This window comes from Streptomyces sp. P1-3 (assembly GCF_050613155.1).
GTDB lineage: Bacteria > Actinomycetota > Actinomycetes > Streptomycetales > Streptomycetaceae > Streptomyces.
Genome location: NZ_CP192512.1, coordinates 7,864,075 through 7,921,745, shown reverse-complemented (window position 1 = coordinate 7,921,745; position 57,671 = coordinate 7,864,075). Strand labels below are relative to the sequence as shown.

The 57,671-nt window shown below is 70.9% G+C and carries 36 protein-coding genes and 6 pseudogenes (1 of these 42 running past the window's edge); 27 read left to right on the top strand and 15 right to left on the bottom strand.

The features are described from left to right. Window positions 1–774: 774 nt before the first annotated feature. Window positions 775–1,335, bottom strand: coding sequence for a hypothetical protein (locus ACQUSR_RS33990; protein ID WP_431047283.1), 561 nt, complete (start codon window positions 1,333–1,335; stop codon window positions 775–777). A 440-nt stretch (window positions 1,336–1,775) separates the two neighbouring features. Beyond that, a complete protein-coding gene (locus ACQUSR_RS33985) occupies window positions 1,776–2,147 on the bottom strand; it encodes a hypothetical protein (protein WP_431047281.1) in 372 nt (123 codons plus the stop codon). A 480-nt stretch (window positions 2,148–2,627) separates the two neighbouring features. Between ACQUSR_RS33985 and ACQUSR_RS33980 the strand changes: the two genes are divergently transcribed. The 5 genes from ACQUSR_RS33980 (at window position 2,628) to ACQUSR_RS33960 (ending at window position 7,697) form a co-directional block, all read left to right on the top strand. After that, on the top strand, window positions 2,628–3,206 hold the full coding sequence (locus tag ACQUSR_RS33980; protein ID WP_431047279.1) for a DinB family protein: 579 nt from the start codon (window positions 2,628–2,630) through the stop codon (window positions 3,204–3,206). Between the two features lie 204 nt (window positions 3,207–3,410). Next, entirely contained in the window at window positions 3,411–4,139 is a 729-nt protein-coding gene (locus ACQUSR_RS33975; RefSeq protein WP_431047277.1) for a transposase family protein, read from the top strand. Window positions 4,140–4,552: 413 nt separating this feature from the next. Next, window positions 4,553–5,998: an amidase gene (locus ACQUSR_RS33970; RefSeq protein ID WP_431047275.1), complete on the top strand. Its 1,446-nt coding sequence runs from the start codon at window positions 4,553–4,555 to the stop codon at window positions 5,996–5,998. Next, complete coding sequence (locus tag ACQUSR_RS33965; protein ID WP_431047273.1) at window positions 5,995–6,231, top strand: hypothetical protein; 237 nt, start codon at window positions 5,995–5,997, stop codon at window positions 6,229–6,231. The genes ACQUSR_RS33970 and ACQUSR_RS33965 overlap by 4 nt, the downstream gene beginning before the upstream one ends. Continuing rightward, a complete protein-coding gene (locus tag ACQUSR_RS33960; RefSeq protein WP_431047271.1) occupies window positions 6,228–7,697 on the top strand; it encodes a DHA2 family efflux MFS transporter permease subunit in 1,470 nt (489 codons plus the stop codon). Before ACQUSR_RS33965 ends, ACQUSR_RS33960 begins: the two co-directional genes overlap by 4 nt. Before the next feature lie 36 nt (window positions 7,698–7,733). Here the strand turns inward: ACQUSR_RS33960 and ACQUSR_RS33955 are convergent, their stop codons facing one another. Next, window positions 7,734–8,144 carry a MerR family transcriptional regulator gene (locus tag ACQUSR_RS33955; protein WP_431047269.1) on the bottom strand — a complete coding sequence of 137 codons (411 nt, stop codon included), beginning with the start codon at window positions 8,142–8,144 and terminating at the stop codon, window positions 7,734–7,736. 467 nt (window positions 8,145–8,611) lie between these two features. On the opposite strand from ACQUSR_RS33955, the gene ACQUSR_RS33950 reads away from it, so the two are divergent. Further along, window positions 8,612–9,058 (top strand): hypothetical protein, encoded by a 447-nt coding sequence (locus ACQUSR_RS33950; RefSeq protein ID WP_431047267.1) that lies wholly within the window; start codon window positions 8,612–8,614, stop codon window positions 9,056–9,058. A gap of 89 nt (window positions 9,059–9,147) precedes the next feature. Here ACQUSR_RS33950 and ACQUSR_RS33945 read toward each other — a convergent pair. Further along, window positions 9,148–9,429 (bottom strand): annotated as a pseudogene (locus ACQUSR_RS33945) (transposase); the annotation flags it as partial. A gap of 421 nt (window positions 9,430–9,850) precedes the next feature. Here ACQUSR_RS33945 and ACQUSR_RS33940 point away from each other — a divergent pair. Then, window positions 9,851–11,113 (top strand): IS110 family transposase, encoded by a 1,263-nt coding sequence (locus tag ACQUSR_RS33940; RefSeq protein ID WP_431047266.1) that lies wholly within the window; start codon window positions 9,851–9,853, stop codon window positions 11,111–11,113. 20 nt (window positions 11,114–11,133) lie between these two features. On the opposite strand, the pseudogene ACQUSR_RS33935 reads toward ACQUSR_RS33940, so the two are convergent. Together ACQUSR_RS33935 and ACQUSR_RS33930 are read right to left on the bottom strand one after the other, a co-directional pair. Continuing rightward, window positions 11,134–11,567: pseudogene (locus ACQUSR_RS33935) on the bottom strand (transposase); the annotation flags it as partial. A 443-nt stretch (window positions 11,568–12,010) separates the two neighbouring features. Next, window positions 12,011–12,238 carry a phosphopantetheine-binding protein gene (locus ACQUSR_RS33930; protein ID WP_431047264.1) on the bottom strand — a complete coding sequence of 76 codons (228 nt, stop codon included), beginning with the start codon at window positions 12,236–12,238 and terminating at the stop codon, window positions 12,011–12,013. A 112-nt stretch (window positions 12,239–12,350) separates the two neighbouring features. Between ACQUSR_RS33930 and ACQUSR_RS33925 the strand changes: the two genes are divergently transcribed. Genes ACQUSR_RS33925 through ACQUSR_RS33895 form a run of 7 tightly spaced genes read left to right on the top strand, consistent with a single transcriptional unit; the run spans window position 12,351 to window position 30,736 of the window. After that, a complete protein-coding gene (locus ACQUSR_RS33925) occupies window positions 12,351–15,509 on the top strand; it encodes a non-ribosomal peptide synthetase (protein WP_431047262.1) in 3,159 nt (1,052 codons plus the stop codon). Then, complete coding sequence (locus ACQUSR_RS33920; RefSeq protein WP_431047260.1) at window positions 15,506–18,046, top strand: beta-ketoacyl synthase N-terminal-like domain-containing protein; 2,541 nt, start codon at window positions 15,506–15,508, stop codon at window positions 18,044–18,046. The genes ACQUSR_RS33925 and ACQUSR_RS33920 overlap by 4 nt, the downstream gene beginning before the upstream one ends. After that, complete coding sequence (locus ACQUSR_RS33915) at window positions 18,043–21,567, top strand: amino acid adenylation domain-containing protein (protein WP_431047258.1); 3,525 nt, start codon at window positions 18,043–18,045, stop codon at window positions 21,565–21,567. The genes ACQUSR_RS33920 and ACQUSR_RS33915 overlap by 4 nt, the downstream gene beginning before the upstream one ends. Window positions 21,568–21,614: 47 nt before the next feature. Beyond that, window positions 21,615–27,839: an amino acid adenylation domain-containing protein gene (locus ACQUSR_RS33910; protein WP_431047256.1), complete on the top strand. Its 6,225-nt coding sequence runs from the start codon at window positions 21,615–21,617 to the stop codon at window positions 27,837–27,839. Beyond that, window positions 27,836–28,597, top strand: a complete 762-nt coding sequence (locus tag ACQUSR_RS33905; RefSeq protein WP_431047254.1) for an LLM class flavin-dependent oxidoreductase — start codon at window positions 27,836–27,838, stop codon at window positions 28,595–28,597. Before ACQUSR_RS33910 ends, ACQUSR_RS33905 begins: the two co-directional genes overlap by 4 nt. A 43-nt stretch (window positions 28,598–28,640) precedes the next feature. Then, window positions 28,641–29,390: a thioesterase II family protein gene (locus ACQUSR_RS33900; protein WP_431047252.1), complete on the top strand. Its 750-nt coding sequence runs from the start codon at window positions 28,641–28,643 to the stop codon at window positions 29,388–29,390. Then, window positions 29,390–30,736 (top strand): MATE family efflux transporter, encoded by a 1,347-nt coding sequence (locus ACQUSR_RS33895; protein WP_431047250.1) that lies wholly within the window; start codon window positions 29,390–29,392, stop codon window positions 30,734–30,736. Before ACQUSR_RS33900 ends, ACQUSR_RS33895 begins: the two co-directional genes overlap by 1 nt. Window positions 30,737–30,826: 90 nt before the next feature. Here ACQUSR_RS33895 and ACQUSR_RS33890 read toward each other — a convergent pair whose 3' ends face one another. After that, window positions 30,827–34,240 carry an amino acid adenylation domain-containing protein gene (locus tag ACQUSR_RS33890; protein WP_431047248.1) on the bottom strand — a complete coding sequence of 1,138 codons (3,414 nt, stop codon included), beginning with the start codon at window positions 34,238–34,240 and terminating at the stop codon, window positions 30,827–30,829. Window positions 34,241–34,379: 139 nt separating this feature from the next. Further along, a pseudogene (locus ACQUSR_RS33885) lies at window positions 34,380–35,218 on the bottom strand (IS5 family transposase). Window positions 35,219–35,336: 118 nt separating this feature from the next. Here ACQUSR_RS33885 and ACQUSR_RS33880 point away from each other — a divergent pair. From ACQUSR_RS33880 to ACQUSR_RS33870, 3 genes and pseudogenes are all read left to right on the top strand, one after another. Beyond that, window positions 35,337–36,629, top strand: a pseudogene (locus ACQUSR_RS33880) (recombinase family protein). 186 nt (window positions 36,630–36,815) lie between these two features. Beyond that, a complete protein-coding gene (locus ACQUSR_RS33875; RefSeq protein ID WP_431047246.1) occupies window positions 36,816–37,628 on the top strand; it encodes an acyl carrier protein in 813 nt (270 codons plus the stop codon). Between the two features lie 352 nt (window positions 37,629–37,980). Next, window positions 37,981–38,580, top strand: coding sequence for an AAA family ATPase (locus tag ACQUSR_RS33870; protein WP_431047244.1), 600 nt, complete (start codon window positions 37,981–37,983; stop codon window positions 38,578–38,580). 203 nt (window positions 38,581–38,783) lie between these two features. On the opposite strand, the gene ACQUSR_RS33865 is transcribed toward ACQUSR_RS33870, so the two are convergent. Next, window positions 38,784–41,402: a DUF3376 domain-containing protein gene (locus ACQUSR_RS33865; protein WP_431047242.1), complete on the bottom strand. Its 2,619-nt coding sequence runs from the start codon at window positions 41,400–41,402 to the stop codon at window positions 38,784–38,786. Window positions 41,403–41,587: 185 nt separating this feature from the next. Between ACQUSR_RS33865 and ACQUSR_RS33860 the strand changes: the two genes are divergently transcribed. The 4 genes from ACQUSR_RS33860 (at window position 41,588) to ACQUSR_RS33845 (ending at window position 44,341) form a co-directional block, all read left to right on the top strand. Further along, a complete protein-coding gene (locus ACQUSR_RS33860) occupies window positions 41,588–42,295 on the top strand; it encodes a hypothetical protein (RefSeq protein WP_431047240.1) in 708 nt (235 codons plus the stop codon). Between the two features lie 244 nt (window positions 42,296–42,539). Next, on the top strand, window positions 42,540–42,701 hold the full coding sequence (locus ACQUSR_RS33855; RefSeq protein WP_431047238.1) for a hypothetical protein: 162 nt from the start codon (window positions 42,540–42,542) through the stop codon (window positions 42,699–42,701). Next, entirely contained in the window at window positions 42,698–42,868 is a 171-nt protein-coding gene (locus tag ACQUSR_RS33850; RefSeq protein WP_431047236.1) for a hypothetical protein, read from the top strand. The genes ACQUSR_RS33855 and ACQUSR_RS33850 overlap by 4 nt, the downstream gene beginning before the upstream one ends. Before the next feature lie 1,020 nt (window positions 42,869–43,888). Continuing rightward, window positions 43,889–44,341 (top strand): pentapeptide repeat-containing protein, encoded by a 453-nt coding sequence (locus ACQUSR_RS33845; protein WP_431047234.1) that lies wholly within the window; start codon window positions 43,889–43,891, stop codon window positions 44,339–44,341. Window positions 44,342–44,753: 412 nt separating this feature from the next. On the opposite strand, the gene ACQUSR_RS33840 is transcribed toward ACQUSR_RS33845, so the two are convergent. The 3 genes and pseudogenes from ACQUSR_RS33840 to ACQUSR_RS33830 form a co-directional block, all read right to left on the bottom strand. Next, window positions 44,754–45,164, bottom strand: a complete 411-nt coding sequence (locus ACQUSR_RS33840) for a DUF6233 domain-containing protein (RefSeq protein ID WP_431047232.1) — start codon at window positions 45,162–45,164, stop codon at window positions 44,754–44,756. 428 nt (window positions 45,165–45,592) lie between these two features. Then, window positions 45,593–46,249 (bottom strand): annotated as a pseudogene (locus ACQUSR_RS33835) (transposase); the annotation flags it as partial. After that, window positions 46,191–47,054: an alpha/beta fold hydrolase gene (locus ACQUSR_RS33830; protein ID WP_431047230.1), complete on the bottom strand. Its 864-nt coding sequence runs from the start codon at window positions 47,052–47,054 to the stop codon at window positions 46,191–46,193. The pseudogene ACQUSR_RS33835 and the gene ACQUSR_RS33830, both read right to left, overlap by 59 nt. 216 nt (window positions 47,055–47,270) lie before the next feature. Here ACQUSR_RS33830 and ACQUSR_RS33825 point away from each other — a divergent pair, with 216 nt between their 5' ends. Both ACQUSR_RS33825 and ACQUSR_RS33820 read left to right on the top strand, forming a co-directional pair. Next, complete coding sequence (locus ACQUSR_RS33825; RefSeq protein WP_431047228.1) at window positions 47,271–47,429, top strand: hypothetical protein; 159 nt, start codon at window positions 47,271–47,273, stop codon at window positions 47,427–47,429. Window positions 47,430–47,681: 252 nt separating this feature from the next. Continuing rightward, window positions 47,682–48,523: pseudogene (locus ACQUSR_RS33820) on the top strand (IS5 family transposase). A 153-nt stretch (window positions 48,524–48,676) separates the two neighbouring features. Here the strand turns inward: ACQUSR_RS33820 and ACQUSR_RS33815 are convergent. Beyond that, entirely contained in the window at window positions 48,677–49,033 is a 357-nt protein-coding gene (locus tag ACQUSR_RS33815) for a hypothetical protein (protein WP_431047226.1), read from the bottom strand. A gap of 661 nt (window positions 49,034–49,694) precedes the next feature. Here ACQUSR_RS33815 and ACQUSR_RS33810 point away from each other — a divergent pair. Then, window positions 49,695–52,817 carry a BTAD domain-containing putative transcriptional regulator gene (locus ACQUSR_RS33810; RefSeq protein WP_431047224.1) on the top strand — a complete coding sequence of 1,041 codons (3,123 nt, stop codon included), beginning with the start codon at window positions 49,695–49,697 and terminating at the stop codon, window positions 52,815–52,817. A 148-nt stretch (window positions 52,818–52,965) separates the two neighbouring features. After that, on the top strand, window positions 52,966–54,132 hold the full coding sequence (locus ACQUSR_RS33805; protein WP_431047222.1) for a serine hydrolase domain-containing protein: 1,167 nt from the start codon (window positions 52,966–52,968) through the stop codon (window positions 54,130–54,132). Window positions 54,133–54,992: 860 nt separating this feature from the next. Here the strand turns inward: ACQUSR_RS33805 and ACQUSR_RS33800 are convergent. Then, complete coding sequence (locus ACQUSR_RS33800; RefSeq protein ID WP_431047220.1) at window positions 54,993–55,544, bottom strand: GNAT family N-acetyltransferase; 552 nt, start codon at window positions 55,542–55,544, stop codon at window positions 54,993–54,995. Window positions 55,545–55,592: 48 nt separating this feature from the next. On the opposite strand from ACQUSR_RS33800, the gene ACQUSR_RS33795 reads away from it, so the two are divergent. Both ACQUSR_RS33795 and ACQUSR_RS33790 read left to right on the top strand, forming a co-directional pair. Next, a complete protein-coding gene (locus ACQUSR_RS33795) occupies window positions 55,593–56,213 on the top strand; it encodes a TetR/AcrR family transcriptional regulator (protein WP_431047218.1) in 621 nt (206 codons plus the stop codon). 258 nt (window positions 56,214–56,471) lie between these two features. Beyond that, entirely contained in the window at window positions 56,472–56,933 is a 462-nt protein-coding gene (locus tag ACQUSR_RS33790) for a hypothetical protein (RefSeq protein WP_431047216.1), read from the top strand. Window positions 56,934–57,081: 148 nt separating this feature from the next. On the opposite strand, the gene ACQUSR_RS33785 is transcribed toward ACQUSR_RS33790, so the two are convergent. Further along, window positions 57,082–57,671 carry the 3' portion of a hypothetical protein gene (locus ACQUSR_RS33785; RefSeq protein WP_431045370.1) on the bottom strand. It continues 502 nt past the right edge of the window, so the window shows 590 of its 1,092 coding nt (coding positions 503–1,092); the start codon falls outside the window, past its right edge; it ends in the stop codon at window positions 57,082–57,084.

Below are 57,671 nucleotides of genomic sequence, written 5' to 3'. Positions count from 1 at the left end.
ACCGGGTATCCTCATGAGCACACGTGCCTCCCGTGTTGTCCACATTCTGCAGTCTTTCCACTCGAGGCCTGCCTGGGGGCGTTGGCAGGCACGCCGCTGCCAGATTTCCTGCGCGTCACGCCCCGCTCGAGGCAGCCCGGGGCAGATGACTTTCACCGCCTCGTGCTCTCGCCCCTTAACCCGGCAGGTTCCTCAGCAGACTGCCGGGCCGCCACTGGGAAGTCGTTAGCAGGGAGTGCACAGTGCTTCGCAATGCGTCTCGGACTGGATGCCGGCACGGGTGAAGTCGGCAGCGCGGGTAGGTGATCGACTCCGGTGCCGTCGAGGCCAGCGCCCCGGTCGTGAAGGCGCTCAAGCGGCTGCCGGACTGATCGGCTGCAAGACGCGACGGACACGACTGATCCGTCTCACCACATAGGACACGGTCTGTCCACGCGGCTGACGGCGGTTTTCCGGGGCGTCGCGGGCATACGGTTCGACTTCACGCAGCTCAGAAGCGGTCAGGGCGGCCATAACGGGTGCAACACGTGTGGTGCACGGGCTCGGCGGAAGACTCACTCGGCAGGAGGATGTCCGGGGAACGACGATCGGCGACCACCAGCCTCGCGGGCGGCGGCCAGCCGGGGGCGCGCCGGGCGCGGCCAGACACGGGGGCGGAGACAGCAGACAGCACGGTGCGGGCTGAAGATCGTCGGCGGGTGCCGGTCGACCGGCCGCCGGGTGGCGTGCGCGCGGAGCCGTCCGTGTGGCGGCTCCGCGTACGGCGCGTCGGGTTCAGTCGGTGATGTACCAATCGTTCTTGAGGTATTCCAGGGTGTAGCTGCCGAGGTCGCTCTCGGAGAAGGCGGCGGAGGCCCTGACCGCTTCGACCGGCATCTCGATCTTGTCGGGCGTGCGCACGGCGATGCGCTGCGGGTCGACCGTCGCGGTTTGCAGGGCCTTCTTCTGCGCGGGCGAGATCATCTGGAACACGGCGGCGTACGTCGAGGTGCACGGGCCGAGTCCCTGGTCCTGTGCCTTCTTCGCGGCGGGCCCGGCCACTTCGCAGACCGTGTCGATGTCCTCACGGCCCAGGGCGTGGAGGTACTGCTCGTACCGCTGGATCGCGCCCTCCTTCGTCCTGGGCGCGGGCTGGTCGCCGGTCGGCTCGGCCGACGGCTTCTCGGTCCGAGCGGACACGGACGGCGTGGCCGACGGCTCTTCGGCCCGCGTGGACGCGGACGGCTGCGAAGGCTTCGCGTCCGTGTCCTCCTTCGCCTTGTCCGGACCGCACGCGCACGCCACCAGCGCCACACAGGCCGATACCGCCACGCTCACCATCGTCCGCGCTCTCATTCGGTCCCCTCACCATCAGCCGACAACACGTCAAGAGGTCACGCAGGATCCGGGGGAACGGTTCCCGAGGCGGTCCAGGCGGGACGCCGGCCGGTTCACGGAGCCCCGATTCCGCGTGTGCCGCTGCGCGAGGACTCGTGCGCTGAAGGCGCGTGCCTGGGCCGCTCGCACGGCGGTTTCAGTGGCTCTTCCCCGGCCGCCAGCCCGGGCAGCCGATGAACCCGGTCAGCCTCCAAGTCCACCTGCGCGAGATCGGCGTCCCTCCGCAGCGCGGCAGGGCTTCCGCGATCCGCCAACTCGTCTTCCAAGCCCCAGCCCCTGTCATCGCGAAGGCCCTCGGCTATCACGACAAGACCGCCGCACGGCTGGTCAACGAAGCCGGCGGAACCTGGAGCCGATACGCCCCCGGCGACCACACACGGCAATCGGTGGCTCGGCCGTCAACCAGTATGGGTCGTCCCCGCACCTGATTCGGAGCGGCCGTTGCCTGTCCGAGCCCACGGAATGCGGAATCGCAGAGCCGCGAGCCGACTCGGATCTTCACGAGGTACAGCGAAGCCGAACGGTGGCGGCGGCTTGAGCCCAAGTTCCTTGCGGGCAGCCACCAGGAAGGCATGATGCGCTTTGGCGAATGATTCGTAGAGGTCCCAGCGCTTCTCTCCTGCGCTGTTTCCTTGTTCGAGCCGGTTACAGTAGTACAGCCGAATCGCATCGGCAGCGTGAAGTGTGTCGCGAGCTGCCCTGATGGTCTCCGGGTGGGCGAACACCTCCAGCTTGTTCAACTGCAACATGGTTTCCTTGGCCTCGTCCATCCCGTGATCACCACCTCCCACACTTCCCTCATCAACCGAAAACTGGCGTCGGCGAACGCCTCGATGACCGCAGGCAAGTGCTGCCACGCCTGCCTATGAATCTCCTGTCGGCGGACAAGGTGGGCAGCAAGTGCGACGTTCGCAACACCGAACACGACTGCTGCCACTGCTGCGTAGGCACTCACCACGGCGGCGGACATGTCGACAACCTACCGCCGCCATCACAGGACGTGATCGGAGCTCACGGGTGCTTGGCGAAAGTGCGCTGCCGCCGGAGTACCAGCGACGGCCGGTTCACCGCCCGCGCATAACCCGGCGGTGATGGCGGTCCATAAATTTCCTCAGAGGTGCACCACTGCCTGAGGAGGGCGGGGAGCACGAGTGAACGCTGCGGAGGCGGGACGCGGTGGGCCGGCCGCGAGCGGACGCGATGATCGGTATTCAGTGGCGTTCGGTGTTGATGCGCACGAGGATGCCCGCATGGACTCAGGTGAGCGCATCAATGAACCAGCGGTAACTCGGTGGGCGCAGTCAACCATCCATCCCGACATGTGGGTCGATGCGGACGGCGACCCGCGCGAGAGCGATGCCGAGACCGTCGATGAACGCAGCGCGCTGCTCGACGGCTTGCGTCACTACCGCCTCACCCTGGAAATGAAATGCGCGGGCCTGGACTCCGAACAGATGGCCCGGCGCGCCGTACCACCGTCCACGATGTCCCTGCTTGGGCTGGTGCGGCACATGGCCGAGGATGAACGACACTTTCGCCGGATGGCCGGCGAAGACTCGCCCAGGATCTACCGCACCGGCGAAGACCGCGACGGCGACTGGAACGGCGCGATCGCCGACCCGGCGGTCGTGGAGGACGCCTGGCGTCAGTGGCGCGCCGAGATGGAACTGACCGACCGGTTCATAGCCGGCTTCGGCGATCTCGGCACCCAACCCGGTGGGGACGTGCAGCTTCGCGCCATCCTGGTGATGCAGATCGCGGAGTACGCGCGGCACTGCGGCCACGCCGACCTCCTGCGCGAACGGATCGACGGCCGAGTAGGCCAATGATCACCGCGCCCCGACGCGCCGATCAAGATCACTCATAGATGAGGCGGTCAACAGAGCAGGTTTGGCCGCGCCTCAGCGCGACCTGGAGAAAGCTCAACAAGCCCCACCAGGGCGCGTACGGTGACGCGTTTCGGAGCGTAACTATGGTGCCCCCGGCGACCGTTGGGATTGTGTGACGAAACCAAAGAGCGCGCCGGGGACATCGTGTCCCTGGTCTACCAGTGCCGGCTGCCGCTGTCCACGCACACCCTCACCTACCTCGCCGACCTGCTGCGAGGTCACCTGAAGGCGATACGGTCCAGGTGGCGGGCGCTGCCGCCCGGCAGGATCGCGGTGATCGTCCTGGCCGTGCTCCGGCACGACCAGCGCCTGGCCGACATGGCCGGCGGCAACGAGGTGTCAGCCACCACCGTAAGGCGCTGGCGGGACGAGCTGATCGGTCTGCTCGCAGCCAAGGCCCCGCGTCTGGACCGCGCCCTGAAGAAGATCGCCAGGCGGGGCGGGGAGGCCGTCCTGATCGACGGCACCCTCATCCCCACCCAGCGCCGCACCGGGAAGGCGAACCGCCCGAACTACTCCGGCAAGCACCACCGCCACGGCCTGCACGTCCTCGCCTTGACCGACGACAAAGGCCGCCTGATCTGGATCTCCGCCGCCCGGCCCGGCCGCACCCACGACATCACACCACGCGCCCTCGTCGAACACGGCTTCGCCCACCTGAAGAACTGGAGGATCCTCACCAAGCTCCGCACCGACCCCGCCCGCGCTACCCACCTCCTGTGCGCCCCTGCTCGTCCTGGCGAGCCTCGAAGCGAGCCGCTGACAGATGATCTACACCGCAGACTGTCGCCCACGACCAGCACGAGCACCCCGGCACAGCGTCACGCCAGCCCCCTGACCAGCCACTTCAAGATGGCGCAGCTTCCCTGTTGAATCGGTGTGTTGAAGCGAATCGAGCAGAGCTGGATGCGTACCGGGTTGGCGTACGTGCTGTGCCAAGGGACCGTCGGGTGGCGGGGGATCGGGTGCCTGTTCTGGCCGGGTGGGAGGCTTGGCCGGGCGTGAGGATCGAGTTGGGATTCATCCTGGGGATCCGATTCCTCAATCTCCGGACCACCGGATCGATGAGGTGCTGAGCCGGCGTTGTGCCGGTCGCCGTTCGCCCACCTCGCGCCGGAGACGAAGCGCAACTACACGGACGACGACTGCCTGTTCTTTGTTTCCCTCTGACGGGATGCCGGGTGGGTGTGCGGCGCTGAGGAGGTTGCGTTCAACCTGGGTTGAGTTGGGAGGGTCACGTACCACCGGCCGTCGGCGACGAGCGACGGCGGATATGGAGGTGGAGCGTGAGCGAAGTGTTGGCCGTGACCCTGACCGAGGCCGCGCGGGCGTTGCGGGACGGGAGTATGACCAGCGTCGGGTTGACCGAGGCGGCCATCGCCGCGGCCGAGCGCGCCGACGGGTCGCTCGGGGTGTATCTGGCGCGGTTCGACGAGCGGGCGCGGGCGGCTGCCCGGCGCGCCGACGAGGAGTTGGCGCGTGGTATCGACCGCGGGCCGCTGCACGGGATCCCGTTCGGGGTCAAGGACACCGTCGCGGTGGCGGACGGGCCGACCACCGCGCAGAGCCTGGTCCACGACCGGGGCTGGTGGGCCGGGCGGGACGCCCCGGTGGTGGCCCGGCTGCGGGCGGCCGGAGCGGTGCTCACGGGGAAGACGACCGCGATGGAGTTCGGCTGCGGGCTCCCGGAGGAGGACAAGCCGTTTCCGTTCCCGCGCAATCCATGGCGGACCGGGTCCTGGGCCGGGGGCTCCAGTTCGGGCTCGGCCAGCGGTGTCGCGGCGGGGATGTTCCTGGCCGCGCTCGGCAGCGACACCGGGGGCAGCATCCGGATGCCCGCCGCGTTCTGCGGGGTCAGCGGGCTGATGCCGACGTTCGGGCGGGTGCCCGCGGCTGGGTGCGTGCCGCTCGCGTACAGCCTCGACCGCGTCGGCCCGCTCGCCCGTACCGCTCGGGACTGCTCGACGGTGCTCGGCGTCATCGCCGGAGCGCGGGACGGCTTCGGCGCCTCCTCCCATGACCCCTGGTGCGGCGAGAACCTGGGCGGACTGCGGATCGGCGTCGTACGGGAGCACCACGTCCCCGCGGACGGCGATCCGGCACTGCATGGCGCGTTCGACGAGGCCGTGTCGGTGCTCGCCGGACTCGGCGCCCTCCCCGTCGAGGCCCGGCTGCCCTACTGGCGGGAGATGATCACCGCGACGTTCGTGACCGCGGCCAGCGAGGGCCTCGCCCACCACCGCGTCGACCTGTCCCGGCGCTGGGGCGACTACGGCGTGGCCGCGCGCGGCCTGCTCGCGACGGGCGCGCTGGTGTCGGGCGCGGACTACGTCCAGGCGCAGCGGGTGCGAACGGTGGCGCAGCGGGCCGTGGACGCGCTGTTCGCGGATGTCGACGTGATCGTGTGCCCGACCGCATCGGTCGGGGCGCCGCCCTTCGCCGCCCTGGCCGACGAGGCGGGGCACCAGGACCACGCGGGTGTCTTCGGGAAGATCTACACGCCGTACTGGAATCCGCTGGCCAATCCCGTCCTCGCGGTGCCGATGGGCCGGACGGCGGCGGGGCTTCCCCTGTCGATGCAGATCGCGGGCCCGGTGGCGGGCGAGGCGGCGATCCTGCGGGTCGGGGACGCCTTCCAGCGGCACACCGACTGGCACCGGCGCACCCCTGATCCGTGCGCGGCTGCGGCACCGCACGAACGCGCCGCTGCGGACGCGGAGGGGAGCGCATGACCGGGCCGTGTGAAGAGACCGCCGCGCACCCCGATGCGGCTGTCAGGGTGCGGAGCCTGCTGGCCGCCGCCGGGCTGCCCGCAGGCGAGCGGGAGATCGCCGGATTCGCGGCGGCGTACGCCGCCCAACGGCCTGCCGTCGACGGCCTGTTCGACGTCCCCACGGCGCGCTACGCCCGGCCCGTGCTGCGCCCGGACGTCACCCTCCGGCCGGACGACGAGGAGCCCGCATGAGCGCGCGAGCCACCGTGGAAACCGGCACGGCCCGGCCCGCGAAGCGGCGTGAGCGGCGTGTTCGCGGACCCGAACGGCTGGTGATGGCCCTGGCTTGCGCCGGTTCGTTCGTCGTCGTCCTGGACGCCACCATCGTGTCGGTGGCGCTGCCCGGCATCCGCGCCGACCTCGGCTTCTCGCCGGCCGCCTTGCCCTGGGTGGTCAACGCCTACACCCTCGCCTTCGCGGGCTTCCTGCTGCTCGGCGGCCGGTGCGCGGACGTGTTCGGCCATCGGGCGACGCTGCTGACCGGGACGGCGCTCTTCACCGCCGGGACGGCTGCCTGCGGCTTTGCGGCGTCGGCGGAGGCGCTGCTGGCCGCGCGGGCGGCGCAGGGACTCGGTGGGGCACTCCTGATGCCGGTGACGCTGTCGCTGCTGACCACGACGTTCACCGAACCGGACCGGCGCGCGCGGGCGCTGAGCACGTGGAGCGCGGTCGGGGCGGTCGGTGCCGCGTCCGGGCCGGTGGTCGGCGGCGCCCTCACTCAGTGGGCGGGCTGGCGCTGGGTGTTCTTCGTGACCGTACCGATCGGGGTGCTCTGCCTCGTCGGCGCCGTGCGCGGGCTGCCGCGGCACGACCGCGCCGACCGGCCGTCCCTCGACGTCGTGGGGGCCGCGCTGGCCACGGCCGGGCTCACGGGCGTGGTGTACGCGGTGATGCGCGCCGCCGTCGCGGGCTGGACGAGCTCGCAGGTCACGGGCCCGCTGGTCGGCGGGGTCGCGCTGCTGGGGATCCTTGTGCTGCATCAGGCGCGGTGGGCCCGGCAGCCGCTGCTGGCGCTCGACCTCTTCCGGCTTCGCGCGGTGAGCAGCGGCAACGTAGTGATGTTCCTGCTCGGTCTGGGCTTCTTCGCCAGCCCGATCCTGCTGTCGCTGTACCTCCAGGACGTGCACGGCTGGTCGCCGCTGCGCGCCGGGCTCGGCTATCTGCCGGTCGGGGCCGCGATGTTCGCGGGCGCCCGGGCGGCCGGGCCGTTGACGCTACGGTTCGGGCCGCGCCGGACGTCCGTGGTGTGCTGCCTGGTGGGCGCGGCCGGCTTCGCGGGTGTGGCGGCGTTCCTCGGCGTGGACGGCTCCTACCTGCTGACGGTGGTGGTGTCCGGCGTGGCGTTCGGGTTCGGGACGGCCGCCGCGTTCACCCCGGTCACGGTGGCGGCGACCGACGGTGTCCCGGCGGCGCGGAGCGGAATGGCCGCGGGGGTGCTGAACACGGTCCGGCAGACCAGCGGGGCGGTCGGGCTCGCCGTGATCAGCACGGTCTCGGCCGCCGCGGCGGCCGCGTGGGCGGACGCGCATCCCGGGCGTGGCGGCGCGCACGGGGCAGCCGCGCTCGCGCACGGATACGGCGTCGCGTTCCTCGTCTGCGCGGGATGCGTGGCCACCGCCGCGCTCGTGGCGGCCCTCACTATGCCCCGCTCCGGGTGACCGGCACCGCGGGACCACGCCTCGCCGGGTGATCAGTCAGGAGGACACGCGAACGGTCGCCCGGAAGGCCGGGCATTTCTCCAGGTCGTCGCCGTGCGCGCAGGTGAGAAGGTGACCGAGGTAGGCGCGCGCGGCGTCGAGGCGGGCGATGTGCGCATCGAGGGCAGCGACACGACCGTGCACGGTCTCCTGCCAGGCGGCGCCGGCACCATCACGGCGGAGGAGGATGACAATCTCCTCGATGGGCATCAGACCGGTCTCCCGCCACAGCTTGATCAGCGCCACGCGGTAGACCTGCTCGGCGTCGAAGTACCGCCGCCCGGACCGCCGGTGCGGCTCCACCAGGCCGCGCCGCTCCCAGTAGTGCAACGTCGAGAGCGGCAGTCCGAACCGGTCCGCCACGTCCCGTATCGGCGTCAGCTCCCGTATCTGCGTCAGGTCGTCCATGACACCATGCTCTCGCAGCCCCGGCGGGACTCCCGGCGCCCCTGCCGGAGGACAACACGCACGACCACCACGGGCCCATGGGGCAGCGCGCAGCAGCACGGCTTGATCATCCTCGCCCCCCCGGCCAGGTCCGCACGCCTTCAGGACCAGGTCCTCCAGCCCACGGAGACCGAGTAGCCAGCAAGATCATCCCTTGGCGCCAGTCACTGTTCCATGTCCCGTGGCGGTGTTACCCCGTCAGGCCCGTTGCCGGCTCGTCAGTTCAACACGCAGAACGTGCCAGGGAAGACGTCTTCCGTGGTCTGCCGCCCGGCAACAGACTCGGGCCCGTCCGGCAGGCACCGCCCCGCGCCCGGCAACCGCCGGGGGCTTAGGCCGTCTCTTTCGGATCATGCTGGGCACATCCGTTGTGCGCTGCTGGAGCCGCTGCTATAAACAACTCCTACCGGAGAACGGGGAGACGGAGCATGGGGCTGTGGGTGACTCTGCCGCCGAGGGATGGTGAGCGGGTCCTCGCCGTCAAGACCGGGTGCACGCTGGTCCCCGGGACGTCACTGGCACTCGTCGGCGGCATTCTTGTCTTGACGAACCAGCGCCTCTACCAGGGGCCGCTGAACACTCGGGTCTTCGGCCGCCTGCTGAGCCTGCTGGGCGAGGCGGTGGGACCGCCCGGCACGACAGAGGTTGTCGACGTGTTCAGCTCGTGGGCGAACAAGGCTACCGCTGTACCGTTGGGCAGCGTCGTCTCGGTCGATCCGGTCGGCCGGGCCGTCCTGCGGGTCACTACCGAGGACGGCCGTCAGCGAAGGTTCGGCGTGGCCGCCACTTGGCGCTCTCCTGTGTGGTCCCGCAACAACACCCCACACCGCGACGAGATGGTGTCCCTCATCCGCGCCGCAATCAGCGTGGTCTAGTGAGCCAGCAGCAGTTCTCCATTTCTGCTGGTCAGCGCACTGTTCTCGAGCGTCGCGGGCTGACAGCCTGCTAGGCAGTTTGGTTTGGTTCATCGGGCGGACCACAGGAAGATGCCTGCGATGTGGAGTCCGGCCAGGCAGATGGTCGCGGTCTTGTCGTAGCGGGTGGCGATGCCTCGCTACTGCTTCAGGCGGTTGATGCACCTCTCGACGGTGTTGCGCTGCTTGTAGACCTCGCGGTCGAAGGCGGGTGGCCTGCCGCCACGGCGGCCCCGACGCAAACGGTGTCCCCGCTGATCAGCGGGGACGGGGATGACCGCTCGGATACCGCGCTTGCGCAGGTGCTCGCGGATGGCGCAGGCCGAGTACGCCTAGTGGGAAGTGAAGGTCGGCGGGAGCCGACGTTTTGGGGGCGCGAGCCGAGTCTTTGAGTATGCCCGGGCCTGGGAGTCCTGTTGACAAGACGAGGTTGGCTCGCGCCCAGCAGTGTGGGCGAAAGTGTGTGAGAACGGGTGCAGTTCGGTCTGCATCGGCATCGAAGCGGTCCGGTTGGTGCGGGCCGGTCCATCTGTGGCCGCTGGGCGGTTTGCTGTCCGTGGTCCGAGCCGGTTGTGCGGATCACCTCTCAGCTCTGCCTTGAGCTTCCAGCTCTGACGCGGACCGAGGGCCGTATGACTCGCTGGGGTTGCGAACGGCTGGTGGGATGACGTGCCTTGAGCACTTCCATTAGGGAGCACGCGCACCCTGCACAGGCTCTGGCCTGGAACAAGAGTCGCGACGAAAGAGGGTCGTATGGAGATCACCGGGTTACCGACGCCAGTGTTCTGCGGCGTGGACTGGGCCGAAGACCACCACGACATTGCACTGGTCGCTGCGGGCGGAAAGCAACTCGCCAAGGTACGGATCGGCGATGACGCTGCAGGGTTTGCCCAGCTCACGGACCTGCTGACCGAGCATGGCGATAGCGAGGATGCCCCGATCCCCGTGGCTATCGAAACGTCACGGGGACTCCTCGTCGCCTGCCTGCGGGCTACCGGCCGGCCGGTCTTCGCGATCAACCCTCTGGCAGTTGCCCGCTACCGGGACCGCCACTCCGTCGCCCGCAAGAAGTCAGACGCCGTCGACGCCGCGGCCCCGGCCAATATTCTGCGGACCGACATGGCCGCCCATCGGCCGCTGCCCGCGGACTCCGAGCTTGTGCAGGCCATCGCCGTGCTCGCCCGGGCCCAACAAGATGCCGTCTGGGCCCGCGGCCAGGCCCACAACAAGCTTCGCTCCCAGCTCAGAGAGTTCTACCCGGCGATCCTCGACGCCTTCGCCCCGCACAAGCACGGTCTGTACTCGAGGGAAGCACGCACCATCCTGGCGGCGGTGCCGACCCCGAGCATGGCTGCGAAGCTGACACGGCGGCGCCTGCAGTCACTGCTCAAACAGGCCGGCCGGGTCCGCGGCATCCAGGCCGAAGCCGAAAGGCTCCACAAGATCTTCAAACGCGACTACCTTCACCAGCTCCCGCAGGTCGAGGTGGCTCTCGGGCACCAGACTTCTGCTCTGGTTAGGCAGCTGAATACCACATGCGACAACGCCGATCAGCTCGAAGAAGCCGTCACGCATGCCTTCGAAGAGCATCCGGATGCACCGGTCATCCGCAGCTTTCCGGGGCTCGCTGCACTGACCGGCGCCCGAGTCCTGGCGGAGATCGGCGATGACCGGACCCGATTCGCCAACGCCGGATCATTGAAGGCCTACGCAGGAAGCGCCCCGGTCACCAGAGCCAGCGGCAAGAGCTGCAGGGTCATGAGCCGGAAGGTCAAGAATCAGCGACTGGCTGCCGTCGGATACGTCTGGGCCTTCGTCTCTCTCACCAGATCACCAGGAGCCAGAGCCCATTACGACCGCCGACGAGCAGCCGGCGACCGTCACGTCGCCGCACAGCGGAACCTCTTCAACCGGTTCATGGGCATGCTGTTCCACTGCCTTCAGAACGGCCACACCTACGACGAAGCAATCGCCTTCCCGCAGCCCTCAGCCGGACATACCGCAGCGGCAGCTTGACGCTTGTCCACGTGGGATGTCTTGTCGGCCAGGACGACGTCGGGCCTGGTACGGGGACGCCCCCAGCGGCGGGGAACGCGCGCCTTGGCCATCACGTCCGCGAAGACGGGTGCGTCGCCGGCCTGTCCGGCGGTCAGCACGAAGGCCAGCGGCCGGCAGTCACCGTCGGCTGCGAGATGGATCTTCGTGGTCAGTCCGCCGCGAGACCGGCCGATGGCGTGGTCGTCCGGCTCGCCGACCGGGGCCCGTCGACGGCCCACATCCGCAGCCGGTTGTAGACGCCCCGCCAGTTGCCGTATTTCTCCGGCAGGTGAACCCACTGCGATCCGGTCTGGAACTTCCAGACGATCGCATCGATCACCTCCCGGTGGTCCCGCCACCGGCCACCCCGCTTCGGCGTCCGGTCCGGGAGCAACGGCTCAATCCGCGCCCACTGCGCGTCAGTCAACGGCACACCCGGACCAACGACCGGCTGATCCAAACGAAACCGCCCAGTGCTTCCCGGAGGGGACCGGGCGGCCGAAGGGTGTGAGTCGCGGGCGAACATGCCGAGCGAGGTCACACTCACGAACGCGATCTCGTGCGACGCGCAGCCGAGGAGTTCCGCAGCGTCCACGCCGTCTCCCCTGCCGCCGCGCCCAAGGCCCCCCAGCCCTGGCCGGGGGTCTGCGTCGCCGACCGGATCAGCCCCTCGTGCACCGCGGCCGACACCGGGTCGAACAGCGCGAAGCCAGGCATGAACGGGCGGGTCGCAGCAAACGCTCGCCTTCGTGTTGGAGTCGAGACACGGGACCGCGCCGTCCCGGAAACCTTCAGCCACCGGGCGGCCGAGGCCCCGCCCGCGCTCCGGCAACCGTGGCGATGGCGAGGACCGGCTGGGCTTCGAACTCCGACACGTCAGACCGTTCGGGAGGCGATGAGGGCAGCCAGGGCGGTGACGGTGGGGTGGTCGAAGAGGTCACGGGCCGCGACCCGGGCCGGGGCCACACGATTGATCCGGGCCGCCACCTGGGCGGCCAGCAAGGAGTGGCCACCGACGGCGAAGAAGTTCTCGTCGTCGGTGAAGTCTCCATGACCGAGCACCTGTTCCCAGACGCTGCGGATCTGCTCACGTTGCGGACTCATCGGAACTCTCCCCCTGGATCGGAGCCGGATTCGGTGTGGCCTGCGTCATATTCACCGCCGCCGGACACACGTGACATCTCACGTGTGACATTTTACTACGCGGAGGTAGCGGATGCTTGATGCACAACAACGGGGCGGCGGGATCGCCCTGACCCAGCAACAGGAAACCGTATGGAAAGCCCAGTTGATGGCTCCGGCCAGCGACTCCTACCACATCCCCCTGGCCTTCCGCCTGGCCGGTCGGATCGATCCATCCGCACTCGACCTGGCGCTGCGGCGGGTGGTCGAGCGCCACCCCGTCCTGCGCGTGACCATCTCCGACAGCCCCGGCGGCGGGCCCCGGCAGCACCCCGGGCCGCCGCCGCAGTCCGTGCTCGTCGTACACGACACCGAGCGGGAGCAGGCCGGGCAGTTGCTGGCGGAGGCCGCCCGCCGCCCGTTCGGCCAGGCCGCGCCCCTGAGAATGGCGGCGGAGCTGTTCCGGTGGGCGGCCGACGAGGCCCTGCTGCTCCTGGTCTTCGACCACGTCGCCGTTGACGCTCCCTCGGTGGCACAGCTGTTACACGAGCTGTCCCAGGACTGCGCGCAGCTTGCCGACGGTCGGCAACTGGACGAAGTCGTCGCGGAGGAGGGCTACTTCGCGTATGCGCGGGACCAGCAGGAACGTTTCTCCAAGCCCGACGCCGAGACGGCGGCAGGGGCGGCGTTCTGGGCGGAGCGGACCGCGCGGCTGGAGGGCGGCCCGGATCCGGTTCGCCGGCCCGGCGAACTCGGCATCCCCGCGGCGGAGCTGGCGATCACACTGCCGTACGGGCTGACGGCGGCCGCAGTGGCGGTCGGCGGCTCGCTCTTCACCGTGCTGATGGCCGCCTACTGCCTGACGCTCAGGCACCTCAGCCTGGAGCGCGATGTCCTGGTGGCGTATCCGGCCATTGACCTGCGGCGCGCCGAGTACGAGGGCGCGGTCGGCCTCTTCACCGACGGGCTGTTCCTCCGCGCGCCGGACCCGGCCGGGCTCGCTCTCAGCGGTTACACCGCCAAGGTCCGCGAGGACCTGCTGGCCGGCTTCGAGCACCAGGGAGCACCGCTGGCGGCCATGTACCACGGTCTGCGCGCCGCCCCCTCCTCCGCGTGGGCGATGCTGTCACTGCACGACCAGGGCGCGGAGGAGTTGGCGCTGCCCGGAGCCACCGTGCGGCGGGTGCCCGTCTACCCCCGGGCGGGCAAGACGGATCTACTGCTGGCGGTCGAAGTCGCCGGCGAGACGGCCACGGCCCGGCTGCAGTACAACACCGACCGCTACGACGAGACCGCGGCGCGGGGGTTCGCCGCGGCTTACCAGTCGGTCCTCGGCGCGCTCACCGGCCTCGCGCGTGGTGCCGACCCGCCGGCCGTCGAGGTGCCGTTGGTGCCGGACGGGCACCAGGCGCAGACGCTCGCCCAGGCCCGCGGGCCCGCGCAGCCCGCCTTCGTGCCGGTCTCCCGGTTGTTTCTGGAGCAGGTGCGCCGGACGCCGGACCAGGTGGCGGTGCTCGCCGCCGGGGAACAGCTGAGCTACCACGAGCTGGAGCGGGCTTCGGGCGTGCTGGCCGCCCGGCTGGGCGAACTCGGCCTTGCGCGTGGCAGCACGGTCGCGCTGCTGCTGCCGCGCTCCGTTCAGTACGTCGTGGCGGCACTCGGTGTGCTGCGCGGCGGGCACGCTTTCCTTCCCGTCGATCCAGAACTCCCGCTCGCACGACGGGGTTTCGTGCTCTCCGACGCAGGAGCGGCGGCCGTCGTCGTGGCTACGCGGGCCGACGCCGCGGAGCTCCCGGTGGGGGTGCCGGTGGTGGAGCTGGACGATCCGGCGTCCTCCGCCCCGGCCGATCACACTTCGCGGACGGACCGCGGGCCGCTCGACGAGGACGAGCCCCTTGCGGCGGACCCCGCGTACGTGATCACCACCTCCGGCAGTACCGGCCTGCCGAAGTGCGTCCAGGTCCCGCACGGGGCGCTGGCCAACAATCTCCGCTGGAAGGTGGAGCGGTTCGGGTTCACCGCCCGGGACAGGTTCTACTTCAAGACGCCTCCGGTCTTCGATGCCTCGGTCTGGGAGTTCCTCACACCGCTGACGGTGGGTGCCTCCGTCGTCGTGGCACCGGCTTGGGCGCACCGCGATCCGTCCGCCCTGGCTGTGGAGGTCGAGGCGCGGGGCGTGAGTGTCGTCCAGTTCGTCCCGACGCTCCTCAAGGCATTGCTTGCGGAGCCCCGGCCGTCGTCGGGCTCGGTGCGGTGGGTGTTCTGCGGCGGGGAGGCGCTGGACGCCGCCGTGGCCGCCCGCGCCGTCCGATACTTCGAAGCGCCGGTGGTCAACCTCTACGGGCCGGCCGAGGCGGCCATCGACGTCACCTCGTTCACGTACCAGGAGGAGGTCGCCTACGGCGGCCCGCACGCAGGCCGGGTGCCGATCGGGCAGCCGGCCGCCGGTGCGGAAGTCCATGTCCTGGGCCGGGGCGGCCAGTTGATCCCGGCGGGGTTTCCAGGCGAGCTGTACATCGGGGGTGTTCCGCTCGCGCTCGGCTACCTGAACCGCCGGGAGCTGACCGAGGAGCGTTTCGTCCGCCACGCCTTCGATACCGACCCGGGCGCGAGGCTCTACCGCACCGGCGACCTGGCCTTGCGTACCTCGAACGGGACACTGGTGTTCCTGGGCCGCCAGGACGGGCAGGTCAAGGTCCGCGGTATCCGGGTCGAACTCGACGAGGTCCGATCGCTGGCGCTCGAGCACACCGAAGTCCGGGACGCGGTCGCCGTGCTCGTCCCGGGCCGCGAGGAGGAGCTGCTCGCGCTGTACTTCCTGGGCCGGGAGCCGGACACCGGGGTCCGGCTCCGTGCCCATCTCGCGCAGCACCTGCCCGCCGCGCTGCAGCCCAGCCACCTCGTCGCCCTGGACGCGTTCCCACTGACCGGCAGCGGCAAGGTGGACGCGCGGGCGCTTCCCGCGCCGCCTCCGCTCGCCCCCGCCGCCCCCGCCGAGCTGCCGCGGACCGAGCTGGAGCGCCGGATAGCGGCGCTGTGGGCGCAGCTGCTCGGCTGTCCCCCGGAACGGGTGCCCCGGGACGTCAGTTTCTTCGAGTCGGGCGGTACCTCGCTGACGCTCATCCGCCTGCACGGCATGCTCCGCGCGGAGTTCGGCACCCCGGTGCCGGTCACCGCCCTGTTCGCCTTCCCCACGGTCGCCGCGATCGCGCGCGCGCTGAAGACCCCTGACGAGTACGGAGAATCATCATGAGTGAACGGCCGGACGAGTCGGCGGTCGCGATCGTCGGCATGGCCTGCCGGTTCCCGGGCGCCCGGAACCTGGAGGAGTACCGGAGCCTGCTGCTGCGTGCGCAGAGCGCCGTGCGGTGCTTCGACACCGAGGCAGGCGGGGACGATCCGCGCCATGTGCCAGCAGGCGGGGAACTGGACGATGTGGACCTCTTCGACGCGGAGTACTTCGGCATCGCCCCGGCCGACGCCGCCGCCATGGATCCGCAACAACGTCTGCTCCTCCAGGAGGCCGTGCACGCCCTGGAGCACGCCGGACGGGGCGCCCACGCGCCGCTCGACCGGGTCGGAGTGTTCTGCGGCAGCGGGGACAACCGCTACGGTGCGCTGATCGAGGCGGACGGCAGCCGACTGCCGATGGGCTCGTCCGCTGCGGCGCTGCCGCTGCGTGTCTCCTACCACCTCGGGCTGCGGGGGCCGAGCGTCTTCGTGGCCAGCCTCTGTTCGACCGCGCTCACCGCCGTGCACCTGGCTCGGCGCAGTCTGCTGGCCGGTGACTGCGACCTGGCCCTGGCCGGTGCGGTGTCGGTCGGGCTCCCCCACGAGCGCGGCTACCTGGCCGTCGACGGCGGGGTGCTGTCGGCGAGCGGGGTGTGCCGTCCCTTCGACCGGGACGCCGACGGGACGGTGCCGGGCAGCGGCGTGGGTGTGGTGGTGCTCAGGCGGCTGGCCGACGCGTTGTGTGACGGGGACACCGTCCACGCCGTGGTGCGCGGCTCGGCGCTGAACAACGACGGCGGCGACCGGATGAGCTTCGCCGCCCCCACCGTCACCGGACAGCGTGACGTCCTGCTGTCGGCCTGGGCCGACGCCGGCGTCCCCCCGGACACCATCGGCTACATCGAGGCCCACGGCACCGGGACGCCGCTCGGTGACCCGGTCGAACTCGCCGCGCTGGTGGCCGCGAGGAAGCGGCTCGGTGTGACCTCGCCCTGCGCGGTCGGCAGCGTCAAGTCCTCGCTCGGCCACCTGGACGCGGCCGCGGGCATGGCCGGGCTCATCAAGGCCGTCCTGGCGGTGCGGGACGGGACGATCCCCGGCACGGTGGGCCACCGGGAGCTCAATCCGGCGATCGATCTCGACGGCAGCGGGCTGCGTGTGGCGGTGGACACCGCCCCGTGGCCCGCGGCGGACGGTCCCCGGCGGGCGGGCGTGACGGCGCTCGGGGTGGGTGGAACCAACGCGCACGCCGTGCTGGAGCAGCCGTCGGCTGTCCCGGTGCCGGCGGGCGGCAGCGGGCAGCCGCAGGTGTTCCCGGTATCCGCCCGCTCGTCCTGGTCCTTCGACCGCTCGCGTGCCGCGCTCGTCGAGCTGCTTCCCGGTCTCGACGGCGATCCGGCAGCGGCGACCCGGTTGGCACGCTCGCTGCAGGACGGCCGGCCCCCGGGCCCGCTGCGCCGGGCCTGGGTGGCCGCCGACACGGCCGAACTCGCCACGGCCATCGGGGCGGACTCCGGAGAGCCGGCGGCCGGCCCGCTGGTCCTCGGGCTGGAGGCCGGGCCCTGCTCCGGCAGCGGGCGGTCCGCGGCCGGGACGGACGAGGTGCTGTCGTACTTCGACGGCCCGCTGGCCCTGCTCGACACCCTCGGCGGGCTCGGTGTGGCGCCGGACGCGCTCGCGGTCTGCGGGATCGGTGAGTTCGCGGCGTTCGCCTTCGCCGGCGCGATGGACGCGCAGAGTGCGCGGCGGTACGCGGAATACCACGCCACCGCCGTGCTCGCCGCCCAGACTGGCGGCGACCTCAGCGCCTGCGAGCGTGCTCTGGCCGCCTTGGACAGGGAGCTGACGTCCGCCGGCGGGCTCCGCGCGCTGAACGTGGAGATCCGTTCGGTGACTCTGGGCGTGGTTCTGCGGGCCGGCGACGTGCCCCCGGCAGCCCACCTGTTGGAGGTCTCGCGGGCGGCCGTGCTGGGCGGCGGTGCCGCCGCCCTCCCGCCGGAAGCCTGTGCGGTGACTCCGGCGGCCGGCGACCGCGCGCGGTTCCTCCATCTGGTGGCGCACTGCTGGGAGCGCGGTGCGGGCGTGCGGTGGACGGCGCTGCGGGAGCCGGACGGCCCCCCGCGGATGGCGATACCGCCGTACCCGTTCCAACCGACGCGGCACTGGCACCCGGCCGTCCCCGTCCGGGCGTTGCCCGTCGCGACAGGTGACGCCGCGGCCGGCGAAACCGCGGCCGCCGACCCGGGCTCGCGCCGGGTCCGTGGTGCGACCACGGTCGAGACGGTGATGGCGATCTGGTGCGAGGTCCTGGGCCTGCCCGAGGTCGGCTCCGACGACGACTTCTTCGTCCTGGGCGGTGACTCGATCCTGGCCGCCCAGGTGCTCTCCCGGATCCAGGAGGAGTTCGGCACCCGGATCCCGCTGGGCGATCTGCTGGACGCGCAGTCTCCGGTGGAGATGACCGCCCTGGTGGATACGGAGCTGGAGTCGTCCCGGCTGTACCGGACGCTGGTCGACGCCCCGGCGGAGGGCGTCGCTTGGGAAGAGGTGGAACTGTGACCGTGGTCGCCGTCCTGGAGGAGCTCTCCCGGCGGGGTGCCCGCCTCGCGCTGGAGGAGGGCCGGCTCACCCTCACCGCGCCCGAAGGCGCGCTGGACCCCGAGCTCACCGCACTGGTCCGGCGTCATCGTGCCGAAGTGGTCCAGTTCCTGCGGGAACGGGCGGAGGAGGAGACCCGTCGCACCACACGGATCAGACGGGTGGAGCGCGGCGGCCCGCTGCCGGCCACCTACTCCCAGCAGCGGCTCTGGCTGATCGAACAGCTCGGCACCGATCTCCCGGTCTACAACATGTACTTCACGACCGAGCTCATCGGACCGCTCGACGAGGAAGCCCTGCGCTGGGCCGCCGGGCAGCTGATGGCGCGGCACGAGGTGCTGCGGACCGCCCTGCGGGACTCCCCCGCCGGGCTGGTCCAGGAGATCTCGGCGCACTGCCCGACCCCGTACGCCGAGCACGACGCGCGGACCGACGCGCAGGCGGAGGCGCTGATCCGCCAGGTCACCGAGACCAGGTTCGACCTCGCCGTCGCGCCGCTGATCCGCTTCGACCTGATCCGGTGCGCGCCCGAGCGGAGGATCCTCGTGGTCACCCAGCACCACGTCATCTCCGACGGCTGGTCGACCGGTCTGATCCGCTCGGAGCTCTCCGAGCTGTACGCGGCCAGGGTCGCCGGGCGGCCGGCCGACCTGCCCGAACCCACCGTGCAGTACGCCGACTTCGCCGTCTGGGAACGGGAGTGGCTGGGGTCCGAACTGGCGGAGCGCCAGCGTGCCTTCTGGCGCGAGCAGTTGGCCGACCTGCCGCCGGTGCTCGACCTGGCGCCGGGCCGTACCAGGGAGGCCGTGCAGGGTTTTCGCGGCGACGCCCTGGACTTCCGCTTGGGCCCCAAGGCCGCCACGGCACTGGAACGGCTCTGCGCGTTCGCCGCCGCCACCCCGTACAGCGTCTTCATGGGGGTGTTCACGCTGCTGCTGGCCCGGATCTCCCGGACCGAGGACATCGCGGTGGGCAGTCCGCTGGCCAACCGTCCCTTCCCCGCGTTGGAGCGCACGCTCGGCCTGTTCTTCAACTCGATCACCGTCCGGACGGTGGTGCGGCCCGAGGAGAGCGTGCGGGACTATCTGGGCCGGGTGCGGCGAACGGCGTTCGACGCCTTCGCCCACCAGGACCTGCCGTTCGACCAGGTGGTCGAGGCAGTCGCGCCGGAGCGCAGCAGCTCGCACTCCCCCGTCTTCCAGAGCATCCTGATCTACCAGAGCTACCCCGACGGCGACCTCGACCTTCCCGGCATCCGGTCCGGGTCGGCGCCCGCTCCGGTGTACGCGGCGCAGTACGACCTCCAGCTGAAACTGCGCCAGGAGCCGGACGGGTTCCTCGGCCAGTTGCTCTTCAGCACCGCGCTCTTCGACCAGACGCAGGCCGAGCTGCTGGTCACCTGGTTCGAGCGGCTGCTGACGGCGATGGCCGAGCACCCGGACCGGCCGGTCGGTGAACTGCCGCTGACCAGCCCCGAGGAGGAGGCCCGCCAGACCCACTTCGACGCAGAGGCCGAGCTGCCGGTGGCGCAGCGGCCCGTTCACCGACTCGTCCTCGACCGGCTGGCCGAGGAGGGCGGCCGGCCCGTGGTGTCGTTTCGCGGGCGGTCTCTCACCGGTACTCAGCTGGCGGAGCGGGCCGCGGCCGTCGCGGCGGGGCTGCGGGCCGCGGGTCTGCGCCCGGGTGAGCGGGTGGGCCTACTGGTGCCGCGTTCACCGGACCTCGTCGTGGTCCTGCTCGGGGTACTGGCGGCCGGTCTGACGTACGTGCCGCTCAGCGGGACCGACCCGCAGGGCCGACTGGAGGGCATGCTGGCCGACGCGGGGTGCGCCGCCCTGATCACCGACGACCCGTACCGGCGGCTCTGCCCCGGCTTCGCCGGGCGCCGGCTCGCGCTGACCGATCTGGTCGCCTCGCCGGACCAAGCTGGCGGAACGGCACCGGCCCTCACGGGGCCCGGACCCGAGGACAGCGCCTACGTCATCTTCACGTCCGGCTCGACCGGACGGCCCAAGGGGGTCGAGGTCACCCATGGCAACCTCGCCAACCTCTTCACCGCCCTCGACCACGCCGTCGAGCTGCCCGCGGACGCCCGCTGGCTCGCCGTCACCGCCACCACGTTCGACATCGCCGTGGTGGAACTGCTCTGGACCCTGTCCCGGGGCGTGCCGGTGGTCCTGGCCGAGAGCGGTGAGACGCTGGCTCTCGCCGACCCGGACCAGGGCGCCGAGAGCGTGCCCGAGCTGATCGCCCGGACCGGGATCACCGCCCTGCAGGCCACCCCGACCCTGCTGCGCAGTGTGCTGCGTCTGCCGGGCGGCGACCAGGCGCTGGCCCGCCTCCGACTGCTGCTGTGCGGCGGCGAGCCGCTGGAGGCCGCACTGGCCGCGCGCCTGAAGGACCTCGGCATACCCCGGGTGCTCAACCTGTACGGGCCCACCGAGACCACGGTCTGGTCGACAGTCTGGGAGGTGCCGGAGCACCCGGCCGCAGTTCTGATCGGCCGGCCGCTGGCGAACACCCGGGTCCGCGTCCTGGACGCCGGGATGCGCCCGGTGCCGGACGGGATGTTCGGCGAGCTGGCGATCGCCGGGACGGGGTTGGCCAAGGGCTACCTGACGGACCCGGAGCTCACCGCCGCCCGCTTCGTCCGGGCCGCCGGCCAGGGGCGGCTGTACCGCACCGGCGACCTCGCCCGCAGACTGCCGGACGGCACGCTCGAACTGGCCGGCCGCCTCGACCACCAGGTGAAGGTCAACGGCTACCGCATCGAGCTCGCGGAGGTGGAGCGGGCCCTCGGCTCGCTCCCCGGGATCGCCGCCTGCGCGGTGGTCGTCCAGGAGGCCGGCGACGGCCGGGCCCTGGTCGCCCACTACGTCACCGGTGACGACCGCGACCGGCACCCTCACCAGCTGCGCTCGGCGCTCGGCGCCGTGCTGCCGGACCCGTACCTGCCGGCCGCTTTCAACCGGCTGCCAGAGCTGCCGACCACCAGCGGCGGCAAGACCGACCGGCGGGCGCTGCCAACGGTCGTCCTGACCGGTGGCACGGCATCCGGTCCGGCCGCGCCGCAGCCCGCGGACGAACTGGAGTCGACGCTGCTGGCTGCCTGGCGGCGCGTCCTCGACCGGCCGAAGACCACTCCTGACGACGACTTCTTCCAGGCCGGCGGCAACTCGATCCTGGTGGCCCGGTTGCTCACCGAGATCCGCGCCCACGTCACGGCCGAGGCGAGGATCGTCGATCTGTTCCGGTACCCGACCGTCCGCTCGTACGCCGCCCATCTGCGGGGCGGTACGGCGTCCCCGACGCAGCGGGACGGCGTCCCGGCGCCGGCCTCCGAGCGGGCGTTCGGTGCCCGCCGCCGCGAGCAGGTGCGCAAGCGCCGGCTGCGCGAACAGCCCGGCCGTGCCACGACGGACACCGCGCCGGACACCGCCCCGGGTCCGGCGACCGGCACCGCGCCCGGGCGGCAGCCGTGAGCCGGCCGACCACAGTCCCCGCCCGTCCCCTCACCCAGGAGCAGCCCGTGCCAGCCGATCTGCCCGATGACGACCTGCCGGCGATCGCCGTCACCGGGATCGCCTGCCGGTTCCCCGGCGCCGACTCGCCCGAGGAGTTCTGGGCTCTGCTTCGCGACGGACGGGACCTCTTCGAGGAGGTGCCGAAGGAGGAGCTGGGCCGCGCGGGTGCCCGGGAGCCGGCGCCCGGGGGGTCGTTCCATGTGCCCGTCCGCCGCCGGTTCGCCGACCCGGCGCTGTTCGATGCGGCTGCCTTCGGGATGACCCCGGCGGAAGCCCAGCTGACCGACCCGCAGCAGCGCATCCTGCTGGAGCTCGCCGTGCACGCCCTGCAGGACGCCGGGATCGACCGGGACCGCTTTCCGGGCCCGGTCGGCGTGGTGGTCGGCCTGAACCACTCCGACTACTTGCTGCGCAACGTGCTCGCCCACCCCGAGGTGGTCCGCACGCACGGCTGGCACCGGGTCCTGATGGGCAACGACCGGGGCTACACCGCCACGCAGATCTCCTACCGGCTCGGCCTGACCGGACCCAGTCTGGCAGTCGACTGCGGCTGCTCGGCGAGCCTGGTGGCCGTGCACCAGGCCGCCCGGATGCTGCTCGACTACGAGGCGGACGCGGTACTCGCGGGCGGTGCCGCGATCCGGCCGGACGATGTCGGCTACGAGTACACCCCGGGCGGGATCGTCTCGCCCGACGGTCGCTGCCGGCCGTTCTCGGCCGATGCCTCGGGGACGGTCTTCGCCAGCGGAGCCGGGCTGGTGGTCCTGCGGCGCCTGGACGACGCGCTGGCGGACGGGGACCGCGTACTGGCGGTGATCCGGGCCAGCGCGGTGAACAACGACGGTGCCCGCAAGAGCGGGTACACCGCGCCCAGCATCGCCGGCCAGGCCGAACTGATCGCCGGGGTGCACCGGTTCGCCGGTATCACCGCGGACCGGGTGGGCCACCTGGAGGCGCACGGGACCGCGACCCTGCTCGGAGACCCGATCGAGGTGGCCGCGCTGACCGAGGCCTTCCGCCGGACCACTACGGCCACCGGCTTCTGCGCCCTCGGCTCGGTGAAGTCCAACATCGGGCACCTGGATTCGGCGGCCGGCATCGCCGGACTGATCAAGACCGTCCTGCTGCTGCGGCACCGGGCCCTGCCGCCGTCGCTCGGCTGCGAGCGGACCAACCCGCACATCGACTTCGCATCGTCACCGTTCCGGGTCAATACCAAGCTGCGCTCCTGGGAGTCCGAAGCTCCCCGGATGGCCGGGGTGAGCGCGTTCGGCGTCGGCGGCACCAACGCGCACGTCCTGCTGGAGGAGGGCCCGGAAGCCCCCGCGCCTGTGGCCCCGGCTCCGGCTCCGGCCCGGCAACGCTTCGAACGCCGGCGGTACTGGCTGGAGGCCGGCACGCCGCAGGCAGAGGCAGGGCCGGGCGTACCGGATACGGCGGTGCCGAGCGGGCCCGTCCGGACCGAGGGGGCGCTGGAGATCTTCCGGACGGTCCTGGGGGTAGAGGACATCTCCCCGAAGGACGTCTCCCCGGAGGACGACCTGTACGTCCTGGGCGGCGACTCGCTGACGGCCCAGCGGATCATGGCGCTCGCCGCGGAACGGTGGGGGGTGGCCGTCCCGCTGGGTTCGTTCCTGGACGAGCCGACGCCCCAGCGATTGACCGAGCTGGCCAGGCTGGCCGAGTCGGGGCAGCCGGGCGAGCCGGCCGCCGAGGCACTTCCCGGGCCCGGCGGCGCCGACCATGAGCTGCTGCCGCTGACGGCCCTGCAGGAACGCTTCCTGTTCCTCGACGAGGTCCCTGGCGCGGCCGAGGCCCACCATGTGCCGGTCCTCACCGAGTTGCGCGGCCCGCTGGATGTCACCGCCTTGCAGGCGGCTCTCCAGGACGTGGTGGACCGGCATGACGGCCTGCGGCTGAGGTTCCACCGGTCGGAGCTGGAGCCGAGGTTCGAGATCCTGCCGGCGGCCGCGGTGGAGCTGCCCGTGCTGGCGGTCGAGGACGACGCGGCCCTGCGGCGCTCGGTGAACGAGGTCCTGTCGGTGGCGATCCCACTGGACCGGGCCCCCGCGTTGGTGGCCCGGCTGTTCCGCCGCTCGCCCGAGCGCCATGTGCTGGCGATCGCGGTGCACCACATCTGCGCGGACGCGCACTCCACCGGTCTGATCCTGCGGGACCTGTTCGCCCGTTACGAGCACCGCACGGGTGCCGGTACTCCCGAACTGCCGGTGCTGGACGGCTTGCTGGCCGAGCACGCCCGGGCCGAGGCCGCCTGGCTCGCCTCGGCCGAGGCCGACCGGCAGGCCGCGTTCTGGCGGGCCGAGCTCGCGGACCTCCCCGGTCCGCTCGCTCTGCCCGGGCATCGGCGCCCCGCCGAGCGCGGCTACCGCGGCGGCCTGGTGGAGTTCGTACTCCCCGAGGCGGTCTCCACGCAGGTCCGCGCGCTGGCCGAGCGCGCCCGGGTGACGCCGTTCACGGTCGTGCTCGCCGCGTTCTGCGCCCTCCTCGGCAGGCTCGGCGGGCAGACCGAGGTGGTGGTCGGCACCCCGGTCGCGGGCCGCCACGACCCACGGACCAGGGAGCTGGTCGGGAACTTCGTCAACACGCTGCCGCTGCGGGTGCGGATCGGCCCGGAGGACGACTTCCTCGCCCTGGTCGAGCACGTCTCGGGCCGGCTGCGAGCGGCTCTGGACCATCAGGACCTGCCCTTCGAGGTCCTGGCCAGGCGGATCGACCGGGCACCCGACCAGCGGGAAGCGCCGCTGATCGACGTGCTCTTCAACATGCTCAGTGCCGCCGCGTCGGAGGCTGATCCGCCCGCCGGGCTGACCGCGCACCCGGTGCCGTTCGCATACGCCGGCAGCCCGTACGAGCTGTCGCTGGACTGGTGGTTCGAGCCCGACGGGCGGATCGGCGGCCGGCTGCGCTACGACCGGGACCGGTTCGAGCTCGCGGCCGTCGAGGACTGGTCGGCTGTCTTCGCCCACCTGCTGGACAAGTTCACCACCGATCCCGCGCGGGCCGTCGACCGGGTCCCGGCCCTCCCCGCCACCGCGGTCACCCGGGCAGCGGCGGCCCTGCACGGCCCGGTGGTCGACGTACCGGACCTCCCCGTGCACGAGGTGTTCGCGGACCGGGCACGCCGTGAGCCGGACCGCCTGGCGGTCAGCGGGGGCGGTGTCGAGCTGACGTACGGCGGGCTCGCCGCGGTCTCGGCCGCTGTCGCCGGCCTGCTGGCCGGGTACGGGGTGCGGCCCGGGGACCGGGTCGGCCTCGCCCTGCCGAAGGGAGTGCCGGCGGTGGCCGCCCTGCTCGGTGTGGTGCGCGCGGGCGCCGTCGCCGTCCCGTTCGACCTGGCCCTGCCGACTGCCAGGCTGGCCGTGATGGCCGAGGACTGCGCACCGGTGGTGGTGCTGTGCGGGCATCCGGAGCAGGCCGGGTTCGCACCGGGTTCCGAGCCGGTCGTCCTGCCCACGCTGGCCGAGCTCCGCTCGCGCCCGGCGCCTGCCGTCCTTCCGGCGGTGCGCGGCGACGACCTCGTCTACCTCACCTTCACCAGCGGCAGCACCGGACGGCCGAAAGGGATCGCCTTCCCGCACCGGGCGCTGAGCAATCTGATCCACTGGGAGACCGAGGGTTTCGGTCGCGCGCTGCGCTGGCTGCAGTTCGCCTCGCTCGGCTTCGACGCGGCCTTCCATGAGATCTTCGCCGCGATCTGCGGCGGCGGATCGCTGCACGTCGCGGACGAGGAGACCCGCTTTGACCACGAGCTGCTGGCGTCCTTCGTCGCCGAGCACGGGGTGCAGAAGGCGATCTGGCCGGTCTCCCTGCTCAACTCGCTGGCCGCGGTTTTCCAGGACGACGCGGCGGCGTTCGGGTCGCTGCGGGAGGTCGCCGCGACCGGTGAGCAACTGCGGCTCGGCGAGGGCGTGGTCGCCTTCTTCGAGGCGCTGCCGGGCTGCCGGCTGGTGAACAACTACGGGCCCGCCGAGACCCATGTGGTCACCTCCTACCGTTTCCAGGGACCGCCGAGCAGCTGGCCGCGCTACGCGCCGATCGGTCGGCCGCTGCCGAACACCGTGCTGCGGCTGACCGACCCTGACGGGCGGGACGTGCCGTACGGGACGGTCGGCGAGCTGCGGATCGGCGGGGTCTGTGTCGCCGACGGCTACCTGGCGCAACCGGAGCTGACCGCCGAGCGTTTCGAGCGGGCCCACGGCATCCCGTTCTACCGCTCGGGCGACCGGGCGCGGCTGCTGCCCGGCGGCGATCTGGAGTTCTGCGGCCGGGACGACCAGCAGGTCAAGATCCGCGGCTACCGGGTCGAGCTGGCCGAGGTCGATCTCGCGGTCCGCCGGGTGCCCGGCGTGCGCGATGTGGCGCTGGTGGTGGCGGGCGAGGAGGGCGCGCGGCGGATCGACGCCTACCTGGTCGTCGACGACGGGCTGGCTGCGCGGCTGGAGCGGGTGCGCGAGCAGTTGCTCGCCGAGCTGCCGCACGCGATGGTCCCGTCCACCTTCACCCTGCTCGACGCCCTGCCGGTCAACGCCAACGGCAAGGTGGTGCCCGCGCTCCTGCCGCCGCCCGGCCGCACCGCCGTGCCCCTGGCCGCGCCACCGGAGAGTCCGCCCGCCGAGGCGCCCGCCGCACCGGCCCCGGGCGCGGCCGCGGATCCGACAGGCGAGGTGCTCGCGGTGTTCCGCCGGGTGCTCGACCGGCCGGAACTCCACCCGGACGAGGACTTCTTCGCCGCCGGCGGCCACTCGCTACTCGCCGCCCGGGTGCTGTACGGGCTCCGGGACCGCTTCGCCGCGCAGCTCACCGTCGCGGAGTTCTACCGCTGCCGCACAGCCGGGCAGGTGGCCCGGCTGCTGACCGGACGCAAGCCCGGCGGTCCCCACGACGGCGGACGGCTCCAAGAGCTGCCGGCCGGCGGGCCGCCGCCCGTTCTGCCGCCCGGGCTGCGCCACCTCGCCCACCCAGGGGCGGCAGCGGGGAGCAAGACCTTCGTCCTGGAACTCGCCACCCGGCCTGAGCCCCGGCGGCTGCGCCTCGCGCTGGAAGCGGTCCTGCGGCGCCACCCGGCGCTTCGCCTCTGCGCCGAACCCGACGGCACCGGACTGCGGTCGCGCCCGCTGGGCGATCTCGACCTCTCGGTCGCCGAAGTGACGCCCGGGCAGTCCGTCGAGCCCGCGGACCGCCCGGCCTGGCTGCACCGCTCGGCGCAGGCCCGCGTGCCCGACCCGCGCAGGGATCCGCTGCTGCGGCTGATGCTCGCCACGCCGCAGGACGGGCCCGCGCTCCTGGCCCTGACCGTGCACCCGCTGGCACTGGACGGCCTCGGGCTGCTGAGCCTGTGCCATGACCTGTCCACCGCCTATCAAGACCCGGGCTCCCTCGGGCCGGAAGACCAGGGGTTCCTGCGGCAGCTGACCTGGCGTCACGAGCTGGCCGGCACCGCGCCGGCCAAGCACGCCGCCGAGGTGTGGCGCAGCCTGCTGGGCGACCCGGCCCGGTGGCCGGCCGGCTTCGCACGGGGTTCGAGCGGGACTCACGCCGACGCCGGGGCCGAGGCCGTCGGCGGGGCCACCGAGTCCCAGTGGGCGCCGCGGCCCGAACTGCACGCCGCGATCCGGTCGGCCTGCGCCCGGGACGGGATCGCGCCGTACGCCGTCCAGCTCACCGCCTTCGCCATCGCCGCGGCCGTGGCCGAGAAGGGCGAGCTGCGGATCGCCCTGCCGTGGGACGGCCGGGCCGACGCCGGTCTGGAGACTTCCGTGGGTGCCTTCGCCGACGTCGTGCCCCTGCCCGTCGCGATCCGCCCCGGGCAGCCGGTCGGTGCCGTGCTGTCGGCCGTCCGCGCCACCCTCGACCGGATCGAGCGCGTCCGCCCAGTGCCGTACGCGGACCTGGCGGCCGCGGATCCGGCGCTGGGCTGTGACCCGGACGTGGTGTTCGGCTACGCCTGGGACGACGGTGAGGACGTCACCTTCGGCGGGAGGGCAGCGCGTTGGGTGGGACCCGAGCTGCTCCAGCCGGGTGTGCGCGTGCACTTCTCGGTCGTGGACGGCACCGACGGGTTCCGGGTGTACGCCCGGTCCCGGGCCGACGGCCCCGGCGCGGCGGCACTGCTTGCGGCCTACCGGGCCGCTCTCTACGCGCTGGTGTTCGATCCGCAGGCCCGGGTCGACGGCCGCCCGGACACCGACGGCACGAGTGAGGACGTATGAGGTCCAGCCTGTTCCTCTTCGCTACCGGAGACGACTCCGACGAGCAGTACCGGCTGCTCATCGAGGCGTCCCGGTTCGCCGACGCGGAGGGGTTCTCGGCCGTCTGGACACCGGAGCGGCACTTCCATCCGTTCGGTGCGGGGCGGCCGCGTGGTGCCGCCGCTGCACGATCCGCTTCGGGTCGCGGAGGAATGGGCCGTGGTGGACCGGCTCTCCGGCGGTCGGGCCGAGGGGTCGCCTGCGGCTGGAATCCGCAGGACCTCGTCCTCGCGCGGGAGAGCTTCGCCGAGGCCGAGGAGGAGATGCGCCGGGGGATCGACGAGGTGCTCCGACTCTGGTCCGGTGCCGCCGTCGAGCGCACCGGCACCGCTGGGCGCCGCCATCCCGTCCGGACCTACCCGACGCCTCGGCGCGGCAGGCTGCCCCTGTGGATCACGGCGGCGGGCTCGCCGCAGACGTATGCACTGGCCGGGGAGCCGGGTGCCGGGGTGCTGACCCATCTGCTCGGTCAGTCGCTGGACCAACTGGAGGAGAATCCGGCCGGGTACACCGACGCCCTGACCGCGCACGGCCACGGCATCGAGCGGGAACGGGTCTGCGTCATGGTGCACACCCACGCAACTCCGCTGGTCGAATCGCTGGCCGCGATCGGGTTGACGAGATCGGCTGTCTCATCGACTTCGGCATCGACACCGGCATCGGCATCGGCATCGGCACCGACGAGGTCCTGCACGGCCTCCAGCCCCTGGCCGAGTTGAACCGCCGATGCACCGAGGTGTGAGCGCCCCCGGGTCCGGGCCGGTGCCAAGGGGACCGCGGCAGCTGCTGATCCTGCACCACGCGGGCGGCTCGGCCGGGCCGTACCAGCGGCTCGTCCGGGCGCTCGGTGCCCGCGGCCGGGACGCTGTCGCGGTCGATCTGCCGGGCCGCGGCCGCGGCGCCGGAGAGCCTCCTTGCCGCAGCATGGCCGAGGCCGTGGCCTATCTGGTCGAGGTGGTGACGCGGGACTTCGCACCTGGCTGCGCGCTCTTCGGCCACAGCATGGGCGGACTGGTCGTCTTCGAAACTGCCCGGGAGCTGGAACGCCTCGGCCGTCCGGCCGGCTGGGTGGGCGTCTCGGGCTGCCTCTCCCCCGCCGCCGCGGCCACCCGCCCCGTGGCGGCTCGGCACCTGTGGGGCGACGACCGGCTCACGGAGTATGTGCGCGAGCTCGGCGGCACCCCGGAGGAGGCCCTGCGGAACCCGGAGCTGCGCGCCTACCTGCTCGGCGTCCTGCGGGCCGACCTCGCCGTGGTCGACGGCCACCGGGCCATCGCCGGCGCTCAGCTGCGTGTGACCCCCGCCGCGGTCTTCTGTGGCCTGGCCGACCCGGTGGCCTCGCCGGACGGCTGGTGCGGGGCGTTCCGGCAGCCGATGACCATCCACACCTTCGCGGGCGGCCATTTCTACCTCTTCGGCCAGATCGATGAGGTGGCCGATCGCATCGACGCGGAGCTCAAGGCAAGGCCCACGGGTTGGATATTCACGAAGATCGGACGGGAGCAGTTTTAGTGACAACGAAGAACGGGCGGCCGACAGCGGCAGCACAGATCAGGCAGGTCGCCGCAGCCGCACTGCCGCTCTACCTGTCGATGATCTCGGCCTCGGCGGGCGCTTTGGTGGACACCGCCGTCCTGGGCCACCACAAGACCGCGGCACTGGCGGGTCTCGCCGTCACCATGGCCGTCTTCGGCCCGGCCACCGCGGCGATCGCCGGCGCGCAGCGCGGCGTGATGCCCTTCGTGACGGAGCACCAGGACGAGCCGGCGCAGCTCGTCTCAGTTCTGCGCAACGGGATGTGGCTGGCCGTTGCCACCGGTGGTCTGGGCGCCCTCTCGGTGGCGGCGGTGCCGTGGATCGGCCGGATCGGGGGCGTGCCGGACGCGACACTCGATCAGCTCGGCCTGTTCCCGGTCCTGCTGGCGGCAGCCACCTTGTTGACCGCGGTGTCGACCACGGCGGGCTCCGCCCTGATCGGGCTGGGTCGAGGCCGCCTGGTGATGCGCTCCGGACTCGCTGGCACGGGGGCTGCCGTCGTGCTGTCGCTGCTTCTGGTCGGCGGACCCGGTCCGCTGCCCTCCCTCGGCCTGGCGGGCGCCGGGATCGCGATGCTGACTGCCAGTGCGATCAGCGCCGTCGTCGCGCAGATCGGGCTCCGGCGGTCTCCGCAACTGGCAGGGCACTCCCTGAGGTTGGGGCGCCCGCAGCCGGCGGAGGTGATCGCTCTGGCGCGGGTCGGCATTCCGCTGGCCGCCACCGTGCTGATCAAGTTCGCGGTCCTGGGCGTACTGGCCTTCTCGGCCGCCCGGATCAGCACGGAGGCGGCTGCCGTGCACAGCGTCGCGGTGTCGCTGGTGAACCTGATGTTCACCGCGGCGGTGGCGGTCGGGCAGGCGGTCGTGCCGGTGGTGGCGGAGCGGCTGAAGGAGCAGGACCTGGCGGGTGTGCGGGCCGGGGCACTGTCCGGGCTGGTCGTCGCCGCCGGGGCGGTGCTGTTGCTCGGCGGGCTGCTCTCGGTGGCCCGCGGGCCCGTGCTGGCGGTGTTCAGTACGGACCCCGAAGTGCGGGACGGCTTGGTGGACCTGCTGCCGCTCGTGTTGGCGACGACCCTGGCGGACGCATTCCAGGCCCTGTTCGGCTTCGGGCTGATCGGTGTCCGGCGGACCCTGCCGAGCATGCTCTGCTTCGCGGCCTGCTACGGCGTGCTGGCCCTCCTGGCCGGACCGGCGGCGGCCGGCGGCGGCCTCACCGCGCTCTGGGGCACGCTGGCCGTGGTCAACGTGGTCCTGATCGCGGCCCAGGGCTGGTGCTTCCGACGTTACAGCGCCCGGGCGGTCGCGGCTCCCGTGCCGGTCTGACCCATCCGCTCGTCCGCCCTCGGTCCGCCCTGTCCATGGGGGCGGTCCGGGGGCGTCCGGCCTTGTGCGCAATGGGGTGCGCGCCGGTTCTCAGTGCGCGGGCGCCGACCGGTCCGGGGCGGGCCGGTCGGCGAGCTCCACCGCCCCGATGGGCGTGTCCGGCTGCTCCACCGAAGCCCGCAGCAGAGCGAGCAGGCCATCCGCCAGCCAACGGGCCGTCGCCTCTTCGAAGAGGTCGGCTGCGTACTCGATCCCACCCGTGATGCCGCCCAGGCCGCCACTGCCGCTCCCCGGGTGTTCGGTCAGGGTGAACGTCAGGTCGAACTTGGCGGTGTCCGTCGCCAGTTCGCGATGCCGTATCGTCAGGCCCGGCACCCCGGGAAGCCGCGGCGGCTCGACCTGGAACGCGAGCAGGACCTGGAAGAGCGGGTGGTGGGCCCTGGACCTGGGCGGCGCCACGGCCTCCACCACCTCGTCGAACGGCGTCTCCTGGCGGGCGAGGAACTCCAGATCCGCCTCCCGGACCCGGGCCAGCAGCTCGGCCGTCGACGGGTTGCCGGAGGTGTCAGAGCGCAGCACCAGGGTGTTGACGAAGAAGCCGACCAGGTCCTCCAACACACTGTCGGGGCGGCCGACGACCACCGTGCCGATCGTGACGTCGGTGCCGGCCCCCGCTCGGGTGAGTAGTGCGGCCAGAGCCGCGTGCACGGTCATGAAGACGGTGCAGTTCCGTCGGCGGGCCAGCGCTGCCAGTCCCGCGTGCAGGGCGGGCGGGATCTCCAACGGCAGCCACCTGCCCGGCCCGTCCGCCGTCCTCCTCGGCCGGTCGGTGGGCAGGGCAGGGTCCGTCGGTGCTCCGGCCAGGGCCGTGCGCCAGAACTCGGCCCGCTCCCCGGCCCGGGCCGTCAGCAGTTCGCGTTGCCAGAGCACGTGGTCCGCGTACTGGACGGGCAGGGGCGCCCAGTCGGGAGCCGATCCGGCCAGCCTGGCCCGGTAGGCGGTCAGCAGGTCGCGCAGCAGCGGCCCGGTGGACCAGCCGTCGGCCGCGCTGTGGTGCAGGACGAGCAGGAGCGTCGAGCGTTGCGGACCGCCGGCCGCCGCAGTGCGCCACAGCGAGGCCCGTACCGGGAGGTCGGCCGCGAGGTCGAAGACCTCCCGCGCGGCCTGTCGCAGGTGCCCGTCGAGCGCCGCTGGCGTGGCCTGGTGCTCGGGCAGCTCCAGGTGGACATCCGCGGCCGGCACCACGTGCTGGTACGGAACTCCGTCATCATCCGGGAGCAGGGTGCGCAGGGCTTCGTGCCGGGTCACCACATCGACGAGCGCGGCCCGCAGAGCAGCGGCTTCGAGCGGCCCGGTGAACTCCACGGCCAGTGGCAGGTTGTAGCGGGGATTTGGCCCCTCCAGCAGGTCGATGAACCAGAGCCGTTGCTGGGTGTGGGAGAGCGGGGTCCGGGCCGGGCGGCGGGCGGGCCGCAGTGCCGGGCGGGCCGACCCACCGGCCTGCGCGTGCTCCAAAGAGGCCAACCGCTCGGCGAGGCCGGCCACGGTCGGGGCGGCGAAGACGTCCCGCACGGTGAGCTCGGCGGTGAAGAGCGCGCCGAGGCGTCCGATGAGCCGCACCGCGAGCAGGGAATTGCCGCCCAGGTCGAAGAAGCTGTCGTCGGCGCCGACCTGCTCGGTCTCCAGTACCTGCGCGAACAGCCCGGCCAGCGCCTGCTCGACGGGGCCCTCGGCGGCGCGTCGTCCCGTGCGCGGGGTGAACTCGGGTGCGGCCAGCGCGTTGCGGTCCAGCTTGCCGCTCGGGGTCATCGGGAGCCGGTCCAGCCACACGATCGCGGCGGGGACCATGTAGGCGGGCAGCGCACGCTCGGCCGACTCCCGCACACGTGCCGTGTCGCCGTCCCCGGGCCCGGACCGGAGGAGTTCTCCGGTCCGGGGAGCGGGGACCAGGTAGGCGACCAGCCGGCGCCGCTCCGGGTCCGGCCCCTGGGCCACGACCGCCGCCTGACCCACCATCGGATCGCGCAGCAGGACGGCGGCGACCTCACCCGGTTCGATCCGGTGACCGCGGATCTTGATCTGGTCGTCGGCCCGCCCCCGGTACTCGATCGACCCGTCCGGGCGCAGCGTCGCGAGGTCCCCGGTGCGGTACATCCGGGCGCCCGGCGGGCCTGCCGGGTCGGCGGCGAAACGGGCGGAGGTCAAGCCGGGGCGGCGCAGGTAGCCGCGGGCCAGGGTGGGGCCGGTGAGGTACAGCTCGCCCTCGGCGCCTACCGGGGCCGGCCGCAGCTGGGCGTCGAGCACCCGGGCGCCGGTGCCCGGCAGCGGGGTGCCGATCGGCGGGGCGGTGGTCCCGGGTGCGACCTCGGCGGTCAGGGACCAGATGGTCGTCTCGGTCGGCCCGTAGAGGTTGGTGACTCGCGCCGCCACCGGCAGGAGTCGGTCGGCCAGCTCCCTGGGCAGGGCCTCGCCGCCCACCAGCGCCCGGACTCCCCGCAGCCGATCCGGGCGTACCGCCAGCAGCCCCTGCCACAGCGACGGGGTGGCTTGGACGACGTCGACGTCGGCGACCTGTACCAACTGCGCCAACGCGAGCGGGTCGCCGGCTTGTTCGGGGTCGGCGAGCACCACGGTGGCGCCGGCCAGCAGGGTGCCGAAAAGTTCGAGTCCCGCGATGTCGAAGGAGACGGTGGTCGCGGCGAGTACCCGGTCCGCAGCGGTGATACCCAGACGGGCCGTCAGCCCGGCGAGCGCGTGGCCGTACGCGCCGCGGCTGATGACGACGCCCTTGGGGCGGCCGGTCGATCCCGAGGTGTAGAGAACGTATGCCGCCTGGCCCGGCTCCACGGCGGGGGGCGTCCACGGCGAGGCGGCGTGCCCCGGCTCGGTAGGCGCGTCCGGCGCGTCCACCAGCAGGCTGGGCGCTCCGGTGAGCGCGATGCGACCGGCGGTCACGGAGTCCGTCAGGAGGAGGCACGGCGCCGCGTCCTGGATCATCAGGGCGACGCGCTCCGGGGGAAGACCAGGGTCGACCGGCAGGTACGCCGCCCCCGCCTTGAGCACGGCGAGGAGCGCGACCACCAAGGCGGGCCCGCGCGTCAGCGCCACCGCGACGAGCTGCTCCGGCCCCGCCCCTTCGCCCGCCAGCCGGGCGGCCAGGCGCTCCGCCCGTTCGTCGAGGTCGCGATAGGACAGAGCGTGCTCCAGGCCTGCGCGACTGTGCGTGAGCACGGCGGCTGCGTCCGGCCGTTGGGCCGCCCGGCGGGCGATCTCCTCGGCCACGTCGATAGTCAGGGAGACAACCGGGTGGGCGCTGGCGACGGTGGTGCGAGGTGTCTGCGTGCACCGGTCGACGGCTGCCATGGCCGCCTGCCAACCGAGCCCGGTCCGCAGGGCCTGCCAGCCGGGTGGCACCGCCAACTCGTCCGACCACAGCGAGTATTCGTCAAGGCTGTTGACGAGGATCGAGTACCGCCGTGTCGGGTCGTCGAAAGGGCTGAGCATGGAACCCGCCTTCTCACTGATACACTGATCTGTGACATGTGAAATTGTACATGTGATGTCGCGCCGTCGGACAACAGTTCAGAAGGCCGCCGGTCGCCGCGTCGGCGATCGGCTGCGCGCCGACCTGATCGTCGCTGTTTCATCCTGGAACGCGGACTTCATCGCGTGATGTCGTGTCACGCCAGGAGACAGTGGTCTCGCCGGTGAGGCGGCGGGCCATGAGGTCGGTCATGGCGAGGTGGATCATAGCTTCGGAGCGGGCGGGCAGGGTTTCGTAGTCGCGGGCCAGGCGGCGGTGAAGCATCAACCAGCCGTACGTCCGCTCCACCGCCCACCGCCTCGGGATGGGTGTGAATCCCTTGGTTCCCGGGGTCCGGGTGGCGATTTCCATGTCGATGCCGGGTGGCGGCGTGCTCGACGAGATGCTTGCGGTAGCCGCCGTCGACCCAGACCTCGCGGAGGCCGGGGTGGGCGGCGGCGACTTGGTCGAGCAGGTGGGTGCCGGCTGCCGAGTCCTGGACGCCGGCCGCGGTGACCAGCACCGCGAGCAACAGGCCGAGCGCGTCCGTGACGATGCTCCGCTCGCGCCCCACGATCTTCTTGCCCGCGTCCGTGCCCTGACTCGTGACGGGCACGCTGGTGGAGGTCTTGACGCTCTGCGCGTCGATCACGCAGGCCGACGGGCTCGCGTTTCAGCCCTCCTGTCGGCGTACCAGCTCACGCAGCAGGCCGTTGAGCTGGACGAAGATGCCGTCCTTCTGCCATTTGGCGAAGTAGCCGTAGACCGTGTTCCAGTGGGGGAATTCGTGCGGCAGGTAGCGCCACTGCACGCCGGTGCGGTCGATGTACAAGATCGCTTTCATGATCTCGCGCAGGTCGTCACCTGGACGTACCGCCCGCGCGGACACGCGCCCAGGCGCGCGCCCGTACCCGTGGAGGCACGACCGTGAAACGGGCGTCCTGGGATGAGACAGGCACAAGCCGCCTCCCACCCCCGGCGAGACACCATCCGACCCCTACAGCTCAACCACATCAGGCGCCGCACCAGCACCGCACCACGGCAATCATCAAACGTGGAGGAACTGAAACTTCACCGATGAAAACGACTTCTAAGAGGTCGTTTTCATCTCTAAGGCCCTGGTGCCTCCGGATTTGCGTGGTGCGAGGCTGCGGTGCTGATGCGGTCGTCGGGGTGGACCTGACGCCCGATCAAGCAGCAAACGCGGTAGAACGAAACGACTGCCCGAAGTGCGAAGCCCTCGCCGGGAGCCCGTGCCGCACCCGCGGCGGGAAGACCGCGACGAAGTACCACACCCCGCGCTTCATCCTCGTCCCCGCCCTCCGCGAGGAGCTGGAGACCCTCGTTCCCGAGGACCGCGGCCCGGGGCGGCCGTGGAAACCGGGCCCGCCCGTCGAGCAGACCCCGGCGGCGCCGGCCGCGAAACCGATCCGGATCGGGTACGCCCGCTGTTCGACCGCGCAGCAGGAACTCCAGTCCCAGCTCGACGCCCTCGCCCTCGCCCACTGCAAGACGGTCTTCTCCGAGAAGATCTCCACCCGGGTGAAGACGCGGCCGGAGCTGGAGAAGGCGCTCAAGCTGGCGTACGACATCAAGGAGGCCGCCCCCGACCAGGAGGTCATCCTCACCGTCCACGAGCTCAAGCGGCTGGCCCGCAACGCCGCCGAGCTGATGACGCTGTCCGGCCAGCTCTAGACCGCCGGCGTCCAGCTCGAACTCTTCACCGGCCCGCTCACCGGCATCTACGACCCCAACGGCATGGGAGCAATGTTCTTCGCCGTCCTGGCCGCCGCCGCCCAGATCGAGCGCAACTACATCCGGGAGAAGACCCTGGAAGGCCAGCACGCCGCCGCCGCGAAGGGCAACCACGGCGGGCGGCCGAAGGTCATCGACGAGGACTCCCTCCTCTTCGCCCGCGCGCTCAAAGACCGCGGCGTGCCCGTGCCGGAGATCGCGAAGAAACTGACCATCAAGACCGGCAAGAACGCGGGCAAGTCGCCGTCGGTCGCCTCGCTGTACCGGGCACTCGCCGAAGCCGACGAGCAGGACGCACGGGCCGAGGCGGAGATCATCAGCCCGCGGAGGCCAGTCCGCGCCCGGATCACCGGACCGGGCAGCGGCACCGCGATCCCATGGGGCGGGAGAGCTCACCGGAACTTCACGGCCGACCCGGCCAGGCGGGTGTCGGCGGCGACGTCGCGCCCGCCCGGCGGGCACCGCCTATGGGTGAGGCCGTGCAAATGCTGCGCGACAGCCGGCCACTCACACCTCACACACCACATGCACCGCGCGGAAGTGTCACGCTTCCGGTTCTACCTCAAATCCCCATCTCCACCCGTCGAGGGCAATGCGGGGGCGGCCTGCGGCTGACGTCCAGGTGAACACGTAACCCGGACAAACCCGTCTCCTGCCACAGCCGCGTAACAGCGGTCGCACAGGGGACAACTCCCGCCCCACCCCGCCGGTCGAACCTGGTGTGTCGCACACCTGCGCTGCGGCGGAACCGGTGCCGCCCGGCGCGACTCCTCTAGTCCCAACAAAAGTTGGAGTTGACCCGTGCCCAGGAAGTCCCTGCCGACGCGGCTTGCCGCCACCGCCGCGCTCCTGCTCGCCGCAGGCGCCCTGTCCGCGCCCGCCGCCTCAGCGAAGCCCTCGGACGCTTCCCCAGGCGACGCTTACGTGCTGACCGTGAGCACCAACCCGACCAGTACCGACTACGACAACCGCAAGGTCGACGTCACCGGTACCGTCACCAAGGCCGACGGCACCCCGGCGCCCAACATCCCCGTCACCATCCAGGAGGTCGTCCTCTTCACCACCTGGAATCCGTGGGGCGACCCGATCGACCCCAACTACTACGAGCCGCGCGACCTGGGCACGCCGGTCACCGACGCCAACGGGAGGTTCACCATCCCCGACGTCGACATCGACCACGTGAGCGGCGGCAGCCTGCTCAATGTCCAGCACGGGGTGCAGATCACGGCCCTCTACGACGAGGACGGCGACCTCAACACCCCGCAAGACGGCTACTACGCAGACACCACCGTGGCTGCCAACGCCAAGCCCAGCTCCGTCAGTTACCAGGTCAACAAGAAGAAGGTGAAGGCGGGCGACACCCTCACCGTCCAGGGCAAGGTCAGGCTCCCCAAAGGGGTCGAGCCCGGGGGCACCGAGGTCTTCCTGCAGACCTACTGGGAGAACGAGTACCACGTGAAGACCACCGTCGAGGACGACGGCTTCTTCGTGCTGTCCGTGCGCGTCTCGCGCGAGGACGATACGTTCAAGCTGCGCACGGCTCCGACGGACCTCTACGTGGCGGGAGCGGACCAGCCGCTCCCGATCACCAACACCTCACTCCCTCGCACGTAGCCCTCCGGACGACGGGACTTCGGGCCCAAGGGGGCCGTAGCCCCGGGAGAAGGGGGCCCGTGGGTCCCAGCGACGGGTCACCCTCGCGCGAGCGGCTCCACCAGGGATCAGCAGCGGATGGGGACATGCTTTGGATTCTTGTCCGTACCGTCTTGCCTGCGTGGTGCCTGGCCACGCAGGTCACTGGGTTAGCTGTATCAGCCCACAGGCAGTCGGCCGATCAGGCGATGCAGAACTTGCAGCACCGGAACTGGCCCGATGAGAAGCCGCAGAGCCTGTTCGGGGCTCAATAGAGACTGGCTGCGCCGTCCCCTCGCCTTCCCCACCGGTGAGTCAGCCTGAACAGAAGCACTTGACAGGGAACACAACCCATGCCCAGGAGCAGGACCGCCAGAACCTGATCGGCGGGGCCCGCAGCCACGGCCGCCCGGTAGTCGCCCTCCTCACCGATACCAATCTCGCCGTAGCCCAGGCCCGCAACGCGGCCCGCCCCGACAACCTCCGGGTGCCGACGGCCGCGGTGGAGCAGCAGCACTCCCTGCTGACCGCGGCCCTCCCGACGCTGGCCGACGAGGTGGACGCGGTGGTCCACGCTCGGGATCTGCCGGTCCTGGCTTGCTCCCTCCTGCGGCTGGCCGAGGAGGACGGCGACCACGAGGACCTCGCCGAGGTCCGACGCGTCTTCGGACAGGCGGCCTCGCTGTTCGAATGGAACCCCGCCGACGGTGGTCATCGCACCAGGACGTTCGCTGCTGGTGGGCAGGAGATCTCGGTGCGGTGGGTCGACGATGGTGACCCTTTCGACGCGCGGTTCGAGGCCCGCGTCCCCTGCGCCACTACACCTGGCTGCCCTGGGGCTGCGTGGACCGTCGTCCACTCCACCGCCGACCTCGCGCGCGCTCACACCGGCATGCCCGTTGACGAGGTCATGTGCGACTGCTGCGACAGCTGATCCACACCAGCCCTGGACCAGGCACGCACGTCCCGACCAGGCCCACCGATGACCACGGAGAATCCTCCAGTGCTCAGCAGTCCCGTGTTCGTGACCGGCATGGTGATCGACCCGGACCTTCCGAAAGAGACGCAGGACCTGATCGAATCCGCGGAGTGGAAAGCAGGAGTCATGAGCCGTCGAACGTGGCAGGACGCCTCGCGTCACCACAGCACGGTGCCGATCACCGTGCCGATCCCCACGCCCAGCAGGACCAGCAGCACCGGCAGGCCCACCGCCGTGCGCCGCAGCGCCGTACGGAACGCCCAGGGGATCTCCCGTACGTCCCTGCCTTCCTGCTCGAACACCGCGTCGTACGTCCGCCAGGTCCTGCGCCGCACGTACCACGTCAGCCAGCGGACCCACCGCTTGTCGCCCCTTTCCAGCTCCGACTTCTCCTTGGCGATGGCGGGGCGGCTGATGTGCAGCACCTTGCCCCAGGTGCGGGCCGCGGCGCCGGAGGGCCCGGGCGCCGCACCGTCGCGCGGGCCGCTCAGCAGCCGGAGTACGGACTTGATGGCGCCCTTCAGGGAGTCCTTGCCCTCCTTCGTCTGGAGCAGCTCGCGGTCGGTGCCCTTCAGCCGGTTGAGATGGTCCTCCATCCATTGCCGGGGGCTGTGCTCCGACTCCTCGGGCGCCTCGGCGTGCAGGATCGCCTCCTGGAGCCGCACCTGGAGGGCGCGCAGCTCGTCGGCGTCCGCGATGACGTCCGATGCGAGAACGGATAGCAGGTTGTGGGCGGCGTCCAGCCGGCCCCAGGCGAAGTCGGACCGCCGCCACTCCTTGTCGACGAAGGCGCCGAAGTGCTGGAAGCGGATGCCGTAGAGCTTGCGGTCACCCAGGTCGGCGAACCGGTCCTCGTGGAAGAGCCGGCTGATGGTGTCCGGCCCCAGCCTCAGGAACTCAAAAGCCGGGGTGGGTGATTCGATGACCTTCGGCGGCGGGGCGTAGACGCCGGTGAGGACCTCCACGGCCAGGCAGTCCCGGACCGCCTGCGCGGCCGTGGCCTCCTCGTCCCTCTGGGCGATCAGCTCGGCCTCGCGCAGCGCCCGCGCATAGCTGTCGCTCGCCTGTCTCACGATCGCGCCGATCTGCGCGGGGACGTCCAGATCGATGAACACCTGGTGGATCAGGTCGGACAGATAGCAGTCGGAGAACAGGGCACCGGGGTGGTGCCGGAGCAGTAGCTCTTCCCGGACAGCCTCCGTCACCGCGATGGCGCGGCGCAGCTGCCGGCTCACATCAGAGGCGCCCGCGATCAGCGCCGCCCGCTGGGCCTTCTTGTCCGCGACCTTGTGGTGCGTCAGCCGCTGGTGGAGGTGGTGGCTGAGGATCTCGCACAGCCGCTGCGCGGGGATCAGGCCCCAGGACCACTGCTCCAGGTTCGGGTCGGTCAGCTCCTTCTCTGTCCGGTACCGGGGGGACCAGTTCGGCTCGGTGGTCAGGACTTTGGTGAGAGTGTCGGTGTCCGCCTCTGGCATGGCGACGAGTGAGGTCACCGTACCGGCGTCGGCGAGCCGCTTGCGGGTCTCCCACAGCACGGCACCGGCCCGGCTGAGCCGGTACTCGTCCAGCAGCTTGGCGGCCGACGCGCAGACGTGGTCGCGCAGCGTTTCGCCGTACACCTCGTGCTCCGGGGTGTCTGGCAGGGTCTCCCGTTGGATCCGCTCGAACAGCTCTTGCTGGGTGTCGCGGATGCTGGAGCCCAGCCGGCTGCTCAGGTCCTGGGTGCCGGTGCGGAAGTCGGCCTCCCGCGGGTACTGGACGGCGCTCAGCGCGGTGGTCAGGAAGGAGATGTCGCTACAGGTGGCGTGGCCGATCTTCTCCTGCAGCCGCTGCCCCGCGGACGGGACGACGTACACCACGATGCGCCGCACCGGCTTGTTTAGCCGCCGCTTGGTGATCCACTCCAGGACCGGGCCGAACGGCGCGTTGTTGAGCACCCCGCCGTCGACGACACAGCTGGCAGGGTCGTCGAAGACCGGGCTGGGCTGCTCCCGGTGCCCCATCATCGGCTGTTCGCTGACCGGTGCGAACGCCACGGGGAAGCCGGCGCTGGCCCGCGCGGCCTGGGCCAGCGCGGCGTTGTTGGTCAGCGCGAAGTCGGCCCGTACATCCTTGACGAACTCCCACGCCCCGTTGCCGTCCTTGCGGTACGCCTCCCCGTAGCGGTCGTGCTGGAAGTGGTACACCCGCCGGTGGTCGCGGACGTGGAACTCGCTCCCGAAGGCGTCGCTGTACGACCGGGACCGTCCGTCCAGCGCGGTGGCCGTCATGAACAGGGACACTGGTTCGTCGGGTCCGTCGCCGTCGGAGATCCGGCCCAGCTCCTCCTTGATCTTCCCGGCGAAGTAGTCCCCGTCCAGCAGGCTCTGCCGGGACGGCGGCGCCAGCAGCTCGTCCAGCGACGCCGACTCCTCCCACACCTGGCGCAGCTTGGGCAGATTCGCCCGGCGGCCGAGCGCGGTGGCCAGCAGCATCCCGTTGAGCCCGCCCGCCGACGTCCCCGCCACGGTGTCGATCACCACCCGGGAACTGGCCCGGACGGCGACCTGCCGCCAGATGTCGAACACCTTCCGCTCACGGTCGTCCAGCCCTTCCCCGCCGTCCTTCCGGCGGGAGGCGCGGCGCAGCAGGTCCAGCTCATGGGTGACGCCGGCCATCCACACGGCCAGGCTGACCCCGCCGTTCAGCACGAGCGCGAGCCGGACCTCCTGCTTGCTGTCGTCGACGGGGGCATCGGCGGGCCCGGCTGACAGACTGGCATCCTGGGGTTCCCTCACATCGGCAACGTACGTCCGCCCGGCGGCCCAGGCACGCGGGGATCCGCCGCACGGATTTGGTCCCCAAGGCGGGTGACCGCGGGCGTCGTCTCTCACACCGGCTTCTGGCATGATCCAGGTGACCCGTGAGCGCGTAGGGAGTAGGCGCGGACGCCAGTGACTGGATCTCCGTCGGGTCGGGTGGTGTGGCTCTGCTGGCGGCAGGTATCGCGTTCTGGCAGGCCAGGACCGCGGCCGACTCCGCGAAGCACGCCGACCGCCAGGCTCAGGCGGCCGAGGATCAGGTGCGTATCGCCAGGGAGCAGACTCAGCAAGCCGAGCGCGTCCACCGCGAACAATTGGCGCTTGCTGAGCGGGCGCACCGGGAGCAGAGCGAACCGTACGTGGTCGTGGACATCGGGCCCGATCAGCCTGGCTCCAGCCTGCTCGTTCTGAGCATCCACAACATCGGACCCACCGTGGCCCGTGACGTACGGATCCGGGTTACCCCCGCCCTAGAATCCAGCCACGCCAACCTGACCCCTCGCTTGGCAAGCGCTGTGTCTCGGACCATTCCGATGCTGCCGCCGAACCGCCGCCTCGTGTACGCATTCGACGGTCCCCAGCGGTGGAGTGCCAACCTGCCCATGCGCTACGACTTCACCGTGGATGCCCACGGCCCGCAGGGCGCAGTTGAGACGCTCACCTACACCGTGGACCTGGAGGTGCTGGCCGGGTATCTGGTCGGAGAGCGTCCGCTGAAGCGCATCGAGGAGCACCTGGGCGATATCGGTGCTGGCCTGGATACGCTGGCTGGCGCGTACGAGAAGGCCAACTCTGAAGTCATCCGAGCCCATCGCGAGCGGGTGATCGAGGAGACGCGTCGTCAGGCCGAAGGCCACACGGGCCCATAGCGCTCGTCCACTGGAGCACGACCGCACGCACGGCAGCACCCGGGGCCTGGTGCCTGCCGCCCACGCCCGGTGGGACGGCGACGTGCGAGGCTACGTCCGCCAGGAGCACGCCGTGCTCGTACGCGACGAGGACGACCAGGAGCAGCCCCATGGCTGACGTGCAGATGAGCCCGAAGTCCGCGCCCTTCTTGGGCCCGAGGGCGCCGCCCGCGCCACCGAGGTCTCCCTGACAGACGGCAGGTGCGTGGAGTGCCAGCAGCCGCTGGACCCGCACGGCGTGACGAACATGGTGGTGGGCACCAACGGCCAGATCCAGAAGTTCGTCTACGTCCACGACCGATCCGGCCCGTCCGGGGTGCGCCAGCTTCCCACCGACTACCAGCTGCCCCCGGCGACGCCGATATGACGATGACCGCCGCGGTGCTCGACCACGGCGGTGCCGACCTGCCGGTCCTGGTCGCCGAAGTCGTCGAAGTCGTCGAAGTCGTCGAAGTCGTCGAAGTCGTCGAAGTCGTCGAAGTCGTCGACAAGGCGTACACCTTCGACACCCTGGCAGCGACCTGGTCAACCTGATGACCTCCCACCTGCTCGGCCAGGGCTTCACTCTGATCAGCCGCATCCGGCAAGCCCCCGCCCACCGTCGCCGAATGGCTCGGCGTACTGCTGCTCGACCACGGCCCCGCTGGCGAGGACGGCCTGCTTGTCCTCGAACCCGGCGGCGCGATTCTCTTCCGGGGCATCGTCGATCTCCCGCCCGGCTGGCTGCAGCAGGTCGCCCGCTACGGCTGGGCCGTGCTCTCGGCAACCTGGGCCTCGGCGAACTGCGGCACGACGGCAAGGCCGTCACCAAGGCAATGCGCACGGCCGCTCAGGCCGGGCAGCTGGTCGGCGCCCGCATCGCTGTCGGCACGCCACCGCCCACCGCGGCGTAGCCCCGCCGCCACGGCCCTTGCGGAGTATCAGAGTCGAGGCTGTCTGCTGAGAAAGCAGCCACGGCACCAGCACTCCGTGCCTTGCATGGTGCGTCTGAGTGATCGTCGTCCATGAGACGTGTTGGCGAGGGTGTCGATGTTCGGGTGGCGCTTGCGGCGGTGAGCGCGCTCACGCTGTTCGTGTTGGCGGTGTGGCGTGTCCCGTGGTGGCTCGATGACCACTACCTGACGAGTGCGCTGACACCAGCGCAGGCAACAACCGTGTCGGGACTGCGTACAGCCCTGGTGGCATTGGGGCTGGCGCTCTGGCAGTCGCTGGCCTTTTCTACACGCACCACACTCTGCAGCAGACCCGAGAAGGGCACATCACCGACCGCTTCACCAAGGCAGTCGAGCAGCTTGGCTCCACCGTGGTCGAGGTTCGTCTGGGCGGGATCTACGCCTTGGAGAGGATCATGCGTGACTCAGCCAAGGACCATGCGACCGTAGTGGAGTGCTGGCCGCGTTCGCCCGGGAACGTGCGAGGAGTAAGCCAAGGCCCACAGCACCCAATCCGCCTGCGGAGCCTGCTGAAGACCGTCGGGTCTCGCAGCCCGCCCAGGAAGCGGTCACACCCGCCGCAGACGTACAAGCCGCATTAACCGTGCTCGGCCGACGTCCCATGCGCCACGAGCCCTTCAACCTTGACCTTGCCAGCACCCACCTGCAGAGCGCACGCCTGCGCAGCGCGCATCTGGAGCGCGCGATGCTGAACGGCGCCCAGCTGAAAGGCGCGAGCTTGGGCGGCGCTCACTTGAAGCATGCGCACCTAGCTGAAGCCTGCTTGGAGGGTGCGAGCTTGCGCGGTGCCAAGCTGCAAGGCGCGACCCTAGAGGGCGCCAACCTGAAGGGCGCAGACCTACAAGGGGCCGACATGAAGGACGCACTCCTGGACGGCGCCAACCTGCGGGGTACCGACTTCAGGAGTGCCTTGGGACTAACGGTGGACCAGATCGTGTCAGCTGAGCCTTCAAGCACAACCCAGCTACCTGCGGAACTAGCGGCGGATGAACGGGTACAGGAGCGAATCAGGCAAGAGGAGCAAGAAGTGCTACCCCGACACAGGCAGGCCTGATGATCGCTGAAAGTGAGGGCGCTTGCACATTCAATCTTCCGGTAACACGCGCCGAAAGAACAAGGAGCAGCCCCTGACCTGCGGGTACTCCTGTGCTCGCCACCGGACTGTGGTGCTGGCAGCCGCCGAGGCACTGCGGGCCGCCGCCGAGGTCGGGCAGCTGGTCGGAGCCCGCATCGCCGTCGGCACACCGCTGTCCGCTGTGTCCGACGACCGGGGCGTTCCCTCACAGGCTGGACACGGCGATCTTGCGTCGACCTGCGCACATGACGGGGTCACACCGTGCCGCTTCACCTGCGTACCGGGGGATCTGATCCGATCCGCCGGGTTCTCTCGGAGGCGAGTAAGCCGCAGGCGGACAACTGGTCATCCGCCCAACCTTGTGGAGCCCGACCGCGGAGTCCGGCTTGGTCTAGATGCCGAGCTCCGTGTCCGGGCGGCAGAACGGGCATGGCTCGACGCCCTCCGTCAGGGCGCGGCGAGCCTGGTCCCGGCTGATCGACTTTCCGGATCCCATCGGGCAGTCACCGTGGTGGACACCGACGGGCAGCTTGTCCCGAGTTCGCGCGTACTGGATGGTCCACTCCGGTCGAGGTGGCGGCGTGGCTGGCGGGTGGCTTGCCCGCTCCTCCTGCTCCAGGTCACGAATGGTGGCGCGCAGACGGGTCAGCTGCCAGGCCAGGTACTCCTCCGCGATGCGGAGGCGGTCGAGACGAGACAGCTTATCGAGCGCGTGTTCGAGCGTAGCTCTGGCGGAGGCCGACGGTCCGATTAGCGGGCGCCCCGGGGCAACGGCTCTTGCCCCCCTGACCGCCTGAGCCACACACAGCCACCGGCGAGAACGGGAGCATCCTTGACTGCGCTCCACACGAAGGAGGAAGGTGATCTCGCCCCCTTGGGCGGTCAGGGATGGAGGGTGAGATCACCCCCATCCCTGTAGTGGGTGGTCCAGCAGCATGACCACCCGCGGACGGTCTGGGTCTGAGGGGGTGAGATCACCTCCCGGCACGACGAGACGGCACCCATGGTGGTGGGCTAGCTGGGGGGAACATCCCCCCGCCGGGCAGGCGGTCGGGGTAGCGATGCCCACGTGCCGCGGCGGCGGGACGACGCCGGTGACAGAAACCGTTCGGGTGCTAGTAGGGCTTGGTCAGGTTGGTGCGGGGTCGGGGATGTCGCGGTGACAGGTGGGGCAGGCGCCGGTCCAGAGTGCGAGGAGGAACTGCACTTCGCGGATGACCCGGTAAAGACTCAGGCCGACGCCGTCTCTTTTGGGTACCGGGCCAGCCGTTGCAGGGTGCAGAAGGCGTGGGCGACCGAAACGAGGGTGACGTGGTGGTGCCAGCCGGGCCAGGTGCGGCCCTCGAAGTGGGCCAGGCCCAGCGCCTGTTTCATCTCGCGGTAGTCGTTCTCAATGCGCCACCTGAGCTTCGCGTTGCGGACGAGGGTGGCCAGCGGGGTGTTCTCGGGCAGGTTGGACAGCCAGAACTGCACGGGCTCGTCCTTGGCTGCGGGCCATTCGGCCAGCAGCCATCGCGCCGGCAGCTCGGCACCGGGGGTGGCTTTGCGGATCTCGCGTCCGGCGGGCCGGATCCGCAGGGCCACGAAGCGGGAGTACATGCGCTTCAGTCCGCTGCGGCCGCTGCCCGGCCGCGAGCCCTCCCGCCACTGCACCGGCCGGGCGGCGCGTTTGCCGACCGCGATGACCAGACTCTTCACGGTCTGTGCCGGCTCGGGGTAGGCCGGCACCGGTCGTCGCCCCCGGCCGGTGTAGGCCGGGGTGCACGGCCGGGCGCCCTCGGGCTGGGCAGTGGTCGTGGTGGAGATGCCGATTCGCAGTTCAGCGTGCTCACTCTTTTGGGCGACGAGAGCCGGTTGTGCCCACCCTCTTTGCTGGGCGCCCAGACGCTGCCGCCCCCCTCCTCACCCGCTGCGGCACTGCGGTGAGGAAGCCCAGGACGAGCGGGCTCGCGACGGCGCGGCACTCCTCGAAGTAGGCGTGCCGCGCTCCGGGAATCATGTGAAGCCGGGCGCCGGGGATGTGGTTCGCGAGCAGGGGGGCGTTGGCGGCGGGGTTGAGCAGGTCGTCGGCGCCGTGCACGACCAGAGTGGGTGCGCTGATGCCGGGCAGAAGCTGCCACGCGTCATGCTGGTTGCTGGCCGCCAGATGGCGACGTTGGGCGTAGGCGGGCATTCCCGGGTCGCCGAGTGTCTGGTGCGGGCCGGGGTGGGCAGCCAGCCAGGCCGGGGTGTACATCAGCTCCACGAGGGCCTGCCGCGCCGCACCCGGTTGTGTCTGCGCCAGCGACCTGCGCACGTCGTTGGTGCGTTCAACGGCGTGCGGGCCGCCGGGCGACGTGCAGCCGAGCACCAGGGCGCGCACCCGGTGCGGATGGCGGGCCGCGAGCTGCTGGGCCACGCGTCCGCCCATGGACGTGCCGTAGACGTCGGCCCGGTCGACACCCAGGTCGTCGAGCACCGCGATCACGTCTAGCGCGAAAAGCTCTGTGCTGTAAGGCTTGTCGGGCTTGTCGCTCTCCCCCGTACCGCGGTAGTCGAGCGTGATGGTGCTGCGATGGGCATGGAAATCATCGCGCACCCCGTCCCACCAGTGATGGTTGTTCGCCTGACCCGCCAGCAGAACCAACGGCGCCCCCTCACCCTGGACCTGATAGGCGATACCAACCCCGTCGGGCGTCGTCGTGTGCGGCATGCAGATCGTCACTCCTCATGATCAGGATTCAGCGCGCGTGGTGACTCCGGGACACCCGGCAGACCCTGGCCGGCCGCAAGCGTCCGTCATCCAGTACTGCAAGGACTGTATGACCCGCGTGTTCACCTCAGTGCTTCACTTCTCCATGCCGCCTGCGGAGCAACTGAGGAGTGAACCGGCCGATGCAGCCACCACAGCACCGTCTGCTCCGGCACGATGACCGCCCCCGATCGCAGCCGGGACATGTACGAGCGACACATGGACGACCCGCAGGTCGGACAGCTCCAGCGGCTCCGCGATATCACCGGCGAACAGCTCGCGGCGTACCCGTTCCGCAGTGTGCTGACGGCACCTGAGGAAATGACACGACCGTGAGACAGAGCCTCCGTCCAAGTCGTGAGATAACCGGAGAAGCCGCAGGCCCCAGACCCGCTCTATGCCGCGAGCCGCGAGATCCTACAGTAGGTGCAGGGTCTCAGATTTCGTGGCACAGTCTCAGCCGCGATGGCACAACGGTGGCACTTAGAGGGCGCGCAGATAGGCGCGGCGGTGGTATCCCGACAGCAGAACAGGCGCGGGTCTTGGCGATCATGGAGTTGCGACGCTCTGTGATCACCGGGGAGACCTGTGGCCGTACTTCCGTCATGGCTGACTGAACCGCTCTGGGGCCAATTCGCCGCCCTGCTGCCCGAGCGACCGACCTACGCGGCGACTCATCCGCTGGGCTGCCACCGCCCACGCATCACCGACCGGGTCGTCTTCGACAAGATGCTGCAGCTCCTGCGATTCGGCTGCTCCTACCAGGCAATCGCCGACACGACCTGCTCGGCCACCACGATCCGCAATCGCCGCGACGAGTGGATCCGGCTCGGCGTCTTCGCCAAACTCAAGCAGATCGCACTGGAGTCCTACGACCGGATCGTCGGCCTCGTCCTCGACCAGATCGCCGTCGACGGCTCGATCACCAAAGCCCCCGGCGGCGGCGAGGTCGCAGGACGGTCGCCGGTCGATCGCGGTAAACAGGGCCTGAAGCACTCGGGCATGACGGACGGCTATGGAATCCCGCTGGGTCGCGTGCTGGCCGGAGCGAACCGTCACGACTCCCCGCTGCTCGCCCCGACCCTGGACCGCCTGGACGATCTGGGACCGCTGCCCGACGACATCACGGTGCACCTGGACGCCGGCTACGACTCGGACAAGATCCGTGCCCTGCTCGACGAACGCGGCCTGCACGGCCGCATCGCGCGCAAGGGCGAGGAGGCGCCGATCCAGGCAAGTCAGAGGTGGCACGTCGAACGCACCCACGCCTGGCAGAACGCTTTCCACCGCCTCGCCCGCTGCTACGAGCGCCGCGCCTCCGTCATCGATGCCTTCTTCGACCTCACCGACACCATCATCACGGTACGTAGCCTGATCCATCGGGCATGGACGACCCACGATGGGACGAACGCCCGAACCGCCGCCCGTGACCAGACGCCAGCTCTTGGGCGAAACCGACCATCAGCCAGCCCGATGCGCTCGCGGTATCGCTCCGACTCGGGGGTGTTCCCGGCCCTGACATCGGGCCGACTTCCGTCCTTTCCCGGGGTGGTGCCACCCTGGCAAAACCTTGCCAGGGCCGCTCACTGGTTCAGGAGTTCAGCGAAGCGGTCCAGCGCACGATCGGTGCGGTGGCGGTCGCCGGTGGCTGTGAGATCGAACAGCAGACCCCGGACAACGGCCATGACCAACGTGGGCGTGACGGTGTCGTCAGGACCGGTGGAGACGTCGCGGAAGGTGGCGCCGAGCGTGTCGAACCAGTCCGTGATCGCCTCGCCCTGGTCGGGGTAGGTCTCGGGGTGAACCAGTCCGTCGGCGTGCACCTCGAAGAACAGCCGGACGAACGGCGCACGTTCGTCTGCGCTGATCCACGCCCAGATGCCACGCAGCCGCTCTTGCACAGAGCCCGTCTTTGGCGGAAGGTGCTCGGCCAGGCGCACAGCACCTCCGGCACTTGGCCGGCACGCCCGGGGCTGCTCCGTAAATGATCTTCCGCCCAGTCGAGGTGCGGTCCGGTGCCAGCGGACCCGTGGCCGGATCTCGGGGATCTTGTTAACCGCCTCCCCCGACCTGAACCACCACGGTGCCTACGGGGTAGGCGCCGCCTCGTCCGAGGGCCGCACCGCCAACGCCATCGCCAACCGCCTCGTCCCGGCCGCCTTCACATCGACGAGATCCGCCAGGCACGCCCAGTAGAGGTGATGACCTCGGGGGGTTCGTTACAAAACCGCGTGGCCCAGCACCACCGTGGCCACCTCCTCGGGGCCGTCCTCCGGGAGAATATTCGCCCGGACGAATGTGAGAGGCTCCCCGCACAGTCCAAGCAGTGCCATGTGGTCCAACGAGCAGATTTGGTGCATCCGAGTGACTTGGTGCTGGATGGGGCGAGCCGACGAGGGGTAGGGGGTGCCACCGCGCTTCGGGCTGCTCGTTCTGCTCGCGGTGGGCACGGCCGGCGGCTGTGACCTTCGCGCCGTTTCCGGCACGCTCTCGGCCTGGTGTGGCCCGCGCAGCACGCTGGGATGTGCACCGGGCTGTCCCGGCTGACCGAGGCGGGGAGTGCTGGGCGGTTTTGAAGGGCCGGTGGGGATGCGGATAGCGGTGCTCGGGCCAGTCCGGGCGTTCACCGACGACGGGGCGCCGATCGACATCGCGGGTGTCAGGCTGCGTATGTTGCTGGGCCAGATGGCGCTGGCCACGGGCGAGGGGGTGTCGTCCGACTCGCTCATCGACGGCCTTTGGGGCGCGCATCCGCCTGCAGAAGCGGTCAACGCGTTGCATGCGCTGGTGTATCGGCTGCGGAAGGCCCTGAGCGGCACCGGGACCCTGGAGTCGGTCGCGGTGGGCTACCGGCTTGCCGTGCCGGCGGAGAACGTGGACGCGCATCGGTTCGAGGAGCTGGCCGCACGGGGCAGGCGGGAACTCGCCGCGGGCATGCCGCAGGAGGCTGCGGCCCTGCTCGGCGAGGCACTCGCGCTGTGGCGGGGGCCCGCGCTCGCCGACGTGCTCGGGGCCCCGTTCGCCGGCACGGCCGGCGCGCGGCTGGAGGAACTGCGCACCGCGGCCCTCGAAGACCGCTTCGAAGCGGAGCTGCGGCTCGGCCAGCACGCCGAGATCCTGGCCGACCTGGAGGCGGCGTCCGCGGATCATCCGCTGCGGGAACGGCTGGCCGCGCTGCGCATGCGCGCGCTGCATGCGGCCGGCCGCCAGTCCGATGCGCTGGCCGTGTACGAGGAGGTTCGCGGCAGGCTTGCTGACGAGCTCGGCGTCGATCCCTCGGCCGAAGTCCAGGAGACCCATCTGGCCGTGCTGCGCGGAGGGCCGGCTCGGCCCGCGGCGCGATCCGAGGTGGCGCCGGGCCGTCTGCCGGCGCGGCTGACCGCGTTCGTCGGCCGGGACAGCGAGCTGACCTTGCTCGCCGAGCTGATGGATGCCTCCCGGCTGGTCACTGTCGTCGGCCCCGGGGGTGTGGGCAAGACCCGGCTGGCCGTGGAGGCGGCGTCCCGGCATCGGGCCTATCGGCATGGCCGGTTGTGGCTTGTTGTGTTGGTCGGGGTGGGCAGCCCCGGTGGAGTTGCCGACGCGGTCCTCGGCGCGCTCAGCACGTCCAACGGCCGGCCCTCCGGTGTCGGTCAGGTCGAGCCGCTGGATCGGGTGGTCGAGTTGCTCGGCGCGGGCGAGGCCGTGCTCGTCTTGGACAACTGCGAGCATGTCGTCGGGGCCGTTGCAGAGTTCGCCGGTCAATTGCTGGAGCGTCGGCCGCACTTGACCATCCTCGCCACCAGCAGGGAGTCGCTGGAGGTCATGGGTGAGGCGCTCTGCCGCCTCGGCCCGCTCGACCTGCCTCAGGAGAACGCGGATGCGAGCGGAGCTGCCGAGTCGGCCGCGGTACGGCTGTTCGTCGACCGGGCGGTAGCTGTACGGCCCGGTTTCGAGCTCGACGAGTCCACCGTGGGCCCGGTGGGGGAGGTGGTACGGCGGCTGGACGGGTTGCCGCTCGCCTTGGAGCTGGCCGCGGCTCGGCTGCGGTCGATGAGCGCCGATCAGATCGCGCGGCGGCTCGACGACCGGTTCCGGCTGCTGTCCACGGGCAACAGGGCGGCGCAGGCGCGCCAGCGCACCCTGCACGCGGTGATCGAGTGGAGCTGGGACCTGCTGACCGACCAGGAGAGGGCGCTGGCACGGCGAATGTCGGTGTTTCCCACCAGATTCGGTGACGCCGCGGTCGAGGCAGTGTGTTCGGATGAGCGGACACTGCCGGCTGGCGACGTCATCTACGTTCTCGGTTCGCTGGTCGACAAGTCCATTGTGGAGCAGGCCGGGAACGGCTACCGGATGCTGGAGACCATTCGCGCGTATGCCGCCGACAAGCTGCTGAACGCCGTTGAACGCGAGTCGGTACAGGACCGGTTCACACGGCACTTTGCCACGTTGGCCGAGGAACACGAACCGCGGCTGCGTTCCGGTCAACAGCAGGAATCACTGGAGCTCTTCGCGGCCGAGTACGACAACCTGGTGTTCGCGCTGCGGGCAGCCATCGACGGCCAGGACGCGGATACCGCGATCCGGCTCCTCGGTCCGCTCTACTGGTACTGGAACACGCTGCGGTATGACACGCGGGCCGAAACCTTCGTAGCGGGGGTGTTGGAGTTCGGCGACGCGTTACCCGAGGACGCCCGGGCCGCCTTCACCGCGCTCCACCTCCTGGCCGGCGCCGGCGGGCCGACCCTCGACGCCGAGCGGGTGCGCGCCGTGCTCGAAGACTGCGCGCACACCGGCGCGCTGGAGCGTTATCCGATGGTGCTGCTGGTGACGCTTCCGATGGGCCACCTGCTCGGCCTGGATGAGCTGGTCGAACGCCGGATGCGCGAGGTGCGCAGCCGCCCGGACCGGTGGGCCACCGCCTGCACGTACATGGTGGATGCCTTCATACGTCACGATCGCGGCGACTGGGAGGGCAGCGTGAGGGCGCTGGCGCACGCGTTGCGCGAGTTCGAACAGACGGGCGACCGCCTGTGGACGGCGATGGCGCTGGCAGGCGTGGCACACGTCCACTCCATCCAGGGCGATCACGAGAAGGCGATCGCCGCCTACCAGCGGAGCATCGCACTCGCTCCGCAGGACGAGATCCCCTATCGGCTGGGGCTCGCCACCGAGCGGATGCGCGGCGGCGACCTGGAGGGCGCCCGGCGCGACATCAACGCGGCCGAGCGGGCGGCCTGGGACCGCGGCGGGCGACTTATGGAGAGCGAAGTCCTGGTCGCCCTGGCCGATCTGTACCTCCGTTCCGGCGAGCCGGAACGGTCCGACCAAGCGCTCGACCGGATGGCGGCCCTCGCCCGCGAGACATCATCCCTGTCCGACGAGGCGATTGAGGACCGGATCGCGTCAGCGAGGATGGCGAACCTCCTGGCGGCCGGCGACACCGTACGGGCGCGCGAACTGCTGCCCAGGACCATCCGCGCGGCGTTCGCCCACCGGGACATCGCACCGGCCGCCCAGCACCTTGCCAGGCTGCTGCTCGCGGAAGGCGATCCAGCAGGCGCGGCCACCGCGCTCGGCATGAGCCAGGCCATCCGCGGCGCCTTCGACGACGGCGCCCCGGAGCTACGCGAGCTCGCCACCGCACTCGCGCGGCGGCTCGGCCAAGCGGCATACGACCAGGCGTACCGCCGGGGCGCCGAGATGCCACGGCAGGACGCTCTCGACCGCCTGGCCGTCTGATCCCGCCTGACGGCAGCACACCTCGTCTATCAGAGCGCCATCAGACGCCTGTCATCACCGGTCGACATCGTTGCGGCGTACTGAACAAGCGGGCGAACCGCCGGGTCCCGGGAGGGGACCTTGCGGCTCCCCTCTGAAAGGAATCGACATGACGGACTCCGTAAGCCCCGGGCGCGAGAAGGTCCAGCAGGTGCTCGACTGGGCGGTGGCCGAAGTGGGCGTGCCCGGCATCGTCGCCGAGGTGAAGGACGCGAACGGGACCTGGTTCGGCTCCGCAGGAGTGGCCGACATCAAGACCGGCCGCCGGCGCCAGCCGGGGGAGTATGTGCACACCGGGAGCAGCAGCAAGGCCCTTACCGCCGCCGCGGTGCTGCAGCTGGAGGCCGAGGGCAGGCTGAGCCTCGACGACACGGTGGAGCAGTGGCTGCCCGGCGTGCTGAACGTCAACGGCTACGACGGCAACAAGATCACCATCAGGCATCTGCTCAACAACACCAGCGGCCTGTTCGCCACCGGCCTCGCGCCGGAGCTGTCACACCGCTACGCCACCCGCTCCGGGTTTGCCAAGCACCGCTTCGACCGCTGGACCACCGACGAGCTGCTGAAGATCGCCGTGTCCCAGCCGCCGGTCCATGAGCCGGGCGAACGCTTCACGTACTCCAACGGCGGCTTCTACCTCGCCGGCGCCATCATCGAAAAGGCCACCGGCAACAGCTATGCCGAGGAAGTCGACCGCACGGTCGTCCAGCCGCTCGGCCTGACCCACACCTACGTGCGCCCTGCCGACGACACGGGATACCCGAATCCGCATCCGCGGGCGTACTCGGGGCTGTTCTTGAAGGACGGCGTCGACCCGGCGGACATCACCGCGGAGAACTGGCAGTCACTGCTGGAAGAACCTGCCCTCGCCCCCCTCGACGTCACCGAGTTCAACAGCTCGTGGGGCTGGGCCGCCGGCAACGTCGTCTCCACGACCGGCGACATGATCCGGGTGCACAACGCGTTGGCGTCCGGCGGCCTGCTGCCGCCGGACCAGCACCGCGAGATGTGGACCACGGTCTCCACCGAGGGCGGAAGCTGGATGCCCCACGCCCGGTACGGCCTCGGCCTGTTCGAGCTGGACAAGGCGGTGACCGGCGGACTGACGCTGCGCGGTATCGGCGGCAGCTTCTGGGGGTCCCACATGGCCATCGTGGGTACCTCCGACGGCGAGCACACCATCGGCGTGCACACCAACACCGAGTTCAAAACCTGGGGGATCCTCTTCAAGATCATTGAGGCGGAGTTCGGCACACCCGCCATCGAGGGCCTGTAGCAGCAAAACCTTGTCAGCGCGTCCACCGAGATCGCTCGTGGACCGCGTCGCAGCCGACGGTTGGAACCCTGTCCACGGGCACGTAAGCACGCACAGTGAACTGGACGACTACGAGTGGGCCTGCTGGGGTCGCTGGCTTCGTGGGCCCTGGATTACCCAGCGGATCCGAACAGCTCGCCAGTGCTGGAAAGAGCCGCCACTCGCGGCTCCAAATGGCTACGCGTCTACCGGGACACCTGGGGTGACGTCGTGCCGGTTGCCGCCGGTCAGCGACAGGGCGAGCGGAGTGCCGTGCCATCACCGACCTTCGCGGTCTGCAACAGTCCGACCCGCTGCCGGTGCTCACAGGGCTGGAGGCGTCGGTGTGCGCGTAGTGGCACCACCAGCCAGCCCATTCCGCCCGGCTCGGTAGCCCCGACGCGCCCCCCGTCCTCCTGGTCGCGTCCCCAGCACGACCTGGGAGTCCGGGGTGCCTACCGGCCCGGCAGGGGTTTGAAGCGGTATCCGAAGCTCGTCAGGGCCCCGCTGTTCGAGTCGAGGGTCAGATGGGGTGACGTCCGGGGAGAACTACGAGGCCGTTGACAACCGGAGGGGTCGCCGCGTAGGCCGACCCCTCCGGCAGCTCAGGCGCAGGTCCCCGGTGATCACAGAGCGTCGCAACTCGATGATCACCAAGACCTGTGCCTGTCTTACTTCCGGGGTAGCCCCACCACGCCTATCTGCGCCACCTCTTATGCCGCCGTTGTGAGACTCCCTGGTCGGAGCTGCCATCCTTTCGGGTGACGGGGATTCTGGTCCGGCCCGTCGAGGGATGTGGTGCTGACACCTACGGCGCGCCTGCCGGACGGAGCCGTCGCAGGTCACTGCCCCAGGGCTCGCCACTCTGGAGCAAGGACCGCCCAGAGCTGCTTGTCGTAGCGCATGTCCTCGTACGGCCATGCCTCGCGCCGCACACCCTCCAGCGTCATGCCGAGCCGCTTGGCCACCGCGGAGCTGCGGTCGTTGTCGGCCCGGCAATGCCACTCGGCCCGATGCAGACCCCGGGATGTGAACGCCCAGTCCAGCAATGCGCCACACGCCTGCGTGACCAGACCGTGGCCCTCGGCGGACGGTTCCAGCCAGCACCCGATCTCGCACGAGCCGAGAGCGGCATTGAAATCGGTGAACATCACGCCGCCGACCAACACTCCATCGCGCCAGATGCCATACAGGCGGCCGCCGTCGCCGACCTGGCGTTCGGCATACCGCTTGAGCGTGGCCTGCGCCCCGTCCACATCGTGGGTGACGAACCCGGCCCCGACCCACGGCCGAATGTGCTCGCGAGCTCGATCCAGATGAGCCGCGAACTCCTCGGCATGCCAGACCTCCAGCGGGCCGAGGCGAGCACCGTCGCGCAGCGACAGCGAGAACATGAGACCCCCATTCACGTAACAACTGTTATGACAATGTACCGTGGCAGCATGCCACGCACCAAGGGGGATCACGAGGCCCGCCGACGCGACGTCTCCGAAGCGGTCTGGCAGGTCATGGCCACACGCGGCTTCGCCGGCCTTACTCTGCGCGCCGTCGCTGCCGAGCTCGGCGCGACCACCGGCCTGCTCACGCACTACTTCCCCACCAAACGCGCCCTCGTCGCGTACGCCCTCGACCTGCTCGAACAGCGGACCATCGCCCGCCCGCGCCGGCCCGCGGGCAAAGGGCTGATCGCCCTGAGGCACGCGCTGATGGACATCCTGCCGCTGACCCCCGAGGCCGCCGACAGCAACCGAATCTGGGTCTCCTCCTGGGACGCCGCGCTCTCCGACGGCGAACTGAGTGCCGACTACGCCCGCAAGTACGCCCAAAGCCGTGACAAGCTGCGCGACCGGGTGGCCGCAGCCCAGGAACTCGGCGAACTCCTCCCCGGCAACCCCGCGCACATCGCAGCCGGCGCCCAGTCCTTCACCCTCGGCCTGGTGGTCCAGGCCCTGTTCGACCCGGCAGCGTTCGCGCCGCAGCGGCAGGTCGAGCTCCTGGACGAATACCTGGCGACCCTGACCGCCCCACGCTCATCCAACAACGACCACTCGGCCCGATCCTGACGGCGGGGCGACAACGACGCTGTTCATGTACCGCGGGGTACAGCACCGATCACGTCGCGGGCTGAGGCGGGACCGACGAGCGTGGTGACTGCGGCGGAGGCAGCGAGCCGCTCTCGGAACCCGGTCACGAAGCCCTCCATGGATCTGGGACGCCCGCCCGATGCCAGATCGCAGCCCGGCCGGGTGGCTCCTGCCGTCGACGTGAGGAAATGCCACCTGCCTGAGACAAGAGCATGCAGTTACCATCTGAGACAGCCCATGAAGCAGCTGGTCAGCACGATCCCCTATGCCGCGAGCGGCGAGACCCTACACCAATTGTGGGATCTCAGATCCGGTGGCCGAATCTCACGACGGATGGCCACTCCACGGCCGATCGGCCACGGATCCGAGACCGGCTGGGCTCAGCCGTTTCCGCTGCAGGCCGTGGTGGAGGGGAGGGCCCGCAAGCACATAGCGACCTACTCCCTCTTCACCGAGCATGGCCCGGTGGTGGTGGACGTCAAGCCGCTTCGACGGCTCTCGGATCTGGTAGTGGCGTTCACCTTCGCGTGGAGCCGGCAGGCTGGCGTACTCGAATCCCCCGAGACGCCCGGCGGCTGCTTCGCACACTTCTCCGACATCCAATTGGACGGCCTCCACACGCTGGCGCCAGCCAGCGCGTGGCATTCGAATGGGAGCATCCGGGGTTCCTGCAGGACGGCTATGCCTACCGCACGCTGAAGGTCGTACCCGGCACGAGCTAGGGGTGGCTGTGACGTTCACCGGCGGGCCCGGTAGGGCGACTTCGAGCGGCCCCAGTTGGCCGGGTCGAACGGGCGCATTGAGGGATGGTGACGGGGCGAAGTGAAAGCCACAAGGGCACAAGCCTTCAACGCGTTCGGTCAACCACCCGTACCCACACGGGATCCTCGCTGCCGTCGACGTCGCGCAGTTCCCAGTCGGTCGGCGAGTCGCTGTGGCCGGCGGAGCCGGTGAGCCAGTACGTCGTGTCCGGGTCCCATCCCGCAAGCACGGTGGCATGGGGCTGGCCGGTGTCCCCCGCACCTGCAGTGCCGCTCACATCCAACGCCCGCCCCGCCGTGGCCAGATACCCCGTCACCGTGAGGTGCACCGCGTCGAAGTCGGCGGCGACCGCCTCCCAGTCGGGGATGTACCACTCGGCCGCGCGGCCCGTGGCCCGCTCCCAGTCATGCCGCCGGGCTCGGCTGACCCGCAGGGGATACCGCCCGACCAGGTCCGTCCATGCCTGCGGCCCGGTGATCTCGTAGCTCCGGATGTTCCTCGGCATACGCATCGGCCAGACCCGCGCACGTACCCAGCCCGCCCCGTCCTCGACGGCCATGAGCTGCGCAGCACCCAGCCACGGCAGCGCACGTGAGGTCACGGGGAGTCCGGAGGACGGTGGCGTCGACCACCAGATCCCGCTGTAGATGACCGAGGAGTCCTCGGGAAACGATC

Coding starts and splice junctions, on each gene's coding strand:
- ACQUSR_RS33940 (WP_431047266.1), top strand. CDS start 9,851: ATGGAGATCACCGGGTTACCGACGCCAGTGTTCTGCGGCGTGGACTGG.
- ACQUSR_RS33920 (WP_431047260.1), top strand. CDS start 15,506: ATGAGTGAACGGCCGGACGAGTCGGCGGTCGCGATCGTCGGCATGGCC.
- ACQUSR_RS33960 (WP_431047271.1), top strand. CDS start 6,228: ATGAGCGCGCGAGCCACCGTGGAAACCGGCACGGCCCGGCCCGCGAAG.
- ACQUSR_RS33905 (WP_431047254.1), top strand. CDS start 27,836: ATGAGGTCCAGCCTGTTCCTCTTCGCTACCGGAGACGACTCCGACGAG.
- ACQUSR_RS33990 (WP_431047283.1), bottom strand. CDS start 1,335: ATGAGAGCGCGGACGATGGTGAGCGTGGCGGTATCGGCCTGTGTGGCG.
- ACQUSR_RS33925 (WP_431047262.1), top strand. CDS start 12,351: ATGCTTGATGCACAACAACGGGGCGGCGGGATCGCCCTGACCCAGCAA.
- ACQUSR_RS33825 (WP_431047228.1), top strand. CDS start 47,271: ATGACCGCCCCCGATCGCAGCCGGGACATGTACGAGCGACACATGGAC.
- ACQUSR_RS33790 (WP_431047216.1), top strand. CDS start 56,472: ATGAAGCAGCTGGTCAGCACGATCCCCTATGCCGCGAGCGGCGAGACC.
- ACQUSR_RS33985 (WP_431047281.1), bottom strand. CDS start 2,147: ATGGACGAGGCCAAGGAAACCATGTTGCAGTTGAACAAGCTGGAGGTG.
- ACQUSR_RS33955 (WP_431047269.1), bottom strand. CDS start 8,144: ATGGACGACCTGACGCAGATACGGGAGCTGACGCCGATACGGGACGTG.
- ACQUSR_RS33980 (WP_431047279.1), top strand. CDS start 2,628: ATGGACTCAGGTGAGCGCATCAATGAACCAGCGGTAACTCGGTGGGCG.
- ACQUSR_RS33965 (WP_431047273.1), top strand. CDS start 5,995: ATGACCGGGCCGTGTGAAGAGACCGCCGCGCACCCCGATGCGGCTGTC.
- ACQUSR_RS33800 (WP_431047220.1), bottom strand. CDS start 55,544: ATGTTCTCGCTGTCGCTGCGCGACGGTGCTCGCCTCGGCCCGCTGGAG.
- ACQUSR_RS33795 (WP_431047218.1), top strand. CDS start 55,593: ATGCCACGCACCAAGGGGGATCACGAGGCCCGCCGACGCGACGTCTCC.
- ACQUSR_RS33950 (WP_431047267.1), top strand. CDS start 8,612: ATGGGGCTGTGGGTGACTCTGCCGCCGAGGGATGGTGAGCGGGTCCTC.
- ACQUSR_RS33890 (WP_431047248.1), bottom strand. CDS start 34,240: ATGCTCAGCCCTTTCGACGACCCGACACGGCGGTACTCGATCCTCGTC.
- ACQUSR_RS33850 (WP_431047236.1), top strand. CDS start 42,698: ATGACGATGACCGCCGCGGTGCTCGACCACGGCGGTGCCGACCTGCCG.
- ACQUSR_RS33845 (WP_431047234.1), top strand. CDS start 43,889: ATGCGCCACGAGCCCTTCAACCTTGACCTTGCCAGCACCCACCTGCAG.
- ACQUSR_RS33830 (WP_431047230.1), bottom strand. CDS start 47,054: ATGCCGCACACGACGACGCCCGACGGGGTTGGTATCGCCTATCAGGTC.
- ACQUSR_RS33805 (WP_431047222.1), top strand. CDS start 52,966: ATGACGGACTCCGTAAGCCCCGGGCGCGAGAAGGTCCAGCAGGTGCTC.
- ACQUSR_RS33930 (WP_431047264.1), bottom strand. CDS start 12,238: ATGAGTCCGCAACGTGAGCAGATCCGCAGCGTCTGGGAACAGGTGCTC.